Raw genomic sequence first — 51,441 nt, forward strand, 5'->3', positions numbered from 1 at the left:
CGCACCCTGACCTGTCCCACAAGCCAAATTACGCACGCATTTCCCATGTCCGCGGGGGCCTGTTGTCCGTAAACTGGAGCCCATGACCGAGCACAAACCGGATCCCCTGGTGGCTGCGGGTCCCGGGCTCGCCGATGCCCCAGCCAACACCAGTCACCTGCGAACCCCGGCAGAGCGGTCCCGCACGTTTACCGGGATCCTGGTCAACACTGCCTTGGCAAACATCACCACCAGCTACCTCTGGTTCGCCCTGACGTTCTGGGTCTATCTGGAGACGCGAAATGTGATTGCCACCGGGGTGATCGGCGGGGCGTACATGCTGCTGATCGCGCTCTCCAGCATCAGCTTCGGCACCTTTGTGGACCGGTACCGCAAGCTGGCGGTGATGCGCTTTGCCGGTGGCTTCACCCTGGTGATGTTCGTCGTCGCCGGAATCATGTTCCTGCTGACGCCGGAGACCGACCTGCTGGACCTGGCCCAGCCGTGGTTCTGGATCTTTGCCGTGATCATCCTGGTGGGGGCGGTGGTGGAAAACCTGCGCAACATCGCCCTGTCCACCACCGTCACCATCCTGATCGATCCTGACCGGCGGGCCAACGCCAACGGACTGGTGGGCATGGTGCAGGGCCTGGCGTTCATCGCCACGTCGGTCATCTCCGGCCTGTCGGTGGGCCTGCTGGGCATGGGCTGGACCATCGCCGCGGCCCTGGTCCTGACAGCCGTGGCATACGGCCACCTGCTCACCGTGCGGATGCCCGAGGAAACCCAGCCGGCAGCCACGGATGCCCAAGGTGGATTCGACCTGCGCGGATCCATGGCCGCCGTTCTGGCCATTGCCGGCCTGTTCGCACTGATCCTGTTCTCCACCTTCAACAACCTCATCGGCGGCGTGTACATGGCCCTGATGGATCCTTACGGCTTGGAGATGTTCCCGGTTGAGCTGTGGGGCGCCTTCTTTGCGCTTGGCGCCACCGGATTTGTTGTGGGCGGGGCACTCGTGGGCAAGTTCGGCCTGGGCTCCAACCCGCTGCGGACCCTGCTGTTCGCGGTGATCCTGATCGGCCTCTTTGGTGCGTTGTTCACCTTGCGGGAATGGCCATGGCTGTACATCGCGGGGATCTGGCTCTACATGGTGATGGTGCCGTTCGCGGAGGCAGCAGAACAGACGATCATCCAGCAGGTGGTCCCACTGCCCCGCCAGGGCCGGGTGTTTGGCTTCGCCATGGCCTTCGAATCCGCGGCGGCACCCATCACCGCGTTCCTCATCGCCCCCATCGCGGAGGTCTGGATCATCCCGTACGCCAGGTCCGCGGAGGGTGCGGCGCAGCTGGCGCCGCTGCTGGGCGAGGGTGTGTCCCGCGGCATCGCCCTGGTGTTCCTGGTGGCCGGGATCATCCTGATGGCCGCCGCGGCGCTGGCGTTCCTCACCCCGGTGTACCGCAGGGTCTCGGAAACGTACCGCCGGGGGCCCGTCGAGGCAGGGCAATAGGCGCCTAGAACGCCCAATCGGAGTCGCCGTACGCCCGGCCGCGGAAGTGCGCGCGGAGGTATTCGCCCACCACCGCAGCGCCGAGCTCGCCGGCTTCGGGCGCCACCACCCTGCCGTCAACGCGGCGGGCCATCCGCTGGATAAACCGTTCCAGGCCAGGGTCGTCGCCCAGCCGGAAGAAGGTGGCCTGCGCGCCGGCACGTCCCACCCGGTCCAGCTCGTCCACGGTGGCGCGGATGGTCGAGGGGTGCGGCGGCCAGGAAAACATGGATTCGCCGTCCGGCAGCAGGTGGGCCGTCGGTTCGCCGTCGGTGACCACCAGCAGCACCGGCTGCATGGCCGGGTGTTTCCGGAAGAACCGGCTGGCCAGCAGCAGCCCGTGGTGCAGGTTGGTGCCCTGCTCGCGGAAGGCCGGCAGCGATGTCAGCCCGCCGATGTCCATGGTCTGGGCGTACCGGCCAAACGTGATCAGCTGCAGTTTGTCGCCCCGGAACCTTGTGGACACCAGGTGGTGCAGGGCCAGCGCCGTGCGTTTCATGGGCACCCACCGCCCCTCGGCGGCCATCGAGAAGGACACGTCGACCAGGAGGACGACGGCGGCCTGCGTGCGTTCCTCGGTTTCCGTCACCTCGATGTCGTCCACAGCCAGCCGGACGCCCCGGCCCGGGTCGCCGCCGTCGGCGATGGTCCGGCGGATCGCGTTGGTGATGGTCCGGGTGACGTCCCACGGCGCGTTGTCGCCGAACTCCCACGGCCGGCTGGATCCGGTCTGGTCGCCGGCGGCACCGGCCTCCCGCGTCTCCCGCCTGCCCTGGCGCCCGGACAGCTGCTTGGCGGCATCACGCAACAGCGACCTGCCCAGCCGCCGCATCGCCTGGGGCGAGAGCCGGAAGTCGCCGTCCGCGCCACGGGTGAGGTAGCCGCCGTCGTGCATTGCCTTTTCAATCGCCGCCAGCGTGCGAGCGCTGACCGCCGCGTCTTCCCCCAACTGGCGGGCCAGGGCGTCCAGGTCGACGTCGTCCATGTGGGAGCTGTCGAAGTCCTGGCCCAGCTGGTCCGCCAACTGGTCCAGCTCGGCAAGGTCCTGGAGCACGCCCGTGCCGTCGCCCAGGCCCATGCCTTCCTGGCCTTCGAACCGCTCTGATCCGTTCCAGTCTTCCCCCGGCCGTAGGGCCTGCAGGGTCTCGTCCAGCTGGCCCAGCTGGGCCATCAGGTCCTGGGAGCCGAAGGCCTGGGCGGAGAGCTGCATCAGCTCCTGGCGCTGTTCCGGGGTCATGGACTGCATCAGCCGCTGGGCTGCCGCCGCGCGCTTGGCCAGCGCATCCACCAGTTCCTCGACGTTCCGGGGATTCTCTGGGAAGTGCTCGCCGTGCTTGGCCATAAACTCGGCGAAGTCCGCTGCGGTGTCCACCTGCCGGCGGTGCTTGTCCAGGAGTTCGTTGAGGTCGGCCAGCATGGCGCTGATGGCTGCCCGGTCCTGGTCCGTCGCCCCTTCCAGTGCCTGCTTCATCCCGGCGAAGCGCTGGTCCAGGACCTCGCGGCCCAGCAGGTCCTTGATCTTTTCGTACGCCTCGCGGGCCGTGCTGGACTGCCAGTCGTAGGAGGCAAGCTCGTTGACCGCCGCCGCGGTGGATTGGGGCAGGTTCTGGATCTGCATCTCGCGGAAGGCCCGGTCCGTGTTGTCCATCATGGCGTCACGGGCCAACTGCTTGCGTTCCTCCAGTACCGCCGTGTCCAGGAGCTTTTTCACTTCATTGAGCGTGCCGTTGAGGTTGTGCTTGCCCAGCAGGTCCTGGCGGCGCTGCTGGATCCGGCCGGCGAGCTCGTCCAGACCTTCCTGGTCCAGGCCGCCGCGGCGCAGGTACTCCTGCAGGGCACGCCGCGGCGAGTAGCCCGCCATCACGTCCTCGGCCACGGCATCCAGCGCCTCCGTCAGGTCAACGGGCGGCGCCAACGGGTCCGGCCCGCCGCGGTAGCGGCCATACCGGGAGCGGGGGTGAAGGCTCATGGCGTGTGCCTGTCCTTAGCCGTAGATGGTGGATTCGTCGTCGGACTCCTTGGAGATCCGGCGGCCAAGGTAGAGGCCTTCAAGGGCCAGTTCGACGGCGGCGGCCCGCTGGCCGTCGTTTTCGGCGCCGAGGCGCTTCCCGATTTCGTCGTAGAGGCCTGATCCGTTGAGCGAGGGCAGGTTCGCCAGGAATTCCTTGGCGGTCACCAGCTCGCCGGTGGTCACCGTGGAGTGCCCGTCCAGGGCAGCGACCAGTGGCGCCAGGTCCAGGCCCTGGAAGTGTTCCCGGACGGACTCGGCGGTGGCGGTGCGCAGGAGGTGGTCCAGGATGTCCTGCTCGCGGCCTTCCTCGCCGGATTCAAACTCGATCTTTCCGGTGAGCACTTCCACAGCGGCGTCCAGGTCGATGATCCGGGCCACGGCCTGGTCCTCGCCGCGGACGCTGGCCCGCCGCAGCGCGGCCGCCGCAACGGTTTCGGCCCCGGCGATGGCGAACCGCGCGGAAACGCCGGAGCTCTGGTTGATGGCCGGGGACTCGCGCAGGGCTCGGGTGTAGCGGGCCAGGATCTCCAGGATCACGGGCGGCACGCTGGCCACCAGGTGGCCCTCCTGCTCGATCACGGCCACCTCATCTTCAAGCTCAAGGGGGTAGTGCGTGCGGATTTCGGCGCCGAACCGGTCCTTGAGCGGGGTGATGATGCGGCCGCGGTTGGTGTAGTCCTCGGGGTTGGCGGAAGCCACCACCAGGACGTCCAACGGCAGGCGCAGGACGTAGCCGCGGATCTGGATGTCCCGCTCCTCCATCACGTTCAGCATGGAGACCTGGATGCGTTCGGCGAGGTCAGGGAGTTCGTTGATGGCCACAATGCCGCGGTTGGAACGCGGGATCAGGCCGTAGTGGATGGTTTCCGGGTCCCCCAGCCGGCGGCCCTCGGCCACCCGCATGGGGTCGACGTCGCCGATCAGGTCCGCCACGGAGGTGTCCGGCGTCGCGAGTTTCTCCACGTAACGTTCCGAACGGTGCCGCCAGGCTACCCGCAACCGGTCCCCTTCGGTGAGGGCGCGGGCGCGCGAGGGCCCGGTGATGGGTTCGTAGGGGTGCTCGTTCAGCTCCGAGTCCTCGATCACCGGGGACCATTCGTCCAGCAGCCCGGCCAGGGTGCGCAGGAGCCGGGTCTTGCCCTGGCCACGTTCGCCCAGCAGCACCAGGTCATGCCCGGCGATCAGGGCGCGCTCCAGTTGGGGGATAACGGTCCGGCTGAAGCCGAACATGCCGGGCCACGGGTCGCGGCCCGCCGCCAGGGCGGAGAGGAGGTTGTCGCGGAGTTCTGTCCGCAGGTCCTTGTGAACATGGCCGGAGGCACGCAGTTCACCAACAGTGAAGATCTCAGGGCGTTCAGTCACTTCTCCACCGTAGACCTGTTCGCTGGGCCGATGGGGTGATCCGAAACATTTGTGCACGCGGGACAAGTTTTGGTCCGCTGGCAGTACTACGCTGATTCTTGATGACTGCTGCAGCCCAGCCGGCCCCGCCGGAATCCGCCCCGTCCACCGCTCCCACCACTACCGCCGCTCACGCCGCTCCCGCCGCTCCCGCCGCTCCCGCCGCCAAGCCTGTGGTGACGCTTGTGCTCCTGGTCCGCCACGGCGAAACGCCCACCACCGGCCAGGTGCTGCCGGGCCGGGCCCCGAACCTGCATCTTTCGGAGCGTGGCCGGGCCCAGGCGGAACGGGTGGCCGAACGCCTCGAGGGGCTTCCGGTCACCGCCGTGTATTCCTCGCCGTTGGAGCGCGCCCAGGAAACGGCAGGGCCGACGGCGACCGCCAACGGCCTGCAAATCCAGCCGGCCGACGGGCTGCTGGAGTGCGACTTCGGCGACTGGACGGGTGCCGAGATTTCCCGCCTGGCTGCCTTGCCGGAGTGGCGGAGTGTGCAGTCCAGCCCGTCCACGTTCCGCTTCCCCAACGGCGAAAGCTTTCCGGAGATGCAGGACCGCATGGTGGGTGCCCTGGAGGAACTGGTGGCGGCGCACCCTGGGGGCGTAGTTGTTTGCTTTTCCCACGCCGACACCATCAAAGCGGCAGTCGCCCACGCTGTCGGGACGCCCCTGGACCTGTTCCAGCGGATCATGATCAGCCCGGGTTCAGTGTCCGCCGTGTCGTTTGTGGACGGCCGGGCAGCGTCGGTGCTGATGGTGAATTCCTACTCGGAACCGTTGAGCGGGCTGAGGCCGCAGTGACAGGGTTTTCCGCCGCCAAGGGCATGCCTTGACAGACCGGGATCTGACGCTGCTGACCTCCGGCGAAGTGGAGCTGGTGGGCCAGTTCGCGCGCAGCAGCAACGCCACGTTCCTGGTCCGCCTTACTCAAGGGGACGATGTAGCACAGGCGGTCTATAAACCTGAGGCCGGCGAACAGCCGCTGTCCGACTTCGATCCAGGGCTGTACAAGCGGGAGCGGGCGGCGTACCTGCTCAGTGAGGCTTTGGGCTGGGGCATGGTGCCGCCCACGGTCATCCGGGAGGACGCACCGCTTGGTGTGGGGTCCCTGCAGTGGTTTATCGACTGCGATTTCCGGCAGCACTATTTCACGCTGGCGGCGGAGGACCCGTCCACCCACCCGGAACTGGCCCGGATGGCTTTGTTTGACTTCATTTCCAATAACACGGACCGCAAAAGCGGGCACGTCCTCCGCGGCGGCGACGGCCGGATCTGGGGCATCGACCACGGATTGTGCTTTTCCGCTGCCTTTAAGCTGCGCACGGTCATTTGGGACTTTGCCGGCGAAGCAATTCCGGACGGGCTGCTGGCAGATATCGCACCCCTCGCCGAGGCCGTTCCTGAGGAGTTGGCCGGGCTGCTCGACGACGATGAAAACGCGGCCCTGAAGCGGCGGGCCCGTCGGATCCTGCAGGACGGGACACTGCCCGTGGACCTGACGGGCTCCCGCTACCCCTGGCCGCTGGTGTAGCGGGAGGCGCAAGCGTTCAGGCTGCCAGCGCCTGCTCGAACAGGGCTTCCGCCAGTCGGATGAGTCGCAGGGGCGCGTCCACTTCCTGCCCGCGGCTGCAGTGACCCAGGAAAACCGCTGTGCCGTTCAGGACCTCTTCGAGGTGAACACCGGCTTCCCGGGCCAGCACTTCGGCCCGGATGTTCTGCGGCAGGCGGTTGCCTTCGTCGCTGACGTAGGCATGCCAATCACGGGTACTGATTGCTTCGATGTTTCCCGACATCAACCGTTGAAGTGCCGGCATGTCCGTATCGACGGATTCGAGGCGTACCGGCTGTGTGAGTTGAGCCGGGATGATCAGCGCGTTGCACATGCTTTTCATGGCTGGGCCCGCTAGCGCTGGTTCTTGCGCGGTTTTATGAAACTGATTTCACTGCTCTCGGTTTTGGCCCTTTTATCGACCCTTTTTTCGAGGATGGATTTTCCCGCTTTTTTGAAATTGCTGCTTTTAGGCGATTTACCCGACACTGGAATCACATCTTTCTTTGTGGCGCTTGTACCCAGTACCATACACACTTATATTTTTAATGCCAGTCATGCCAAAAACATGATTGCCGGCAGGGAATTTCCAGCAACCAGCCCGAGGATTGCTGAATTTCTGGCGGCATAAAAAGAGAATTTGTGAACTTTCTGCATTTTCGCTTCCGGAGGCCGCATTCACTGAACTCGCCTGCGCCTTTCCCGGCTGTGCTTCCAGGCGGCGCGTGCCGCGCCTCCGCTGCGCCCGGTAAATTTGGAACTGATGATTCTTATAGACCGGGACAGCCCCCACCGCGACGATGTCCACCTGCTCCTGAGCGAGCACCTTGCAGACATGTTTGCCACCTCACCGGCCGAAAGCGTCCATGCCCTGGACCCGGCAGCCCTGGCAGGACCGGACATCAGTTTCTGGACGGCACGGGAGGGCGGCGCCCTGCTGGGGTGCGGAGCCCTCAAGGTCCTCAAACCGGTGCCTGGCCAAGCTGCTTCTGCCGAGCTGAAGTCCATGCGCACTTCGGCGCAGGCGCGGGGGCGCGGCGTCGCCACCCTCATGCTCCTGCACATCCTGGCCGACGCCCGGGCCAACAGCCTGGAGCGGGTGTACCTGGAAACCGGCACCGAGGACTACTTCGCTCCAGCCCGGCGGCTGTATGCGCGGCATGGCTTCACCGAATGCCCGCCGTTCGCGGACTACCGGCCGGATCCCAACAGCGTCTTTATGGAGCTGCAGCTCTGAGTTCAACGGCTGCGCGAGCCCCCAAGTAGCTGGCAGTAGATGTCGTTTTGAGCGCTCAAAACGACATCTACTGCTACCTAGTTGGCGGAGAGAGCGCGGCGGGCCAGCGACCGGTGGATGCCGGTGTGGTCCAGTGCGCCGTCGCCCTGGGCCACCATGTCGGCGAACAGGTCTCGGACGGTGCCGCTGAGGGCCAGGTCCAGTCCGCGGGCCTGCGCGACCTCGGCGATGAACCCCAGGTCCTTGAGCTGGTTGTTGGCGCTGCCGCCGCCGTCGAAATTGTCCTCCACCCAGCGCTGTCCCTTCTGCCGCAGGACTGCCGAATCGGCCAAGCCGCCCCTGAGGAGCTCCAGCACAACGTTTACGTCGAGGCCGCCCTGCCGGGCCAACAGCATCGCCTCGGAAACTGCTGTCACTGTGGCGGCCACAACGATCTGGTTGCAAGCCTTGGCGAGTTCCCCCGAGCCGCTGGGTCCGAGGTACCGCACGGTAGTGCCCATCGACTGGAAGGCAGGTTCCAGGTCGTTTGCCGCGCCGGCGTCGCCACCCACCATGATGCTGAGAGTGCCATCCTCCGCGCCCATCGTCCCGCCGCTGACGGGCGCATCGAGGACTGTCACGCCGCGGGCCTTCAGCCGTTCGGCAAAGCCGGCCACCGCCACCGGCGACACCGTGCCGTGGACCACCAGGACAGGACTGCTGATGCCCTTGGCGTCCCAGCCCGCCAGCAGGCCGTCCGGACCGCCCAGCAGACTGTCCACTTGTTCCAGATCGGGAAGGACAGTGAGGACGACGTCGGACGCGGCCTCAGCGGGCGTCATTGCCGCGCGTGCGCCCAGGGCCGCCAGGGGTTCGGTTTTCGCGGCCGTCCGGTTCCACACCGTGAGGTGGGGCGCGAAGGCCAGGAGCCTGCGGGCCATGGGTGCGCCCATGGGCCCGAGACCCAGGAGGGCGTAAGAGCGGGAGGTAGTCTGCGTCATGTCAGTCCTTTGGGTTCGGCGCCGGTGCTGCCGCAGGCAGCCGGTGCAGGGTGCGGCGGCACGCGGCCGCGGGAAGGGTAGAGCGGGGCCGCGGGAAGGGTAGAGCGGAACGACTTGTCAGGCGCGGACTTTGAGCCGGCCCACGCTGGCGCGTTCAATGAGTTCGGCGTCCACCCGCACCACCGTAGGCTTGCCGGGCGTCCTGCCACCCGGGTTGGCTAGGGCAAGGCGAACGGAGTGCCGGGCAAGGAGGTCAATGGGCTGTCGGACGATGGTCAGCGGCGGCGTCATCAGTTCCGTCCAGGGCGAATCCTCGAAGACGATCACGGAGAGTTCCGCCGGGACGGACACCCCGGCATGGGCCAGCCGGCCCAATACAGCCGTCACCTGGGCGGTGTTCGCCACCACCACTGCGGTGGGTGGCTCGTCCAGGTTCAGGAGCGCGCTCATCGCATCTCCTCCGGCGGTGCCGCGGAACGCCGCCGACCGGACCAGGAGATCATCCCGCTCCAGCCCCGCAGCGTCAAGGGCCTGCCGGTAGCCGGCGATCCGGTCCCGGCCCGTGGTGGATTCTGCCGGCCCGGAAATCATCGCGATCCGCCGGTGTCCGTGCGCAGCCAGCAGGGCCGTGGCGGACCGCCCCGACTCCACGTTGTTGATGGTCACCACATCCACGTCAGCCAAGGCAGGGATGGAGCGGTCAACAAACACCACGTCCGTTCCCATGTCCTGGAGCCTCTTCCAAATATCCAGGTTGTTTCCCGTGGGGGTGGCGATGATGCCGCTGACCCGGCGTTCGATCAGGGTGGAGAGCCGCTCGGATTCGAGCTGGTCGTCCTCCTGGGTGGTCATCAACAGCACCTGGATGCCGCGGGAGTGCGCTTCCTGGACCACTTGGTCGGCAAGGCGGGCGAAGAAGGGATTCGAAACATCCGCCAGGAGCAGGCCCAGGGTGGTGGGCGGGCCGTGCTTCAGCTCCCGGGCGGCCGTACGCGGGTGGTAACCCAGGGTAGCCATGACCTCGTGAACCCGGTCCCGGGTTGCGGCAGCCACCGGCCCTGACCCGGGGTTGAGCACCCGCGAGACCACAGCGACGGATACTCCCGCCGCCGCAGCAACGTCGCGGATGGTGGGCTGCTTCTGCACGTGTACTCCTCGGTCGGCTACTGCAGCTCTGCCGTCAAGTCCGGCAGGAACTTTTTCAGACTAGGGTATTGACCTCGTCCGGCAGGTATGAAATAAAAGTGGAACCGGTTCCATTATGTTTACTTCCACAGTGAATGTCTACCACCGCACCCCTCGGATTCCACCGGCACCACCCCGCCGGCCCCGAACGCCACAGCCTGCCGCAACGCTGCACAGGCACCGGCGCACACCACTGGCCGTCCAGCACGGACGCAGCCAAACCACCGAAAGGCGATTATGAACCTCCACAAACTCCTGACCCAGCGCGAGGCCGACGGCGCCCCGATCCGTGTGGGCCTGATCGGTGCCGGCCGCTACGGAACCATGTACCTGGCGCAGGCACGCAACATCCCGGGCATCCACGTGGTGGCCATTGCCGACATCAACGCCGAGCGGGCCAAGGGTGCACTGAAGCTCGTCGAGTGGCCCGATGAAGCCTTTGTTGACGACATCGAAACGGCCCTGGCCACCCGTGCCACCACTGTTGTGACCGACGCCGCTGCCCTGTTCGACGCCGAACTCGACGTCATCGTAGAGGCCACCGGCAACCCGATCGTTGGCATCAACCACGCGCTGCGCGCCATCGAAACCGGCAAGCACATCATCATGGTCACCGTCGAGGCGGACGCCCTCGCCGGACCTGCCCTCGCCAAACGCGCCCGGGAGGCCGGCGTCGTCTATTCCCTCGCCTACGGCGACCAGCCCGCCCTGATCTGGGAACTCGTGGACTGGGCGCGGACGTCGGGCTTCGACGTGGTCTGCGCCGGCAAGGGCGCCAAGTACCTCTCGCACTACCACGGCATGAATCCGGATAATGTGTGGGAAAACTGGGAGTTCTCCAAGGAGCTGACCGATTCCGGCCAGCTCAACCCGTACATGCACACCTCCTTCCGCGACGGCACCAAGGCAGCCATCGAAATGGCGGCGGTAGCCAACGCCGCCGGCCTGCGCCCCTCCGATGAGGGCCTCACCTTCACCCCCGGCGACGTCGAGGAAATCGCCACGATCTGCCGGCCGGCAGCCGACGGCGGCGTCCTCAGCCATGCAGGCAGCGTCGATGTGATGTCCAGCGTGACCCGCGCCGGCGACTGGATCCCCCACAACACCCAGGAAGGCGTCTTTGTGGTGGTCAAGGCCACCAACAAGTACGTCTCCGGCTGCTTCCAGGAATACCCCTGGCACCCGGACCCCACCGGCCAGTACGCCGCCCTGTACCGCCCGTACCACTACGTGGGCCTGGAACTGAACGTCTCGATAGCGAACGCCGTGCTCCGCGGAGTAGCCACGGGCGCGCCCGAAGGCTTCCACGCCGACGTGGTGGCCTGCGCCAAAAAAGACCTCAAAGCGGGTGAAATCCTCGACGGCGAAGGCGGCTTCACCGTCTGGGGCAAGCTGATCTCGGCTGAGAAGTCCGTCCGGGACCGCGCCCTGCCGGTCGCCATGGCCCACCATGTCAAACTCGTCAACGACATCCCCGAAGGCGGCATCGTGGGCTGGGACGACGTCGAGATCGACACCTCGCTGGACCAGGCGCTGAAGCTGCGCCGCGAGACCGAGGCCCTGGCCCTTGATGTGGTGCCGGCGACATGATCGACAGGCGCACATTCCTGGGAGCGGCCGGAGCCAGCCTGCTGCTGGCCGGCTGCGGCGCCACCCCGGCTTTGGACCCCAACCGGGCGGCGTCAGCCGGCGGCACCCTGAAGTTCGGCAGCTGGCAGTGGCTTGAGCCGGGCCGCGGCGAGGCCATGTGGAAAGCCGTCCAGGCCTACCAGAAGAAGAACCCGTCAGCCGTGCTGGCCCAAAGCACCACCCCGTTCCTCTCCTTCGCCGACAAGCTCAACACCGAACTTGGCGGCAAGGGCGGCCCTGACATCTTTGTGGTGCAGGACGTGAACTTCTACCCCCTGGCCGACGCCGGCATCCTGGCTCCGCTGACCTCGGTGGTCGAATCCCACAAGGGCACCCCGTTCAACCACACCATCAAGTCCGGCGAGGTGAACGGGGTGCAGTACGGGATCACCTGGGAGCGGCTCAACTGGAACTTCTTCTGGAACCGGGGCCTGCTGGAAAAGGCCAACGTGGCACCGCCCACCACTGTGGCTGAACTGATTTCCGCCGCCGGGGAGATCAGGAACGCCACCGGCCTGGACGGGTTCGGGGTCCGCCACCAGATGACCGAGTTCGATTCCTGGTTCATGGACTTCGACGTCTGGACCTACGGGTTCGGCGGATCCTGGTCCGACGGGTCCCGCCCCACCATCGATTCGAAGGAAAACATCGCCGGGGTGGAGGCCTTCGGGGAACTTTACCGGTCCGGGGCCATGCCCATCGGCGACGACGCGTCCACCATGCGCACCAAGTTCCGTGAGGGCAGGCTCGGCATGATGATCGATGTCTCCTCCACGGTGGCGGGCATCCTGCGCTCCTCCAAGACGCTGAAGTCCGAGGACATCGGCTTCGCCGACCGGATCCCGCTCCCCAGCCCATCCGCCCACCAGGAGATCGTGCTGGCCGTGAACGGGTTCGGCAAGAACAAGAACCTTGCCGTCGACTTCGTCGGCTGGGTGGGCTCCGATGAAGGCCAGGCGGAACTCCGCACCGCCATGGGACCGTCCACCCTGGCCACCGACGTGCCGCTGGCGCCCGATTACGCGGCGGCAAACCCGTGGGCCAAGGCGTTCATCGACCTCGCCGCCGACTCGCGCAGCCCCCTTATCAAGGGCTATGAGGCGCAGACCAAGGCCATCATGCGCGAAGTCATGACGCAGGTGGAACGCTACCTCGTGGACGGCGGCGACGCTGCCAAGGCACTCGCCACCGCACAGACACAAGTAACTCAGCTGATCGGCTGAGCAGACCTAGGCAAAGGATCCGGGCAATGTCGCTCCGAACTTCGATCTCCCCGCCCGCCGTGGCGCAGCCGCCAATACAGGATGCGCCTTCCCGGCATCACATGTGGCAGAAAATCTCCCCCTACATCTACGTCGGCCCGGCCGTCATCTACCTGATCATTTTTATGATCATCCCCGTGGTGCAGGGAATCCAGCTCAGCTTCACCAAAACCCCGCTGGTACGGCCGGACGGCGGCACCGGCGTGGGGCTGGAGAACTATGCCAAACTGCTGGGCAGCCCCCAGTTCTACAACTCCCTGGGCGCCACCGTCCTGTACACGGCCGCCACGGTGCTGTTCGCCGTCGTCATCGGTACCGGGTCGGCGCTGCTGCTGAACCGCGCATTCAAGGGCCGCACGGTGATGCGGGCAATCATCACCTTCCCGTGGGCCGTGCCCACAGTGGCCACCGCCTTGATTTTCGGCTGGATCTTCAACCGTTCGGACGGTGTCCTCAACGAGGTGGTGGGCGTGATGGGCATCGGCCAGCAGGGCTGGCTGGTGGACCCCAAGTTCGGCATGGCCGCCGTGGTCCTGACCTCCGTCTGGAAAGTCATGCCACTGGTGATGCTGGTGGTCCTGGCCTCGCTGCAGTCCATTCCCACCGAACTGTATGAAGCCACAAGGATGGACGGCGCCGGCGCGCTGGAAACCTTCCGGGCCGTCACGTGGCCACACATCGCCCCCACGGTCCGGGTGGTCACCCTACTGATGACCATCTGGTCCATCCGCCGCTTCGAGATCATCTACCTCCTCACCGGCGGCGGCCCCGTGGACAGCACCAATACGTTGGTGGTCAACGTCTACCGGCAGGCCTTCAGTAACCAGGAACTGGGCCGCGCCGCAGCCATCGGTGCCCTGGGGCTGGTCCTGTCCCTGCTGGTCACGGTTGTCTACTTCATCATGGAACGGCGCACTGCCGCCAAGGAGGCCTGAGATATGAGCACCAAAGAAGCACCCCCGGTCCTCCACGCTCCCGCCCGGCGGCGGCTCAAGGCGCCGGGACAACGGAACTTCAGCAAGCCCGTCCGGTTGCTCCTGCTGGCCGCCCTGGTCCTGTTCTCCGGCTTCCCGCTGTACTGGATGCTGAACACTGCCCTCAGCGTGGACTCGGAACTTTATGGCCAGGCGCAGGGCTGGTGGCCGCACTGGGAACGGCTGGCCGACTTCGGTGAACTAATCGGCACCGTCCCGATTTTCAAGTGGCTCACCAACTCGGTGGTCATCGCCGGCGGCACCACACTGCTGTCCCTCGTTTTCGCTGTCCTGGCCGGATATGCGCTGTCCCGGTTCAAGTTTTACGGCAAGGGAGCCGCTGGGTTCCTGCTCTTCGCCACCCAGATGCTGCCGGAGGCGCTCCTGGTGGTCCCCATTTATGCCTTGTTCGCATCATTGGGGCTGCTGAACGGGATGGGCGGCCTGATCCTGGCCAACGTGGCGTTCACCATGCCGGTCAGCGTCTGGATCATCAAGGGAGCCATCGATGCCATCCCATACGAAATCGAGGAAGCTGCATCCGTTGACGGCTGCCCCAGGGTTACCATCCTTTCCCTGGTCCTCACCCCGTTGATCCTGCCCAGCGTTGCCGCTGCCGCCGTCATCAACTTCTTTGACGGCTGGAACGAGTTCCTGCTGGCCAAGACGTTCATCGCCGAGCGGGACCTGTGGCCGGCGTCGGTGGGCCTGGCCTCGTTCGTTGGCCAGTACCTGACCTCGCTGAACTCCGTCATGGCAGCAGCGCTGCTGTTCACACTGCCGGCGCTGATCTTCTTCCTCCTTGTCCAGCGTCGCATCGTCTCAGGCCTCACGGCCGGCTCAGTCAAAGGTTGATCATGGCAAAGCTCTCATTACGCAACATCAGCAAACGGTTCGGGGACACCAAGGTGATCCACGACTTCAGCGCCGAGGTGGACAACGGCGAGTTCCTGGTCCTGCTAGGCGCTTCCGGATCCGGCAAGTCCACCCTGCTGCGCATCATTGCGGGCCTGACGGACGCCACCGCGGGGGACGTCATCTTCGATAACCTCAGGGTCAACCGGCAGAGCCCGCGCGAGCGGGACGTCGCCTTTGTTTTCCAGTCCTACGCCCTGTACCCGCACCTGACCGTCCGGGAGAACATCGCGTTCCCGCTGGCGCTGGACAAGTTCAAGGGCTGGCACCACATTCCGGGCATCAGCACCATTGCACGGCGGGTGTTTGGTTCCTCGAAGGACATCGCCAAGCAGGTGTCCGGGGTCTCCGCCATGCTGGAGCTTGACCAGTACGCGGACCGCAAGCCGGGCGGCCTTTCCGGCGGCCAGCGCCAGCGCGTGGCATTGGCCCGGGCCCTCATCCGCAACCCATCAATGTTCCTGCTGGATGAGCCGCTGTCCAACCTGGATGCAAAACTCCGGGCGGAACTGCGCGGCGAAATTGTCCGGCTGCACCGCCTGACCGGCAAGACGTTCGTTTATGTCACGCATGACCAGGTGGAAGCCATGACCATGGCCACACAGATCGTCATCCTGCACAACGGCGTGGTCCAGCAACACGCCACGCCGCAGGAGATCTACACCCGACCGGCCAACACATATGTGGCCAGGTTCATCGGCAGCCCGCCCATGAACCTGATGGCCGCTGCCGTGGTTGACGGCCAGCCTGTGGTTGGCGGACTGACGTTGGCGGCTCCGGACGGTCCCGGGGTTGGTCAACCCCGGCTTGGCGATGGGGGCGTTACCGTGGGCGTTCGCCCGGAACACCTCAGCGTCACCGTGGACGGAGGGAGGCAGGGCCTGCCCGGCACTGTCCGGCGGATCGAGGACCTCGGGGCGGACACCCTCATCGGGGTCCAGCCGGACCCCGCCCTGGACCTCAAGACGTGGGAACTAAACCGTGACGAACTCATCTGGATCCGCCAGGCCGGGCAATCCCGGCTGATGGCCGGCGACGCCTGCACCGTGGTCCCTGAGCCCGGGAAGGCCAGCTACTTCGACAGCACCACCGGCGAAAACCTCGCACCGGCCGGCCGGAACTCTGATGCCGGGGCAGTGCCGCTGGGCGCCTGACCCTGGCCCACGCCCCCATTGTCCCGTCCCCACCTGTCCCGTCCCCCACCGGATGAACCCACCCAGCAAAGGAAAAGCACCCATGACCATCGTTGTGACTGCGGCATTCACCCCCAACGAAGGCTTCTACCAGCAGGTGGTGGACGCCCTGGCGCCGGCCATCGCCGAAGTCCACCAGGAGCCCGGCTGCCTGCTCTACGCCATCCATGAATCACCCAACGGCCAGATCCTGATGATCGAGAAGTGGACCAGCGCGGCGCTGCTGGACGCCCACGGCGCCGGCGAACCCGTCCAGCGGCTTAACGCTGCGCTGGAGGGCCTGCTGGCAAAGCCGGTCGAGGTCACCCGCCTCGTACCCATTCCCGTCGGAACCGCCGCCCAGGGCGCGCTCTAAGCACACCTGGTACAAGGAAGCGGACGACTCCGGGTGCCCACCCGCCGTCGTCCGCTTCCGTTTGGCGCCGGGGACAAAAGTCCGGCGTCACACAAGGGAACGGCCTCCGGTTCCGGACCGGCTACGCCTAATCTTGGACTCGTGACCTTGACTACCCTTCGCACCGCCGCCGCGAGCTCGCTCGCCGCCGCAGGTCTCCTGTTCAGCCTCGCTGCCTGCTCCGCGCCGACCGCCACCCCGCCGTCGTCCTCCGCCCCCGCGGCCAGCGCCTCCGCGTCGGCGAGCGCCGACAACGCTTCCTGCACCGGGGTCACGGTAATTGTGGATTCGGGTGCCCTGAAGCAGGACGCCGCCACCACGTCCGTGTGCGTTCCCGCGGATGCGGCCACGGCCGCCGCCAAGGTGCTGGCGGAGGCAAAGGTCAAGACCGAGGGCACCGTCCAGTACCCCACCGAACTGGTGTGCCGGGTGAACGGCGTCCCCGCCGCGGATCTGGAGATCAAGCACAAGGAAGGCACGTACAAGGAAGAGTGCACGGGGATGCCCGCCGCGTTCGCTTACTGGGCCATCTGGGTCAAGCCCAGCGGCGGCGCCTGGGAGTACGCGCAGGAAGGCCTCGCCACCCTGCAGGTCAAGCCGGGCGAAAGCCTGGAGCTGCTGTACTCGGTTGACGGCGAACCGGCCACCCCCGCGGCATGAGTTTCCGGCCCGCGCCGTTGCGAGCAGCGGCGGTTCTTGCCGCCGTGTTCATCGCGGCGCGGGTCATCTACCGTGTCCTCTTCAACGGCGCGGGCCTGGGCGAACCGCTCCTGTTTGACCTCCCGGCGGTAAGGCTGCCAGCGCCGTTTGCGCACGTGGCGGTGTTCGGGCCGGTCAGCGGCCCGGGTTTGTGGGCTGCCGCGGTGTCGGCGTTCCCCATCGCCGCCGCCATCCTGGGCTTCGGCGTGCTCAATTCGCTGGTGGACATCTCCCTGGGCTTCGTCCGGCTGGCCCGGCGCGGGCCGCTGCAGGGCGTGGCCCGGACGCTGGTGGTGGCATGGGCCGCCCTGCCGGCACTGGCCGACGCCGTTTCCTCCGCCCGCCTGGCCTTCCGGCTCCGCGGCGAACGGTTTGGGCCGCGCGCCCTGGTGCCCATCCTGGAGCGCACCCTGGAACACGCCGGCAGGGTTGCCGCCGCGCTGGAACTCCGCGGTTTCGGCGCCACCCGCAGGCACACGCCCGACGGCGGTCCCCGCCCGGGTGCGCCGCTCACCATCCGCGATGCGCACTTCAGCATTGGTGACACCAGAATCGAGGTCACGGAATTTGTCCCGCGGCCCGGCGTGACTGTGGTTACCGGTGCCACGGGGGCCGGGAAGTCGACTGTGCTCAGGGGCATCGCCGGGCTCCTGTCCCATGTGGATGGCGGCAGCATCAGCGGTACAGTCCGGGTGGGCTGGGCTGACCGCGCCGCCGTGCCGCCCCGCGAAACGGCCCGGCAGGTTGGTGTGGTCCTGCAGAATCCGCGGGCGGCGTTTGCCACCAGCCGGGTGCGGGACGAGATCGGTCTGGCCCTGGAGCTGCGCGGCCTGGCCCCGGCGGCCGCCAAAGACCAGGTCCGGGAGGCAGCGGAACTGGTGGGTGTTACCGCCTTGCTGGACCGGAACCTCAGTACCCTTTCCGCAGGCGAAGCCACGTTGGTGGCCATCGCCGCCGCCGTGGTGGACGGCCCGGCCCTGCTCCTGGTAGACGAACCCCTGGCAGATCTCGATGCGGATGCCCGGGACCGTGTCATCGCTGTCCTGGCCAGCCTGGCCCGGGACGCTGGGATCTGCGTGATTGTGGCAGAGCACCGGGCCGCGGCACTCGCTGTTGTGGCGGACGCCTGGTGGACGGTGGCGGACGGCGCGCTGTTGCCCGGGACCCCGCCACCCGCCGCGGCAGCCGAGGCAGTCGCAGCCGAGCAAACCGCAACAACAGCCCACCCATCCAAGGCTCCGGCGCACTTCGCCGGGGAACCCGTCCTCGAAGCCAGCGGCCTGGCAGTCCACCGCAAGGGCGCCACGTTAGTTCGCGACGCCAACCTGGCGCTGCATCGCGGAACCATCACGGCGCTGGTGGGGCCCAACGGCGCCGGGAAATCGTCGCTGCTGGTGGCGCTGGCGCTCGGCGAAGGAACGGACCGGTCCACCGCGAAACCGCCGGTGCAAGGAGCCGCCTCGGGAGGACGGACCCGCGACGTCCGGGTGGCGCTGGTACCTGATGCCTCGGACGACCTTTTCACCCGGGACACGGTTGCCGGCGAACTCCGCGCCGCCGAGCGGAGGATCTCGAAAGCCAGGCGAACCGACGCTCCCCTGGCACCCGGCACCGCCGCCGCGCACCTGTCCCGCCTGCGCGGCGGGGCGCCCATGCCGGACGGCAACGAACACCCGCGGGATCTCTCCGCAGGTGAGCGGCGGATCCTGGCCATCGCCCTGCAGACCCTGGACCGGCCGGAGGTCCTGCTCATCGACGAGCCCACCCGCGGGTTGGACCCGGCCGCCCGCGCAGCGGTCGCCGCAGCGCTCCTGGCAGCAGCGGAGCAGGGGGCTGCCGTCTTGATCGCCACCCACGATCTTCCCTTCGCCCACAGCCTGGCTGCCCGGATCCTGCCGATGCGCGACGGCGTCGCGCCGGCACCGGCGTTAGCACCAGCGGTAGCACCCGACCCAACTCCGGCAGATGCTCCGGCCCCCGTCGCAGCATCGGCCCGGCCACGACGCACGGCGCAGGAGGTCCCGGCGGCAGCGTCACCGGCCGCGGTGTCCCCGGCGGCACAGGTATCCGCCGCGGCTGCAGCACCGCGGCGGCGCCGGGTCCGGCTCCCCCGCGCTGGCGAGCTGCTGGTCCTCGCTGCCGCGAACCTCCTGGCCCTCGCCGCATTCTGCTGGCCGCTGCTGGGGACCGCCCTCCCGAAGGATGCCGCGGCGGCGCTGCCGTTCGCGGCACTGGCCATCGCCCCGGTGGCCGCTGTCGCCGTCGTCCTGGCCCTGGACGGTTCCGTCCGTTCCGCCCATACGGTGGCGCTGCTGGGGGTCCTGGCCGCGGTGGGTACAGCCGTGCGGGTGGCGAGTACCGGCGTCGGCGGCGTTGAAGCGGTGTTTATCCTGCTGATCCTGGCCGGGCGGGCGTTTGGTGCGCGGTTCGGGCTGCTGCTGGGCGCCGCCACGATTGCCGTTTCGAGTGTGGTGACTGGCAGCCTGGGTCCGTGGACACCGTTCCAGGTGTTTGCGTGCGCGTGGGTGGGCGCCGGGGCCGGGCTGCTGCCCAAGGGCGTGCGCGGCAAGGCGGAACTGTGGATGCTGGCGGTGTACGGGGTGGTGGCGTCGTACCTGTTCGGGCTGCTGACCAACCTGTGGTTCTGGCCGTTTGCGGTGGGGTACGGCACCGGGATTTCCTACCAGCCGGGCGCGCCGCTGGGCACCAACCTGTCCAGCTTCCTGCTGTATTCGCTGCTGACCTCGACGGCGGGCTGGGACACCCTGCGTGCCGTCACCACCATCATGGGGATCGTGGTGGTGGGCCGGGCCGTGCTGGCCGCCTTCCGGCGGGTGAAGCCGGTCTCCAGCATGGGCGGGAACGGTGCAGTGACGCGTTCCACCCCGGCCAGGGACCGGCTGCAACTCACACCTTGAAGTACTTGGCCTCCGGGTGGTGGAACACAAACGCGTCGGTGGACTGCTCCGGGTGCAACATCAGCTCGTCGCTGAGGACCACACCCATCCGCTCGGGCTTGAGGAGCTCCACCACCTTGCGGCGGTCCTCCATGTCCGGACACGCCGGGTAGCCCAGCGAGAACCGGGCGCCGCGGTAGTCGAGTTTGAACAGGCCTGCCTTGTCCTTGGGTTCCTCGGCGGCGAACCCCAGCTCCTTGCGGATCCGGGAGTGCCAGAACTCCGCGAGCGATTCGGTCAACTGCATAACCAGCCCGTTGAGCTCGTAGTAGTCGCGGTAGGCGTTGGCGGCGAACATCTTGGAGGTGAACTCCTCGATCTTCGAGCCGGCGGTGACCAACTGCACCGGCAGCACGTCGATCTGGCCCGACTCGCGGGAGCGGACAAAGTCCGCCAGGCACAGGTGCCGGTCGCGGCGCTGGCGCGGGAAGGTGAACCGCAGGCGCTCGGTGCCGATCGGGCCGCCCGAGCCACCGTCCGGGGCGAGGAGCCCCGGCGTGCCGAGGACGCCGTCGCGGTCTTCCCCGTGATGCAGCACCACCACGTCCTCGCCTTCGGTGAACACGGGGAAGTAGCCGTAGGCCACGGAGGCGTCCAGCATGCCCTCGCCCAGGATGCGGTCCAGCCAGTAGCGCAGGCGCGGCCTGCCCTCGCGTTCCACCAGTTCCTCGTAGGAGGCGCCGTCCTCGCCGCGGCCGGGCTTGAGGCCCCACTGGCCCATGAAGGTGGCCCGCTCGTCCAGGAAGCTGGCGTAGTCATCCAGGGCCACGCCGCGCACAATGCGGGTGCCCCAGAACGGCGGCGCGGGAACAGCGTTGTCAGCTACGACGTCGGACCGGCCGGGCATGGCTTCGGGCTCGGTCACGGTGAACCTGGGGCCGCTGTTGTGGATGCGCTTCTTGAGCGGCGGGAGGCCGACGGCGGCCGGGTCGGCGCCGCGGGCCACCCGCACCAGCGGTTCCATCAACGCCAGGCCCTCGAAGGCGTCCTTGGCGTAGCGGACGGTGCCTTCGAACTGCTCGGCGAGGTCCTGCTCCACGTAGGCACGGGTCAGGGCGGCGCCGCCCAGGATGATGGGCCACTTCCTGGCCAGGCCGCGGGACTGGAGTTCGGCGAGGTTTTCCTTCATCACCACGGTGGATTTCACCAGCAGCCCGGACATGCCAATCACGTCCGCGTTGTGTTCCTCGGCGGCGGCCATGATCTCGGCGATGCCCTGCTTGATGCCGATGTTGATGACTTTGTAGCCGTTGTTAGTGAGGATGATGTCCACCAGATTCTTGCCGATGTCGTGCACGTCGCCGCGGACGGTGGCGATCACCATGGTGCCCTTGCCGGAGGAGTCCGACTTCTCCATGTGCGGCTCCAGGAGGGCCACGGCGTTTTTCATCACCTCGGCGGACTGCAGCACAAACGGCAGCTGCATCTCGCCGGCACCGAAGCGCTCACCCACCACTTTCATGCCTTCAAGGAGCTGGTCGTTGATGATGGCCAGCGGGGACATGCCTTCGCTGCGGGCCAGGTCCAGGTCCGCTTCCAGGCCCTTGCCTTCGCCGTCGACGATACGGCGCTGCAGGCGTTCGCCGGTGGGTAGCGCGGCGAGTTCGGCGGCGCGCTGGTCCTTCAGCGCCGCGGTGTCGACGCCGGCAAACAAGTCCAGCATGATGGCCAGCGGATCGTACGTGACGTTGCCGTCGTCGTCGTATTCGCGGCGGTCGTAGACCAGGTCCAGGGCGACTTTGCGCTGTTCCTCCGGGAGGGACGCGAGCGGGACGATCTTCGCGGCGTCGATGATGCCGCTGGTGAGGCCGGCCTGGACGGCTTCATGCAGGAACACGGAGTTCAGCACCATGCGCGCGGCCGGGTTGAGGCCGAAGGAGACATTGGAGACGCCGAGGGTGGTGTTGATGCCGGGGTATTTGGTGCTGATCTGGCGGATGGCCTCGATGGTTTCGATGCCGTCGCGGCGGGTTTCCTCCTGGCCGGTGGCCACAGGGAAGGTCAGCGCATCCACAATGATGTCCTCGACGCGCATGCTCCACTCGCCCACCAGGGAGTCCACCAGGCGGGAGGCGATGGCCACCTTGCCGTCGGTGGTGCGGGCCTGGCCCTGTTCGTCGATGGTCAGTGCAATCACTGCGGTGCCGTGTTCCTTGACCAGTGGCATGATGCGGGCGAAGCGGCTGTTGGGGCCGTCGCCGTCCTCGTAGTTGACGGAGTTGACCACCGGGCGGCCGCCGATGAGTTCGAGGCCGGCCTGCAGCACGGGAGGTTCAGTGGAGTCGATGACCAGCGGGAGGGTGGAGGCCGACGCGAAACGGGAGACGACCTCCTTGATGTCCGCGACGCCGTCGCGCCCCACGTAGTCGATGCAGACGTCCAGGAGGTGCGCGCCGACGCGGACCTGTTCGCGGGCGATGTCCACGCAGTCGTCCCAGCGCTCTTCGAGCATCGCCTGGCGGAACGCCTTGGAACCGTTGGCGTTGGTGCGCTCACCGATGGCCAGGTAGGCGGATTCCTGGTCGAAGTTCACGTGGTGGTAGAGGGAAGCAATGCCGGCTTCGCGCTCGGTGGGGGTCCGGGCGGGGCCCTTACTGGCTTTCGTCTCCTGCTTGCGGAAGGGCGCAAGGCGTTCGACGACGGCGGCCATGTGTTCCGGCGTCGTACCGCAGCAGCCGCCCACCAGGCCGAGGCCGAATTCGCGGACGAACTGTTCGTGCGCGGTGGCGAGTTCGGCGGGCGAAAGCGGGTAGTGCGCGCCGTTGGGGCCGAGGACGGGCAGGCCGGCGTTGGGCATGCAGGCGATGGCGACGGTGGACTGTTTGGAGAGGTGGCGGAGGTGCTCGCTCATCTCGTCCGGGCCGGTGGCGCAGTTCAGGCCGATGGCGTCGACACCGAGCGGTTCAAGGGCGGTGAGCGCGGCGCCGATCTCGGAGCCCATGAGCATGGTGCCGGTGGTCTCGACCGTCACTTCGACGAAGATGGGGAGGCGGATTCCCTTGGCGACGATGGCCTGTTTGCAGCCGTTGACGGCGGCTTTGGTCTGCAGGAGGTCCTGGCTGGTTTCGATGAGGAACGCGTCCGCGCCGCCGTCGATGAGGCCCTCTGCCTGAAGGGCGAAGGTCTGCTTGAGGTGTTCGTAGGCGGTGTGGCCCAGGCTGGGGAGCTTGGTGCCGGGGCCCATGGAGCCCAGGACCCAGCGCATCCGGCCGTCTGTTGCTTCCGCTGCCTCTGCGCGTTCGCGGGCGATCCTGGCGCCTTTGTTTGCCAGTTCCTCGATGCGGTCATCGATGCCGTAGTCGGAGAGGTTGGACCAGTTGGCGCCGAAGGTGTTGGTTTCCACGGCGTCGATGCCGGTGGCGAAGTAGGCGTCGTGGATGTCGGCGAGGACGTCCGGTCGGGTGTCGTTGAGGATCTCGTTGCAGCCTTCGAGGCCCTGGAAGTCATCCTCGAGTAAGAGGTCCCGGCCCTGCAGCATGGTGCCCATCGCGCCATCGGCGATGACAACCCGGTTGTTGACCGCGTCCAGGAGCGCTTGAGCGCGGACGGGACGGGCGACGGAGTCTATATCAAGCGCGAAGCGAGGCATCTCAACAGGTTACGTGTGCGTCTGACTCGTTGCGCTGTGTGTCTGAGTGCTACGGCGGGGGGCTGCAGGGGTTGCCCGGTTTGAAAAGCCCGTCTCCGGTGCACGACCTTGGTCAGCATGCCGATAACGAATATTATGTCAACTAGCAATGACTCTAAGTGCGGTTGGTGCACATCGCGAGGCTGCGGGAAAAACCTGCTGAACCTCCCCTAAATCAGTGCTGAACTGCGATTTTGCCCTGAATCAGGGGCCAGACGCGGCGACTAAGCACATAGGATGAATCAATGCTTACGTGGAAGTCCGCCTATGGGACACCGGAACAAATCGCCCGCGACATTGTGTCGACGGCAATGTGGCTTCACACGACGTTTCAGGAAGTCTGGTTATGGCGGGGACAAGCCAATGCCGCCTACGGATTGATCCCGGGAATGCACAGCCGTGTCTTGTCGTCTTCACATCCATCGACGGAAACAACTGCCTCAGAAGCGACCGCCCACCTATTGAGGACTGCTCGTGCAATTGGGCTTCACGAGTATAACGGAGCGAAGCTGCCCGACCTTGCCTTGCTCGCGCACCTGCAACATTATGGCGCCGCAACCCCGCTGTTGGATGTGTCCACTGATCCACTCATTGCGCTATGGATGGCCGCGTTCGCCGACCCGGAACGACCGGAGGACGGGGACGGGATGCCCGGTTCTCTTTTCGGAGTCTTAAAACCCCACGAAAAGAACTGGATCACGCCCCTGGATGCACGGAACTACGAGGGGCCGTCCGCAACTGTCAGTAGTTCCCTCGGCGACAAGGTCTGGTGGTATCAGGCACCTGATGTCACCGAACGCCTACGAATTCAACGCGGCTCATTTCTCTTGAGCCCTCTTGTAGATCCAGGCGTCGGCACAACAAGCATTCCCTTGGCCACTGAGCCAAAAACGGAACGAAACTGGATCGTTGAGCGTATCAAGAACCGAGGAAAGGCGGGCAAGCCTGCCAAGCGCACAACGGATGCTTTCAGGATCGAGATCCCTGCGTCCGCGAAAGCACCGCTGCGGAGCCTCCTCATACAACGCTCGGGGTTAACTGTGGCGACTGTATATCCGATTCCATGGCACCGCCCGTACATCGAGCAGTTTGCAAAAAGCTACGGACGCAACCGAGACCTGCATCTCGACATCTAGTTGATCCGCCGACCGCGTCGATGTAGTTCGCGCGATCCGGACGGAGCAGGAGACGACTAGTTCAAAGCTGAACGTCTGGCGACGTACTCCCCCGTTTTGCCCGCTGCACCCATCTCTTTCACGCCTGGGAGGAGTTATCTCATCTACTTTTATTCGTCCCACTAAAAAGCCGATAACCGACGTTATGTAAAGCTGGAGCTGAGAGGGGCTCCCCGATGGCTTCCGGCGACCCCTTAGACGACTCTTCACGATTGCGTCAACCGCAGCAAATCCGCGTGTTTCGGCCGTGGGCTCAACCCCGCACGTCCGGCCCGCAATTGGCGAAGCTCCAGTCAAATAGCGGTTGACCGGAGCTTTGGTCCATTATGTGCCGGTGAACCTGAGGATTCCCTGTGAGGCTGGGCAGAACCGGTGCTGACAGCGGAGTTATGTAAAGCTGACGCTGACAGGGGTTCACGAAGGCTCCCGGCAAAGCTGCCTAAGATGGCGAGTGTTTAGGATCGCCACGTTGAATCCACCCGCATGAGGGAGGCTAAGTGAGCGAATACGCTACGCCGAAAGTGTTTGTCCGCTATATCGGAGACGATGGTGAGGAATGGGATGCCGAATACTCTGAATTCGCTCCCGTTACCGGTCGGTTCGTCTTTCACGGAACGCAGGGCTACCGCGTCGCAGAAGTCTGGGACATCCAGGCAAAGCACGGCGCCGTGGAATACGGCCTGACCGCGTTCGTGGATGCCGTCGACGTCATGGAACACCGCCTAGGCCAGCACGCGCCGTCCTACTACCGCGGGTAGCCTGCGGGGTGCCTCATGTCGTCCCACAAGTGAGGCACCCTATCCGCTAGCCCTCCCAGCGTTACCCAAGCGAGGAAGTCCAGATCCCCTGCAACCTTGACATCGTACGCAGCCGGTCCTAGAACTCAACCTGACAGGTCGACTATAGGGAGGCTCAGGTGGCTGGACAACGAATCGGATACGTGCGGGTAAGCACCCTGGACCAGAACGAGAAGCGACAGCTCGAAGGACAGGTTCTTGACCGTGTCTTCACGGACAAGGCCTCCGGCAGGGACATAACAAGACCGCAGCTCACGGAACTCCTGCGGTTCGCTCGCGACGGAGACATCGTCGTCGTACACAGCATGGACCGGCTCGCCCGCAACCTCGATGACCTCCGTGCTCTGGTCCAAGACCTCACCCGCCGGGGCGTGCAGGTGGAGTTCGTCAAAGAGAGCCTGTTCTTCACAGGCGAGGACTCCCCCATGGCCAACCTCATGCTCTCCGTCATGGGTGCCTTCGCCGAATTCGAACGTTCCCTCATCAGGGAACGCCAAAGGGAAGGAATCGCCTTGGCCAAGCAGCGCGGAGCCTACAAAGGACGGAAAAAGACCCTCTCACCCGAAAGCGCGGCCGAACTGTCCATCACCGTGGGCAGGAAGCCTGAGTTTGCCTGAACCTGCCGCGACCGTTCCAGCTCGGCACTGCCACGGCGGAGGGGCATGATTGGCTGCCTATATCCATGTAGGTGCAACGGGGGTCACGGCGATTATGCTGCCGTTTTGGCTGGCGGTGACGCCCGCTGTCCCCCGTCCGGTGGCCCAGCAGGCCAGGTCCGCAAGGGATCCGGAAATATGCACTGGTGTACGTGCCTCCATGTCGCCGAAGGACAGTTCCGCGTGGTCATTGACCCTGCCGATCAGGTCCTTGTCCGTTCCACGCGAGGCCCATGCGCCGGTGATGTCTTGGAGCAACCGGGTGAGCACAGGGGCGGGGATGTCCTTGAAGGAGGCGCCATTGTCGAGGTCGATGGCGTGGACCCAGACTTCGCGCGCGGCGCGGTCGTTGTCGTCATGGGTATCGATTCTCACATACAGCTAGATGAGCAAGGTGGCCTGCGATTCGAGTGTGCAATCGCAGGTCAAGTTTTTTGCCATGTGCCGTGTAAGTTGTGGAACGCCTCAACTCTTATATCCCTATGCCAGTCCTGCCCGTGGCCTGCCCTTGCGGTGAGAACGTCAGTCATCTAGCGCGCGGTACTGGAAGTTGCGGAAGCGCGCCTGCCCCTTGCCCGTCGCGAACAGGGCCGGACGAAGGCTGAGGAGCTCATCGGCTGTGTTCGTGTTGTATCCGGTCACGTTGAAACGCAGACCATGTCTGGTCCAGTTAATTCCATCGGGACTGTAGTACTGAGTCACAATGTTTCCGTCGTTCACGATTCGAAGATGCAGGACATTCGTAGAAGGCGCGGGTTCGCGCCAATACGGAATTGGCCGGCCTGCCCTGTAGCTTGTCATGCGGTCACCGTCGTGCCCCATACCGCAGAACAAGCGGTCACTGTAGTAGAGCAGCAATCCGCCTTGTGCGCCGCCTAGTAGTTCTACCTCCACGCTGATCTCATAGCGCCGGTCGCCCACGATGCAGGTCAGGGGAGAGCTGTCCGAGGGGCTGGTTCCGCGAGCCTGAAGAACGAGCCCACCGTCCAGCGACGCACGGAGATCCTCGTCCTTTGACGGGGCGTGGAAGGACCACTGGATTCCAAAGCGATCCTCGGTGAAGTCGTCCGATAGGGGAATCCCGTGGGACCGCTCCCCCGTCGGTTCAGTAGGCGCAGGCAAAGGCCTTGAGAGGTCACCTCCGGCTGCCCGGGGCCACCCGTCATCGTCCCATTCGATGGGCTCCAGGAGCGTCTGCCGGCCCAGGGTCGTGAAGCTGTTTTCGTATCCGTGGTAGACGCTCCACCACTGTCCGTTTGGCCCTTCAAACAAGGTCGCGTGGCCCTTGCTCCACCACGGCTCGTTGGCGTCCCAGGTGCGGATGATCGGGTTAGCCGGGCAATCCTCCCACGGTCCATGAACTGATCGTGAGCGGGCGACGGTGACCATATGCCCTGTGGGGGGACCCGAAGTGCCGCCGACCGCCGTCGTGAGGTAAAACCAATCTGCTCGGTGGCTGAGCTTAGGTCCTTCGAGGGCATAGGCCTCGGTAACCCAGTCATCTGGGTAACGCCAACCGTCGTACACATGCTCCACAGGACCGTCTGTGGCAAGACCGTCGGCGCTCAGCCGTACACGGCTGACGCCACTCAGGAAAAGGTATCGGCGCCCATCTTCTCCCACCACGTGCCCGGGATCGATATGCCCGGATATCCCGAGGTTGATCGGTTCACTCCACGGGCCCTCCATGCTTTCAGCATGGATCACGTAGATTTGCGGCGGTGCCGACGGATCGGGCGAAGCTGCTGTTGCAATGATCGGGACGTAGATAAAGTACCGGCCATCGACTTTGCACATGTCGACTGCAAAGACGTTTCCAATGGGCTCCGGCAGAGCTGGACCAACTGGTTTCCAGTTGAGCAGGTCAAGCGAGTGCCAGATGACAAGCCCGGGTGTGGATTCGAAGGAGGAGAACGTCAGGTAGTAGTCGTCGCCGTCGCGAAGAATTGCCGGGTCGGGGTGGTCTCCGGCAAAGACGGGATTGATGTATGTCCCATTGCCGAGATCCGCTCTGCGCTGGCCCTCCAACCCGATTGCCGACCTGACGATGCTCGTGGCCTGTGCTTCTGTTCTCATACTGCAACCTTTCCTTTTGCCGTGATCTGTCGGCGGATTTCGTTCAATGTTTCGAATACACGAGAGGTTTCACCCGGTCACGGTTGAAAACAAGTGTCACCTCGTAGCCGAAGCGGTCTCCGGTGTTGGACAGCGGGACCTCGAGGCGAATTGTCGCTCCGTCGCGCACTGCGGCCAGCTGCAAATCTGCTGTTTCCACCCGGAGCGGACCATAGCTAAAGGTCGTATAGCTAAGACCGTGGCCGAACGTGAAGCGCGGTACCAACGGCAGGTCCCGGTATTTGGAGTCTTGAGTGGGGTTAGCTCTTGATACCGCCGGCGTATCCCTGCATGAGCTTCTTCTGAGCAAATACGTAGAAGGCAAGCACGGGAGCCATGGCGATGAGGACCACGGCGAAGCTCAAATTCCACTGCGAGACGAGGCTTCCGACGTAGTTGTAGACCACCACCGGAAGTGTCATGTACGGCGAGCCGTTCAGGAAGATCACTGCCGTGAAGAAGTCATTCCAGACGAGGAGCCCTGCCAGGATGGCCACCGTCCCTGTTGCTGGTGCCATCAGCGGGAAGATGACGCGCGAGAAAATCTGGAAACGGCTCGCCCCATCAATGGTGGCCGCCTCTTCGTAATCCCTGGGCAGCCGCCTGAAGAAGCCAGAATAAATGAACACCGCCAGGGGCATGGTCATGGCCGTGTAGATGATGATCATGCCCCACGGGTTGCCAATTAGGCCGAGGCTTCGTGCACCGATGTACAGGGGAAGGACCCCGAGTTGGGTGGGCAGGACGATGGCTATGAGGAAAATCCTGAAGACGTTGTTGGACAGTTTCCGGGTGCTTCGTGCGAAGACATAGGCTGCAGCCGATGACAGAGCGATGAGCACCAGCACGGTTCCGATGGTGATGAGAAGGCTGCTGGACAGGCCTTGGTAGACGTTGCCGGACTGGCTACCCGTTGGCGAGAGCAGTTGGATGAAATTGTCAAAGGTGGGAGCCGATGGCGGGGCAAAGGCGGAGCTGGTGAGCACCTCCTCCGTGGTTTTGAGTGAGGTGCTGATCAGGATCCAAAATGGAAGCAGCAATATGATGGCGGCAATTACCACCAGGATTTCCCTGGCGAGCGACCACTTCGTGTAGCGATGCATTTCAGTCTCCGTTGTTGGCGCGGTCGCGCACAATAAATTGCTGGATAAGTGCGAGGATCAGGATGAAAACGGTGAGGATAAGAGCTGCGGCCGCACCTAAACCGAATGCCCCGTAGACGAAGGTCTGGGAGTAGACCTGGGACGCGAGTGTCTGTGTAGCGTCCGCTGGGCCGCCTCCGGTCAGCGTGAGGACCTGGTCAAAGACGGACAACCCCTGAATCAGGGTGAGGACGGTCGCTATGGCCACCGACGGCTGGATGGTCGGCAAGACAATGCTTCGGAATATCTGCCACATACCGGCACCGTCCAGGGCTGCTGCTTCTTCCAGTTCCATGGGCACCGTGGCGAGACCGGCAAGATAAATGACCATGACGAATCCGATGCTTTGCCAGACCATTACGGCCAGGATGCACCAGAGCGCCAATGAGGGGTTTGCCAGCCAGTCCTGCTTCAGGTTTCCCAGTCCGACAGCTTCCAGGAACTGGTTGAGGGGTCCGTCGAAGGCAAAGATGAATTTCCAGACGAAGGAGACAGCTACGGAGCTGAGCACTACCGGCATGAAGATCAGTGCGCGCAGAACGAAACGTGTCTTGAGCGTCCTGTTCAGTGCCAGGGCGAAGAGGAGGCCAAGCATGTTTGTGAAGACCACGAACCCGGCCGCAAGAAACAGGGTGTTTCGAACGGAGCCCACAAGCGTCGGATCCTGAAGTACCTGGATGAAGTTGTCGAAGCCGACGAAGTTGAAGTCACCCAGTCCCGTCCAGTCAGTGAACGCGAAGAATGCTCCGAAGGCTGTTGCCATGTAGGTGACGACGAGCGTGAGGGCGACGGCCGGGAGTGCCCACCACCAGCGGCCGAAGCCAATCCCGGGAGGGCGCCGGGAGGGCGCCGGAGTGGGTTCTTTGTTGTCAGTCCCTGGCGGGATGATCCGGCCATTGGTAATAGTCACTGTCGTGGTTCCTTATATGTGGCTGAAGGGAAGGCGGTGCCGGCCAGTTTGGTAACCGGCCGGCACTCATTCGTTAGTTGCCCCAGGCGGAGTCCATGTCCTTCAGGACATCTTCGGCCGATTTCTGTCCCGTGATCATGGCAGTAACACCCTTGCCGAGGCTGTCGTAAACCTTGGCGGAGGGCCATTCGGTCTGTCCCAGCGGACGTACCTTGTCCTCCTTGTACAGATCTGCAATGGGTTCGTAGCTGGCGGGGAGCGGGTAATCACCAAGGTTGACCGGCAGCGTACCCTGGCCCTTCGCGACCATCTCGGCGCCTTCTTTTTCGCTGAAGTACTTCAAGAACTCCTTTACCAGCTTCGGGCTCTTAGTCTTTGCGTTGCCGGCGAGGGCAAGCTCAGCCGTGGTGCCAAGGTACGTCTCGGTAGCGTCAGGGCCAGGCATTGGAAGGACGACTGGGTTCACAGCGCCCTTAGACCCATCGGCGATGCTCTTGGCTGCTCCGCCGGGAGCAAAAAAGCCGAGGGCTTTACCCTGCCCGACCGACCCGATGATCACGTCGAAGCCCGCACCGGCAGCACCGTCCTGGAAGCACCCTGAATCGAACATCTCCTTCACACCCGTGAGGGCTTGCTGCCAACCTTTTTCCTCGGAAAAAGTGGTCTTGCCAGCGGCCCGGTCTTCATTCCAAGCGGGATTCGGACCATAAACCGTGGAGCTTGCCAGGGTCATCGCCAAAATCCCTGGGTTGGCCGGAACAGTGCCCGCAAGAGCGGTCAGGGAGACGCCCTTGTCGCGGGCAACCTTGCACTGCTCGAGGACATCATCAAACGTCGAGGTGTTGTCCAGCTGCACGCCCAGTTCCTTGGCCTTGGCCTGATTGAAGATCAGGCCGGCGGGCATCGAAGACAGTGGAACGGCGTAGAGCTTGTCCTCATACTGGAAGAGTTTTTCAATGCTGTCCGGCAGTGCTTCGCTGAACTCCTGATCGTTGAGTTCAAGGAGCAGTCCAGCTTTGGCGAAACCAGCCATGGCGCCTACCTGCCCCTGGCCGGAGAAAACACTGATGACGTCGGTGGCGGTGCCACCCTGCAGCTGGGTTGTAACTGTCTGGGGAAGAGTTTCCGCCGGCAGCTTGACCAGTTCGACCTTGACTCCGGGGTTGGCCTTCTCAAAGGCTGCTGCTGTGTCCTGAATGAACGTATCCGTGGGGTTGGCAGTGGAAAACGAAAATCGAATCGTTTGCGGCTCGGCGCCCGTTGGCTCGGTCGAACTTGAACCGCCGGCGCAACCGGTCAATACAACGGAAGCTGCAACAGCGGTGGCAGCGGCAGACAGCCACCCACGGCGGCTGATCGAAAACTGTGACACGGGGTACCTTTCAGACATCTTTGTCGAGGGGCGACCTCTCGGAAACGCTAAGCCCTCGTGGCTCCGGCGGAGGCCCTTGGCCATCCACCTCTTATGAATTCCAGTAGATCGAAGTTCCTCCGCGCCGTCCACGCGACTTTGCTTATGGCCTCCATTCACGGAAGTGATGGTGCTTACTGTCCCATTCCATACCAGGTATCAGCCCTTCTAATAGCGGGAGTGGGTAGTGACTCCTATCGTGGCCGTTATGCTTGTGCTATTCAGGCGGGGTGAGGGCACATGGCATACAGGCCATGGTGAATAATCCCCCCCGATGCCCACGGGCATCGGGCAAGCAGACGAAAACGCACACTGTTTCGTCCCGCCTGCGCGCCTTCTGGCGGGACTCTCAATTATGTTGGAGATCCAATGACTGTTACCCGGCCCATCGACAGTGGCTGTCCCTTCCTCAACCCGCAGAAGCTCTTCGAAGACCTGGCTGAAGCGCGGACGACCCAAGGACTACCCCATTCGGAAACCTTCGAAAGCCGGGTAGTCACGCGGTACGACGACATCGTCCAAGCGCTCCACGACCCCGAAACCTTCTCCTCCCAGCCCACTGTAGGGACTGTCCCCTCCCCCTGGCGTGAGCAATTCGAGGGCCGGGTACCCAGCAGGGGAACGCTGCTGGGGCTGGACAACCCGGACCACGACCGCCTGCGGTCAAGCGTCAACAGCTTCTTTATGCCCCGGAAGCTGGCCAGGTACGAGGGCTGGATCCGCGAACAGGCTCACCTCATGGTCGATGGTTTCGCTGAGGACGGCCGGACGGAGTTGAAGCTGTCCTTCGCCCTGCCGTTGCCGCTGAAGGTCATCGCACACGTTGTGGGCCTTGACTCCGAACGGTCCGAATGGATAGGCGCAGCCCTTGGCTTCTTTATGGGCCCCCGGGACATCTACCACTCGGGAACGCCCGACGAGAAAGCGAAGCTTCTGCTCGACCTGCACGACTACATCCTGGAGGTCATGGACGAGCGCAAGCACAACCGCCGGGACGACCTGATCAGCCACATATGGAATGAGCGGGAGTCGGGAGCCGTTGAGATGACGGACTTCGAAATGTTGTCAATGTTCCCGGGGCTGATGCTGGCAGGCCACGAAACATCGTCGAACCTGATCTGCATGGGCCTCTCACACCTCCTGGCTGACCAACACCGTTACTCGTCCGCGCAGAAGGATGACACTTCGCGAGCTGAAGCCCTTGAGGAACTGTTCCGCTACGAGTCAGCCATCACTGGTATGAAGAGGTTGGTGACAAAGGACGTTACCCTCGGTGGAACACAGCTGAAGGCCGGCGAAACAGTCTTTCTTGCATACGCCGCCGGATCCCGTGACACAACAAAGTTCAGCCAAGCGGACAAGATCAACTTCGACCGCGACTGGGCTGTGCCACACCTGGGATTTGGCCAGGGCATTCACGCGTGCCTGGGGGCACCGCTCGCACGCCTCCTCCTCCGCATCGAACTGGAAGTCCTGCACGAGCGGCTTCCGGATCTTCGTCTCGGTGTCCCATACGATGAGCTGGAGTACACAGTCGTCTCGGAAGGCCGGGGCATGGTTGCCCTGCCGCTCGAATGGACGCCGGTACCTGTCGCCGAAAGGACCAGCGCCGCCGTCATCGACCCTCTTCCTACTGCCGCCCTTCCCGTAACTGTCAGCTCCCGCCGCCTTGTGGCCGAAAACGTAGTGGAGCTGACGCTGGAGACGAGCGGTCCTGACACTGTGCGCTGGGAACCAGGGGCACACCTTGACCTTGAACTCCCGGACGGCTCTTTGAGGCAGTACTCGCTGTGCGGTCAAACGGGAACCTCTGAACTGCGGATAGCTGTCTTGAAGGAAGACAGCGGCCGAGGTGGGTCCAAGCTCATCCATGACCAGGTCAAGGTCGGAGACCGGCTGAGCATCCGGGGACCCCGGAATCACTTCCGGCTGAAGCCAGCCCAGTTCCTGCTGTTCGTCGCCGGCGGCATTGGCATCACTCCCCTACTTCCCATGATCGAAGAAGCTGAGCGCCGTGGCACACCCTGGCGCCTGCTCTTTCTTGGCCGCGACAGGAAACGCATGCCCTACCTGGAAGACCTGCTGCAGAGCCACCCGGCAAACGTCTACGTCTGGCCAAGCAGCGAACGCGGCCGATACAACCTTGATGACATCTGGTCAAGGATCCCCGCCGAAGATGCCTTCGTGTATGCATGTGGCCCGAACGAACTTCTGGCAGGTTTGGAGGAATCCGCTAGCAGGCACGATGCAGATTTCCGGCTGGTGGTAGAGCGCTTCGCTGCCCAGAAGGTGGAGCACCTGCCGAACCGTCCCATTGAGGTGCAGATGTCCCGAACCGGGAAGACGGTCATGGTAGGGGTGGACGAGAACGTCCTGGACGTCCTCAACCGGGAGGGTGCCAGCATCCTGTCGACTTGCCGTGAAGGTACCTGCGGGACCTGCGAAGTGCGGGTGCTGGAGGGAGTGCCCGAGCACCGTGACTCAGTTCTCAGCCTTGAAGAGCGACTCGCAAACCAGACGATGATGACCTGTGTGTCACGGTGCCGGAGCCGGCGCTTGGTGCTGGACGCGTAAGCAACCACGCAAGCCTCCACACTCCGTGGCCAGAAGGCCGCCCCGGTCCCACTCCTGACCAATGCCCTTTGCGCCCTCCAACTGCGGGCGCAAAGGGCATCCGGAGATGATCGGCTTTTGTCCCCACGTTGTCGCTGCAGGGAGTTCTTCGATGAAGCCTGCGGAGACAGCGGAAATAGTTTTCCCCTATGCCCACCATCCTTACTCCGCATGGTCGTTTTGCGCCCAAAGTGCCAGCCAGAGTCCTAGGGTGAGACCAAATACAGCTGCCCCTGCCTAAAGGATCTCTGATGCCAGACCTGCCCCATGCCCGCGACGGAGAATCGAGCAAGGACCCCCTGCTGTTCCGAGAGTTCGTTGATCCACCCGCAAGTGCACGTCCCAGGGCTTGGTGGCACTGGATGGACGGAAACGTTGATGAGGCTGGAATCGTCAAGGACCTGGAGTGGTTTGCCGCATCCGGAGTCGCCGGTGTGCAGGCGTTCAACGGCTCAATGGGAACACCTGAATATGTAGCCGAAAAAATCACCTTCCGTTCCCCCGCCTGGCAGTCAGCAATGAGGTGTGCCACGGACACTGCCGACCGGCTGGGCTTGGAGCTGTCGATCGCCACCTCGGCCGGGTGGAGTGCCACCGGAGGCCCATGGGTCCGCCCCGCAGCAGGAATGAAAAAGCTCGTCTGGAGCACGACAAAGGTCAGCGCCGCCGATCGGGCACCCTTGGCGCTACCTGTCCCGCCGTCGGTATCCGGGCCATTCCAGGACGTCCCGTTCAAGGCCGTCCGTGGGTCGGAAATGAAGATACCCGACCACTATGAGGAGGTGGCCGTTGTGGCGCTTCCTCACCGTGAGTGCCATCATCCGGTCCTCCCTGCAAGGCTTACCGCCAGTGGCCCATCCTCGGGCGAACGCACTTTGGATACGCTGGCCGACGGTCGATTCTGGCCCGCCGCCGAGCTGCCTGCCGCCGATACTGCCGATCGTGACGGGCGCGGCACAGCTTGGGTTCTGTTGGACTATGACGAGCCCGTCGCGATTGCTTCCATCCGAGCCGGCCTGCCCGCCCTGCACGGCTTCGGCTCCTCGCCCGCTCCCTTGGCCTGGCTTGAAGCCAGCGACGACGGTACTACCTTCAGGACGATCGTCGAGCTTCCCTCGTCCCCTTCCCCCGTCCGCTCGGCGGCTTTTCCCGCCGTGACGGCTCGCTATTTCCGGCTTCGTCTTCAGGACCGTGCCGGATTCGGCTTTCCATTCGCGCCGGGTGTCAAACCTCTGAGGTTTCCGGCCCCGGAGGGGCAAAACCCTCTCTTCAAACTGTCCGGACTACAACTCTTCCCGGGTCCCCAGGTCAACCGGGCAGAAGAGAAGGCCGGCTTTGCACCTGTCCCGGACTTCTATGCCATCGAGGGTGGCCCCTCGGAGGAGCTGGCCGCAGTCCAGCCTGAGGACATCATTGATCTGAGTGACCGGCTTCAGCCGGACGGGACTCTGGACTGGGAGCCGCAGCAAGGTGACTGGACAGTCATTCGCTTCGGGTACTCCCTCACCGGACACCTGAACGGGCCGGCTCCCGCGGACGCCACAGGCCTGGAAGTAGACAAGCTCGACGCCGGACTGGTCGCCGAATATATCGAGCAGTACCTTGGCTTTTTTGACGATGCCCTGGGCCAGGAACTCGTCGGCTCCAAGGGGGTGACGGCCCTGCTCAGTGACAGCATTGAGTCCGGGCCGCAGAACTGGACAACTGCGATGCGGGAGGAGTTCGCCAGCCGGCGCGGCTACGATCTTCTCCCATGGCTGCCCGTGGTCAGTGGCGTTTTAGTGGGCGGCGCCCAACGCAGCGACGCGTTCCTGTGGGATTTCCGGCGCACCATCGCAGAGCTTCTGGCGGAGAAGCATTACGGGACCATCGCCCGAATCGCACGCGCACGGGGAATGGGCTATTACGCCGAGGCGTTGGAGGACCACCGCCCACAGCTGGGCGACGACCTCGAGATGCGCTCCCACGCCGCCGTCCCCATGGGAGCGATGTGGTGCTACGAACCGGACAACGGGCCCCAACCAACGTACGTTGCGGATCTGCGCGGCGCCTCCTCCGTAGCCAACATCTATGGAAAAGCAGCTGTGGGAGCTGAATCCATGAGCGCGTTCGGCAAGCCATATATGTTCACCCCCAGAAACCTCAAGCCCGTCGTGGACATGGAATTCGCCCTGGGCGTCAACCTCCTGAACATTCATACCTCTCCCCATCAGCCGGACGCAGCCCCCAAACCAGGTGTGACCCTCTCGCCCTACCTGGGCCAGGCCTTCACCCGAAACGAGACCTGGGCCCACGCTGCCCGGCCATGGATGGACTACATCGCACGCTGCAGCCACCTGCTTCAGCAAGGAACGCACGCCGCGGACATCGCATACTTCTACGGCGAAGAAGCCCCGGTGACCGGTGTGTTCGGTGATTCAGCCCCCGAGGTCCCTGAAGGATACGGGTTCGATTTCGTCAATCTTGATGGCTTGTTGAACCACATCTCAATTACGCCAGCCGGTCATCTGCTTAGTACCGGTGGGGTAACCTACCGACTCCTTTACTTGGGCGGTTCCAGCCACCGGATGACGCTGGCCGCAGTCCAGCGCATCACCGAAATGCTCGACGCCGGGGCAACTGTGGCCGGATGGCGGCCGGAGAGCTCACCGAGCGAAGGGGACGACATGGACGCTTGGACCGCCGCCGTCGATGCCCTTTGGAACCGGCAACGGCCACGCCTTCTGGACTTGGAAGGAGTGCCGGCATCTGGCGGGCTTACGGTCGCCATGGCCAGGATGAAGGCCCGTCCCGACTGGGTCCTGGACGCTGCCGATGGCTCAAACTTTGCGGTGATCCATCGCCGCCTTGACGAAGGCGATCTGTACTTCATCAGTAACCAGCTCGACCGGCCGGAGAAGGTCCGCGCAACATTTCGTGTCAAAACCACGACGGCAGAGCTATGGGATCCAGTGAGTGCCAGCCGCGAATATGCTTCGATCATCACCGGGGAAACCGAGGAAACGGCCCTCGGCATAGAACTTGATGCCTTTGGTTCCCTATTTGTCCTGCTCGGACACGAGCACTCCCATCAGACTCCGGGCCCTGAACAGCCGGAAGTTCCTGAGCTGCCGGAGATTTCCGTGCATGGGCAGGAGCTGGACGGACCCTGGTATGTGGAGTTCGACGGCGATTCCCAGTCCCCTTCGCCACTCACCTTGACTGCGGCAGAACCCTGGAGCGGCCCCCTCCCTTCGGACTACCCAACGGATGTAAAACACTTCTCCGGAACAGCCACGTACAGCCACACTTTCCAGCTCGACCAGCTTGGGAACGGGTCCACGGACCGGCTGGTCCTGGAAATTCGCGACGTTCACGACCTTGCGGAAGTCCGCCTCAACGGGCGGGACCTGGGCGTGCTCTGGACGCCACCCTTCAGCGTGGACGTCACCGGTGCTGCTAGAAACGGCGAGAACCTGCTGGAGATAGCGGTCACCAACTCCTGGGCCAACAGGCTCATTGGAGACGCCGCGGCTGCTGGTGTGGCGGCACGCCCGGGCGCCCACGTTTTCGAACCTGAGGCCGACACGCTGCCGGCTGGCCTGCAGGGCCCGGTGCGGCTGATGGCCTACCGGAAGTAGTTGTTCCTGATGGAACACCTTGGGGAGCCGGACAGAAGCTTGGCTCCCCAAGGAGTTTCGGGATGTCCGCTACTCGGCGTGCGTCGTCTTTTCCGAAAGACGCTGCTCCGGCATGAAGACGGACAGCAGCACTCCCACAGCGAAGATACCGGCGAGCACCGCGAAGGTGGGGAGGAATGCCCCCGAGTAAATGTCTGCCACCCCCGCCTGCAAAGCGTCAGGAAGCTCCTGGACTAAGTGGGGGTCGGTAAGGGTCGTAGCGGGAAGACCCAGGCTGTTGTTGGCCGTCGCCTGCGCGAGCGATGCTGCGAAAAGTCCGCCTAAAGCGGCAGTTCCTACCGTGACACCGAGTTCCCGTAGATATCCTAGTGAAGCGGTGACTCCTCCAACCACGGAATGCGGCATGGCATTCTGGGCAGCAACCACCGTGAGCTGCATAAAACTGCCCACTGCCAAACCCAACAGGGCGAGCAGCACCCCGACTACGGGCAGCGGCGTTCCGGGCGGAAGGAACCGAAGACAGAGCGCGACTGCGGTGGCCAGGGCAGAACCGGCAAGCGGAAAAACCTTATATCTTCCGGTACGGGTGACGATCCAGCCGCTCAGGTTGCTGGAGAGCATCATTCCCAGAACCAGGGGCAGCAGGATCATTCCCGCCACGGAGGCTGAGGTGGAGTGGGCCATTTGGACATAACTTGGCAAGTAGGCCACCACGCTGAACAGCCCGGCACCTATCACCAATCCCAGCCCCGCAGCGTTGACCACGGGCCAGCTTTTGAACATGTGCATCGGTATCAGCGCATGTTTCGAGCGTATCTCCACCGCCACAAAAATAACGCCTAATACAGCGGCCGCCAGATACAGACCGGGCACGACTCCGGCAGGAGCATCAGATTCTGTAGAGAGTGCAACCGCGCCGACCAAAGTGCAGGTGAAAGGGATCATCGTCATGATGCCGGCCCAGTCCATTCCGCCCGTTCCGCGGACGACGTGGAGTTTGCGCAGCGAAAATGCCATTGCAAGCGCGAGGAGGCCCAATGGCAAATTAATCCAGAAAACCCAGCGCCAACCGACCGTATCCGTGATGGCGCCGCCCAGTAAGGGGCTGACAACTGTTGCAATGCCAAACACGGAACCCAGGGGGCCAAGATACTTCGGCCGCTGCCGCGGTGGAACAAGGTCGGCAATGATCGCGGCCGGCAAAACAGCCGTGCCGGCACCCCCCAGCCCTTGAATGGCGCGGTACAGGGATAACTGGAACATGTCCTGCGCGAAGCCGCAAAGCACAGAAGCTACAAGGAATATTGCCAGTGCGACCATCATCAGGGCGGGCCTGCCGAATCTGTCCCCGAGACGCCCATAAACCGGCATGGCAACAGTCATGGCCAAGGCGTAGGCCGTGATAACCCAAGCCATGTGATTGGCCCCGTCCAACTCCCCCACCACTGTTGGCAAGGCGGTCGCCACAATAGTGTGGTCCAATGCTCCCAGTAAGACGATGATCAGGAGTGCGGCGTAAACCCGGCCGATCCGAATCCCGGCCGCAGGATTCCCCGACGCTTGTTGCTCCAGGCGTGACCCGACTGATTGAGCATCTGATGGGGTGGTTTTCGACAAGTCTGCACGGCGCACCGCAACCTCGTTCCGGGAATGCCAGCGGGACTGGCACGACGCCAGCCAGGTGCGCGTCCGGGGGCATCTCCACCCCGACCGACGGGCCCTCTGAGGCCCCAGCGTCCTCTCGAACTTATCATTGCCCCCGGCCCTGGATCGATGGGATTATGCATTCGAATTCTCGATAGCCCGCATACCTTGGAACTATTTCCATAGCTTCATGCCCGGCGCGTTTACTTGATGAAAACTCGACGAAGAGGAGAGCTTCCGATGGCACAGACCATTCCTGCTTCCACCGCTGAATCCCAGGAAACAAGCCCGGACAATCCGGCGAGGTTCCGTTACGTCCTTGGCCAGTACCCCACGGGGGTCACGCTCATCACGGCAGCCCGGGAGGACGAACCTGTCGGCATGGTGGTCGGTACTTTCACTTCCGTATCACTGGACCCGCCCCTTGTGGCCTTTATGCCCGATATCCGCTCCACCAGCTGGCCCAAGATCCAGGAAGCCGGCTCCTTTTGCGCCAACGTCCTGACCGCGGGCCAGCAGGACGTCTGCCGGGCGTTTTCCCGCAAGGCCGACGACCGCTTCAGCGCCAATGCCTGGGCCGATACACCTTCCGGTAGCCCGCAGCTTGAGGGGGCGGCTGCCTGGATCGACTGCGACATCGAAAACGTGATCCGCGCCGGGGACCATGACATCGTCATCGGACGTGTAAAAGCCCTCGGGGTGGGCGAGTCAAAAGATCTGCCACTGCTATTCCTGCGTGGCGGCTACGGCTCCTTCAGCATTCCGTCGATCATCTCCCCCGCAACAGCGCTGACGCGCCATGTTAAAGCTGCAGACGTTGCCAGGCCTGAGATCGAGGCCCTTGCAGAGGCACTCAAACTTGAGGTCCTGGTCAGCGGCGTAGTCGATGACTCAGTTGTCGTTTTGACCGCAGCGGGCATGGCTAGCTCTCCCGTAGGCTCGCCTTCACGGGTAGGGGTCTCCTTTCCCCTGGCGGCACCCCTGGCCCCGCTTCATGTGGCGTGGGCCGGAGAGGCCGCCGAGTCGCGCTGGATTACCAACGCCCGCAACGTCGTGGGGCATGTTGATCCCGAAGTTGCCCATGCTGAGCTGCGGCACGTACGTGAAACCGGTTATGCAGTCTCCGCTGGTAAGGCGACTGCGGCGGAGTTCGAGCGGATGGTTGCGGTGCCAAGTGACACCGCGGCTCCCGATCTTAGCGGTGTCCTCCCCAGGCTGCTGGAGCGGACGGCATCAACGGGTCCGGCATCCATCGATGACCCGGCGGGAGTGACATCACTCCACGCCCCGGTTTTTGACTCCTCAGGGCAGGTAGCCGTAACGCTGACCCTCAATGGATTTTCCGGCTCCGAATCACCTTCGCGGCTCATCCAATGCCGGGACCAACTCTTGTCAGTTGCACATGCGATCAGCGGCGGGATCGGAGGCCGGAGGCCGCAATAAGAAACAAACGAAGTAAGCACAAGACCTGGGCTCATTGACCGAAGCTGTGGGCTGACTCATAATTAGTATCAAGATTCTAATTCGGGTTACGCCGTATGAGACCAAACCCCTCAACGTGGAGAAGAACATGGTCAATTTGCTGACAGCCGACCTCAACCTGCTCGTCTCGCTCGACGCGCTGCTCGAGGAGCGGAACGTTACCCGGGCTGGTGCACGGATCGGGATCAGCCAGCCGGCGATGAGTTCTTCACTGCAGCGATTGCGAAGGCAGTTCGACGACGAGTTGTTGACCCGCGTGGGCTCCGCCTATGAGCTCACGCCCTTGGCGCAGGTCCTCAAGGAGGATGTCTCTGAGATCCTTCGCCTTGTGGAACGCACCTTCGATGCCCAAGCGGTCTTCGATCCAGCGTCTTCGACCAGGAGTTTCCGTGTGATCACTTCGGATTATTGCCTCACGGTGCTATCCGGAAAACTCATGGCCATGCTGCAGGAGGAGGCCCCCGGTGTTCAGGTGCACTTTGACGCTGTCACGCCCTTGGCCGTGGATCGTATCAAGGAGACGTTGCAGAACGCGGACCTGATGCTCATACCCAAGGGTCACTTCTCCGGGTTTCCGCACAACGAGCTGTTCACGGACAACTGGGTTTGCGTCACGGGCGCGGATTCACCCCGGCGCGCCCTCACGGTGGAGGAAATGCGGGACGCTCGGTGGGCGAGGTTGTTCGGTGTAGAGGTGGCCTCCACGCTCGCTGACCGGCGCGTCTATGACCTCCAGCTGGGCGAGAAAACCGACGTCATCGTTGACACCTTTCTGATGCTTCCTTTCGCTGTCGCGGGTACTGACCGGCTTGCTCTGGTCCAGGAGCGCTTGGCCCGTCTGTTGGCGGACGTAGCAGGCGTACGCATCATGCAACTGCCCATCAGCCTTCCCACCCTCGTTGAGTGCGCCTGGTGGCATCCGTCCAAGTCGGGGGATCCGGGACACCAGTGGTTCCGACGCCTCGTTGGCAGGGCCGCCGCGCAACTGGAACCCGTGTCACCCGCCGAATTTCTGTCCGTAAACCCCACGGGCGACGATGCCGCTGCCGAACCGCATGTGGCTTAGCGCCCTCGTCCTGCCAATCTCTAAACCGCCAATTTCCAGGAGTTTTCCATGCACTTTTCCCTGTTTCTCACCTCCCGCTCCAGCAGCCCGGAGGAAGACCGCCCGGTGATGCAGGCCATGGTGGAGCACGCCATTGACGCCGAACAAAAGGGTTTCGACGCCGTGTTCCTGCCGGACCACCACTTCACTGGCTATGCTCCCCCCGCCAGCGACCCGTTCGTGTTCGCCGCTTACCTGGCCGGAAAGCTGGACCGCATGCACTTCGGGTTCTCCGTTCAGACGCTGGCCCTGCATCACCCCGTCCGGTTCGCGGAGCGGCTGGCACTGCTGGATCAGTTGACGGACGGCAAGCTGCTGGTCGGAGTTGGCAGCGGAACCACCCCTGAAGAAATGATCGGCTTCGGGGTGAACTTCCAGGACAGCTCACGGCTCGCTAACGAGAACCTCGAAATCGCCGAAAAACTATGGGCGAAGAAGCCCGGTGACGAGCCGGTTACCTTCGACAACGGCCACTACCGAGGATCGGTTGTGTCCCGAATCGTCCCGGCCCCTTACACCAAGCCGGAGCCCCGCGTCATGTCGGTTGCAGCCCGCCCCTCCAGCGTGGAACGCGCTGCAAAGAAAGCCCAACCTGCATTCATCCTCGCCTTCGCGCCCCCCGTTATCGACAGCGGCAACGCTTTCGAGTTCGTGAAAAAGAACTTCACCAATTACCGCAACGCCCTCGAAGCTGCCGGCCACTCCGAAGAGGCTGTCAAGGCAGCACTGGAATGGACCACGCACTCCTACCAGCACGTGCACATCGCCGAAACCGACGAACAGGCCGCCGAGGAGATGGACATCATCCTGGAGCAGTACCAGGAAGCAGTGGAGCGCGAGCACGCAGCCAACAAGGCGGCCGAAGCCATCAGCGGCGTAAACCTTCGTCCGGCACCGGACGCCCGTACTGAAGGGTACAAAGGCACCTGGTGCCTGTACGGCAGCCCGGAGACAGTCGCCGCCGAACTCCAAAAGTACGCTGACCTGGGCATCGGCAACGTTCTCCTCGCCCTTATGGGCGGCCCCCTCACCGAGGAACGCCGCCGCTTCACCGAGCAGTCCATGCAGCTCTTCTCAGAACGCGTCCTGCCGCTGTTGAAGTCCTCGGATGCTGTTGCTGGGCCTGAGAAGGTCGCGGCCCGGTGATCGTTGGTCCGGTGGCAGGCACTGCGGCGAAAGCGGTGCCTGTTTCCAGCCTCCGTGGTGCCCAATTAACCGGTGGCCGCACCGGTTGGAGTATGACGCGCAGCGAAGAGACAGGCGTCGAAGAGATGGTCTTGCTCGACGGTCCCGTCGGAATCGTCAGCAAGACCATGGACGAACGGGACACTTCCCTCATCATGCCGTCCGGAACGGCGTTGGCCGCCACGTGGAACCCGGAACTGGTGTCCGAAGTCGGACAGTTAATTGGCCAGCAGGGGCTGGAACGAGGCGTCAATGTCGTCCTCGGACCGAACCTTAACCTTCCGCGTTCTCCCCTCTCGGGGAGGGCCTTCGAGATGTTCTCCGAGGACCCGTACCTGACAGGTATGCTCGGTGCCGCATGGGTGCGGGGCGTCCAGTCCCAGGGCGTCGGGTCCTGCACCAAGCATGTCGTGGCGAACGACACGGAGACCGAACGGCGACGGATGAACTCGCGCCTTGAGCCGGCGGTCCTGCGGGAGACGTACCTGCGGCCCTTCGAAACAGCAGTTCGTACGGCAAACCCCTGGATGCTGATGATGGCCTACAACAGGGTCAATGGCACACACTGCTCCCAGAACGCGGAACTGATCGGCATACTCAAGGACGACTGGCAGTACGACGGCGTGGTGGTTTCGGACTGGTTTGGAGTGGATGACACCACCGCGTCAGCCACCGCGGGGCTGGACTTGGAGATGCCAGGACCGGCCAAGTTTCTGGGCGACCGGTTCGCCGACGCCGTTGTTGCCGGGGACATTCCGGAAGCGCGGCTGCGTGACGCCGTCGAACGCATCACCCGGCTCGCTGACAGGACCGGACGCCGTACAGGAGGAACGGCGCCCGAACCTGCCCGCATCCTCACGTCTGCAGAGCAACGCGATGTCCTTACCAGAGCTGCCGCTGCATCATTCGTGCTGCTGGAGAACAGGGATAACGTGCTGCCCCTGGATCTGGCTAGGACCCGGAGGTTGGCCGTTGTTGGTCCCAACGCCGCAAAGCCCTGCTTCCAGGGCGGCACCTTCGCAACCGTCCGGCCCGAAGGCGAGGTCGTCACGCCACTGGATGCCATCCGGGATGCCGTAGGACCGGACGTGGAGGTGGCATACGAGGCGGGGGCCGAGCCGTCCTCGCCCCTGCCACTGACCGAACTCGGCAGCACAGCGCCGGACGGCACACCAGGGGCATTGCTCGAGATCCTCACACCTGCCGCCCACGGTGCCGCTGACGTCCTGTACAGCGAGGTCCGGCAATCGTCGTCATTCGTGTGGTTCGGATCGGTACCGGGCCTGGGCGCCGGCGTTCCTGGCCGCGCCCGTATCACCGCCCGCCTGAAGCTGGAGGCCGCGGCGCGCTGGACACTCGGAGCCGGCGGTACGGGAACCAGCACCCTCACCGTCAACGGCAGGCACGTGCTGGAAGTCCCGCCTCCCGCCCCCGACGATGTCATGGGGGCTGTCGCGAGGGCCGAAACGCACCAAATCAGCCTTGACCTCCCCGCGGGCGAGGTGGAGGTTTCGGTCGAGACGGCATTCCAACCCGGCAGGGTGCAGGCCATCACTGCCGTCGCTACACCCGAAAAAACCACCGATCCCCTGCAGGACGCCGTCAAACTTGCGGACTGGGCGGACACGGTCATTCTGGTCGTCGGCGACGAGCAGGGATCCTCGCGCGAAAGCGCTGACCGGACGACAGCAGCCCTGGAACCTGCATGCGATCGCCTGGTTGAAGCAGTGGCAGCGGTCAACCCGGAAACTGTGGTGGTGGTCAACGCCTCCCGAGCAGTGCTGCTGCCCTGGGCAGAGAAAGTGAAGGGTCTGGTCATTGTCTGGTTCCCCGGGCAGGAGTTCGGGCACGCCCTTGCATCAGTCCTGACCGGTGCCTCCGCACCCTCCGGGCGGCTCCCGGTATCCTTCCCCGAACAAGACGAGGACATCCCCGGCTGGGGCACAGGCTTGGACGCTGACCTGACACTGGACTACGCAGCCAGCGAACCAGCGGGCTACCGTCATTTCGAAACGTCCGGAAGAAGCCCACGATATCCGTTCGGCTACGGCCTCGGGTATACGGAATTCAAACTAGTTGACGCCTTGCCGGCATCACCCACGCTTGGTCGGGGCGACAATGCTGCGGGGGTGGAAGGCGTGGAAGTCCACGTCACGCTCCGCAATACTGGCACGTCGCCGGGTCGGGACATCGTCCAGCTCTATGGCAAGGCACCTGGCGGAACAGGGTTCCGACTGATGGGCTTCACAGCACTGGATGTGCCCGCCGGTGCGAGTGCCGGGGCAAGGATCACAGCGGACCCGCTCGGCTTCCGCCGCTGGGATACAGCGAAGTCCCGCTGGGTCATTCCCGCCGGCGATTGGGAGCTGCGGGCGGCAAGGAATGCCGCAGACGAAGGAATCCTCTGTAGGATCACCTTGTGACGCTTCCGGACACCAAGTCCCGTGAGCCCAAGCAGGCCAGGAGCCGCCAATCGTTCGAAAAGACGATCGAGGCGGCCCTGGCCCTGCTTCAAGAGCGGGGCAGCGATGAATTCACTCTGGCTGATGTCAGTGGCCTTTCCGGCGTATCCATCGGTTCCATCTACGCGCGGTTTCAGAGCAAAGATGAACTGATCCGCGTAGCCCACGGCCGAAAAATGGATGACATCGACGCCGTCTCAAACCATCTCTTCGAATCTTTGTCGATCAGCCCGGATCCAGGACTGGAATCAGTGGCGCAGGCAGCTGTCGACCGCACGATAGAGGTCCTCCGCCGATACGCGGATATTCTCCGGCCATTCATGCTGCGTGCCACCCAGGACGAAACGATCTCGAGCCGCGGCGCGGCGTCGCATGCTGTCCTGGCAAAAAACTTCTCAGACGTCTTGAACCAGTGGCCCGAAGGGTTCCTCCACGAGACCGACGTCGACTGGAGCTTCAATGTTGTCTACAGCGTCGTAGCGCGCCGGCTGGGCCTCGGCAGCACCATGGAAGGCAGCGGAAACTTCGACTGGCCGCAGATCGCCGAGAAGCTGGCCGGCATGGTGGCTTCCTATCTCCTGGCGGGCAACCAACACTCGGCGCGCCCCTGACCCTACGGGCATAACGAGAGGCGATACCGGCTATCCAAAAGCTCGTCTTCCGGACATTCTCCGACCCTCGGCATAGTGGAACTTACCACCGGTAACCGTTGATCCAAGGAGATCCCATGCATGTTCGCGTCAGCCCAGGGTCTGTGGCGCTTGATGAACCAGACGATTGCACCAGCTTCAAGGTGATGCTCTCCACTGCAGCCAAGGACAGCCTCCCACGGCTGCTTGAGTCGACAGCGGCAGGCAAACTGGAGGGCCAGGAAGTCATGGTTTCCGTGTCCTGGATCAAAAGCGAATGCGCCGGTCGGATCGGGATGGGCTGGAACTACCGCTTTGCCAACATGCTCGTGTACGCCGCTGGAAAAGGCTGGCTGAGCAACGACGGAAGCCACCTACGGGCGCACATCGAGACGTTCTAGCGGCGCATCCCGTCTGAAACGGCGAAAACATTCTGAAATGCCCAACTTCTCCCGTTTGGTCCACGGTACCTGCCCATCAGCGAGGGGGCGGGAGTAAAAGGCGTGAACCGGCCACATGAACGTGGCCCTGCAAAAGACAGGAAAATTCATCGTGCCCGGAACTTCTCTGGACGAACTGCGTGCTGCCTTCCGTGAATTGAGTGACGTGCACGGATGGTCCCCCTTGCAGACGCCGCACAATCTGACGCTGGCACTCGCTGGCCGTGTGGGAGCAATCGCTGCGCTGCTGCAATTTACAGCCGATGAACCCATCACTGACGAAACGAGGCCAGGGATACAGGCAGAACTGGCCGATTGCCTTGTCTACCTCATGGCACTTGGCGACGCGTCCGGCGTCGACCTCATTGGAAGTGCCACCGAACGGATCCGCGCCGCCATTGACGGCAGCCGCCCGCCAGCCTGACAGCATGTCGGACGAGAGACCGGGCAGACAGAATGCCGCATTGCTCCTTGAGCAACGCGGCATTCCCTATTGTGTGGGCTATTCCCAAGGCGAGGATGCCTCATGCTTTAGTTGAGCTTCCCCCGGCCAACACGCGCCGCAGCCACGCCTCCCGCGCGGTCCGCGTATCGCGCGAAATCGACGCCGCTGGTGCGAGCAGTTCATAGCCATGGAAGCCGCCGGGCCATACATGGAGTTCGGCCTGCCCTCCGCTTTTCCAGATCTTGCTGGCGAACTCCACTACTTCATCACGAAACGTTTCCGCTGACCCCACATCCAAAAACGTGGGCGGCAGGCCGGACAGATCAGTCGCCCTGGCGGGCGCCGCGTACGGGGGTACTCCAGGCGTTCCCCTCTGGCTACCGAGGAGAGCAGTCCAGCCGACCTCGTTGCGCGAGCGGCCCCAAGTGTCAATACCCTCCATCTGCCATGCCGAGACCGTGTTGTTTCGATCATCCAGCATCGGTGCAGTCAGCATCAGCCCGAGAGGCATCCGGTGCCCATGGTCCCGTGCGAGCAGAATGAGGGAGGCTGCCAGTCCGCCGCCGGCACTCTGTCCCAGGACAATGACGCGATTGCCATCAATTCCCAGTTTTTCCGCATTCTCAAACGTCCAGGCCAGGCCGGCGGCACAGTCCTCCACAGGCCCCGGGTAGGGTGTCTCGGGGGCCAGTCGATACTCAACTGCCACGATGACCAGACCCAGAGCTTCTGCAAGATGCATATAGGCGGGCATGCTTTGCCTTGCGGTTCCGCTGAACATCCCTCCCCCATGCACCAGATAAAGTGCTGGCCGGGGAGGGGCAGACTGGGCGGGAGTGCAAATCACGACGCTGATATCTGCCCCGGCTCCGCCGGGAATGGTGCATTCCTCTATGGTGAAAGCGCCGTTTTGAGACAAAACCGCATCGGAGGGAGGTTCGTAGCCCGCCGGCGGCTGACGCGCGGCCTGAAGGGTCTCCAACGTGAGGGTTGGAAACGGCGGGATATTGGCCAAGATTGTGGCGCATTCTGGGTCAAGAGGCGGCGGCGAAACCACTTCTGTGGACTGTTCGTAACTTGTCAAAACGTCTCTCCTCTTTGTGCATACGCTTGCGTATCAGTCTTTTACGTTGTCGCTGTCGCGGCCGTTTCCGTGAACGCTTCCACGCCAACAAGATAGTGTCAGCGAACCGGAATCCGCGTATGGTGTTGCTGATTGTCCCCAAGCCCTGCATTGACGTCAGCGGATCGGGGAGCCTTAAGGCGCGCACCGTTTCCAGCCGGGCTGCCGGTGAGAACCAAGGTCAACGGGGAGCAACGGCGTGGTCTGGGATGCGTGCGAAATCAACCGCCCAAACGGCGAAGATCATGTCCGTCGTCATTCCTTCTGCATTTACTTCACCGTTGAGAGTGAGCGTGATTTCTACATCCGTCGCTTCCAGCGTTCCTGGAGATGGGAGAGCGTCGCCCACGTCCTCTTCGGATCTTGCCGGGCCTGTGCAGACAGTTGAACGTTGGTGCGGGGGTACATGACATTCAACCTAGCCAGCCGGGGTTGGTGGCGGAAATAGAGATCTTCGATGCCCGGCATTGTCGTTTGTTATGACCTGGACGTTGGGGCGCCGCGGTCTTCGCTGGAGACCGGGCGACTGTATTCATGCGGCGGATGGTCCTCATAGCGAAACTGCGCTTCCCCGGATACATGGGCTGGTTCAGAGTTGTTACAGGACCTGCAGCAAACCGATAGCAGCCAGTAACAGAAGGACTTCACCGTGGAAACTCCGCTCTCCCATCTTGCCCACCTCGAGATCACTACTCCGGACGTCGAAGCCTCGGCACGGTTCTACGAGGAAAAGTTCGGCATGCGCATCATCGACCGCGTGGACGGCAACGTCTACCTGCGCTGCTGGGGCGACTACTACTGCTACAGCCTGGTCATCACGGAAGGACCGGAAGCGTCCCTGGGCCGGATGGCCTGGCGCACCAACTCCCAGGCGGCCCTGGAAGCGGCCGCCGAGCGCATCGAAGCCACCGGCGTGCAGGGAACCTGGACGCCCGGCGGGCACGGCTTCGGCAAGGCGTACGAGTTCACCGGCCCCTACGGCCACCACATGCGCCTGTTCTACGACGTGGAAAAGTTTGTGGCCGAGCCCGGCTTCGAGTCCACCTACCCGGACCGCCCGGAGCGCCGCAGCAGCCACGCCGCCGCCCCCCGCTTCCTTGACCACGTCACCGTGGCATCCTCCGATGTCCGCGGCTTCGCCAAGTGGTACAACGAGGCCCTCGGTTTCCGCGTCATGGCGTTCGTGGACCTGGACGAAGCACCCATCACCGTGTTCTCCGTGCTGACCACCAACGAAAAGTCCCACGACCTCGGCGTTGTCCTGGACACCTCCAGCCGCGCCGGCCGCGTCAACCACATCGCCTTCTGGGTGGACGCCACCGAGGACCTGCTCCGCACCGCCGATGTCATGATGGAAAATGGCACCCCGATGGAATACGGCCCCTCCATCCACGGCGTGGGCGAGCAGAACTTCCTCTACTTCCGCGACCCCTCCGGCCTGCGGGTGGAGCTGAACTCCGGCGGCTACCGCAACTACGTCCCGGATTGGGACGCCAACACCTGGAAGCCCTCGCTCGGTTCCAACAACTTCTACAAGAACGGCGCCATGCCGCACTCCATGACCGAATCCTTCCCCCCGGCCGAAGGCTTCACGGCCACCGAGGAAGGCGCCTCCCCCGAGATGAAGGAAGCCCTCCTGAACCCGTACGCCAAGCAGGGCCGGGGCTAAGACACCATGGCTGAAACCTATGCACTCATCCGCTTCCAGGAAGCCGGCGACAGCAAGGCCCGCGCCGGCCTGCTGGTTGAAGACCGGGTCCTGCCGCAGGCAAGGACACCGGCCTGGCCCTGGCCGACGTCGAAATCCTCGCACCGGTGGAACCTGCCCAGGTCCTGCAGACCGGCGCGAACTAGCGCAAGCACGTCATCGACCTCGCCGCCGCCCACCGCGAACCCGGCGAGGACGAAGAGGAAGTGCGCGCCAAGACCGCGGCCATGATGGACAAGCGCGCAGGCCAGGGCACGCCGTACTTCTTCATCGGCCTCCCGACGGCGATCGCCTCCGCCACGGACGACCTCACCCTGCCGTCCTACTCCAAGTCCCACGACTGGGAGCTGGAGCTCGCTGCGGTGATCGGGAAGACGGCATTCCGCGTCACCCCGGAGGAAGCCCTGGACTACGTCTTCGGCTACACCATGGTCAACGACATCACCACCCGTGAATACGTCTTCCGCAAGGACATGCCCGCTATCGGCTCGGACTGGTACCGCGCCAAAAACGCCCCCGGCTTCCTGCCCACCGGACCGCTGCTGGTGCCCGCCAAGTTCTTCGGCGACCCACAGGACGTCCAGGTGACGCGTAAAGTGACCACCCAGGACACAGCACCAACCAGCGGCACCGGGGAATCAACTGATTCCCCGGTTATCCGGCGTGACGATCCGCTCGGCAGCATCCGCGCCATGGCAGCGGCCCACAACAACTGGGGCCGCTGGGGCCAGGACGACGTCCTGGGCACCCTGAACTTCATCGACGCCGCCAAGCGCGTCGAAGCCGCGGCACTGGTGAAGACCGGTGAGGCGTTCTCGCTGTCCCAGCCGTTCGACACCAACGGCCCGCAAAAGGGCTGGCGCCGCCGCACAAACCCCGTCCACACCATGACGGACACCGGAGTGGACGCCGAACGCGGCAACCAGGGCTTCCCGCACGGCTTCGGCGGCGCGGACGACGTGATCGCCATGCCGCTGCAGTGCTCCACCCAATGGGACGGCCTGGGCCACATCTTTGACCAGGGCAAGGCCTGGAACGGCCGCGCCGCCGGGGACGTCGTCACCTCCGAAGGCGACCTGGTGACCGGCATCGAGACTGCCGCCGCCAAGATCGTCACCAGGGGCGTGCTGCTCGACGTCGGCCGGGCGCTTGGCCCCGAGCTGGGAAGGAACGACGGTGAACTGCCGGACGGCTTCGCCATCACCCCGGAACACCTCCAGCGGACCATCGAGCTCCAAGGC

General features: G+C 64.0%; 40 protein-coding genes and 1 pseudogene. 28 read left to right on the forward strand and 13 right to left on the reverse strand.

Going from position 1 to position 51,441, the window contains the following annotated elements:
- The first annotated feature begins 82 nt into the window (after positions 1-82).
- Positions 83-1,489 (forward strand): MFS transporter, encoded by a 1,407-nt coding sequence (locus ASF72_RS09590; RefSeq protein WP_056598308.1) that lies wholly within the window; start codon positions 83-85, stop codon positions 1,487-1,489.
- 4 nt (positions 1,490-1,493) lie between these two features.
- Here ASF72_RS09590 and ASF72_RS09595 read toward each other — a convergent pair whose 3' ends face one another.
- Positions 1,494-3,497: a vWA domain-containing protein gene (locus tag ASF72_RS09595; RefSeq protein ID WP_056598311.1), complete on the reverse strand. Its 2,004-nt coding sequence runs from the start codon at positions 3,495-3,497 to the stop codon at positions 1,494-1,496.
- Positions 3,498-3,512: 15 nt separating this feature from the next.
- Positions 3,513-4,901 carry a sigma 54-interacting transcriptional regulator gene (locus ASF72_RS09600; RefSeq protein ID WP_056598314.1) on the reverse strand — a complete coding sequence of 463 codons (1,389 nt, stop codon included), beginning with the start codon at positions 4,899-4,901 and terminating at the stop codon, positions 3,513-3,515.
- 212 nt (positions 4,902-5,113) lie between these two features.
- Between ASF72_RS09600 and ASF72_RS09605 the strand changes: the two genes are divergently transcribed.
- Both ASF72_RS09605 and ASF72_RS09610 read left to right on the forward strand, forming a co-directional pair.
- Positions 5,114-5,737, forward strand: coding sequence for a histidine phosphatase family protein (locus tag ASF72_RS09605; protein ID WP_056598583.1), 624 nt, complete (start codon positions 5,114-5,116; stop codon positions 5,735-5,737).
- A gap of 28 nt (positions 5,738-5,765) precedes the next feature.
- Positions 5,766-6,467, forward strand: a complete 702-nt coding sequence (locus ASF72_RS09610) for an SCO1664 family protein (protein ID WP_056598317.1) — start codon at positions 5,766-5,768, stop codon at positions 6,465-6,467.
- A gap of 16 nt (positions 6,468-6,483) precedes the next feature.
- Here ASF72_RS09610 and ASF72_RS09615 read toward each other — a convergent pair whose 3' ends face one another.
- A complete protein-coding gene (locus tag ASF72_RS09615; protein ID WP_056598320.1) occupies positions 6,484-6,828 on the reverse strand; it encodes a DUF3846 domain-containing protein in 345 nt (114 codons plus the stop codon).
- Between the two features lie 36 nt (positions 6,829-6,864).
- On the opposite strand from ASF72_RS09615, the gene ASF72_RS20335 reads away from it, so the two are divergent.
- Both ASF72_RS20335 and ASF72_RS09620 read left to right on the forward strand, forming a co-directional pair.
- The gene (locus ASF72_RS20335; protein WP_157370953.1) at positions 6,865-7,116 is read left to right on the forward strand and encodes a hypothetical protein; all 252 of its coding nucleotides are present in this window, start codon (positions 6,865-6,867) and stop codon (positions 7,114-7,116) included.
- A 132-nt stretch (positions 7,117-7,248) separates the two neighbouring features.
- Positions 7,249-7,722 (forward strand): GNAT family N-acetyltransferase, encoded by a 474-nt coding sequence (locus tag ASF72_RS09620; RefSeq protein WP_056598324.1) that lies wholly within the window; start codon positions 7,249-7,251, stop codon positions 7,720-7,722.
- Positions 7,723-7,799: 77 nt separating this feature from the next.
- On the opposite strand, the gene ASF72_RS09625 is transcribed toward ASF72_RS09620, so the two are convergent.
- Complete coding sequence (locus ASF72_RS09625; RefSeq protein WP_442854158.1) at positions 7,800-8,738, reverse strand: NAD(P)-dependent oxidoreductase; 939 nt, start codon at positions 8,736-8,738, stop codon at positions 7,800-7,802.
- Between the two features lie 81 nt (positions 8,739-8,819).
- Positions 8,820-9,848, reverse strand: coding sequence for a substrate-binding domain-containing protein (locus ASF72_RS09630; RefSeq protein ID WP_056598326.1), 1,029 nt, complete (start codon positions 9,846-9,848; stop codon positions 8,820-8,822).
- A 276-nt stretch (positions 9,849-10,124) separates the two neighbouring features.
- Between ASF72_RS09630 and ASF72_RS09635 the strand changes: the two genes are divergently transcribed.
- The 8 genes from ASF72_RS09635 (at position 10,125) to ASF72_RS09670 (ending at position 19,871) form a co-directional block, all read left to right on the forward strand.
- A complete protein-coding gene (locus ASF72_RS09635) occupies positions 10,125-11,477 on the forward strand; it encodes an NAD(P)H-dependent oxidoreductase (RefSeq protein WP_056598332.1) in 1,353 nt (450 codons plus the stop codon).
- The gene (locus tag ASF72_RS09640) at positions 11,474-12,739 is read left to right on the forward strand and encodes an ABC transporter substrate-binding protein (protein ID WP_056598335.1); all 1,266 of its coding nucleotides are present in this window, start codon (positions 11,474-11,476) and stop codon (positions 12,737-12,739) included. The genes ASF72_RS09635 and ASF72_RS09640 overlap by 4 nt, the downstream gene beginning before the upstream one ends.
- 26 nt (positions 12,740-12,765) lie before the next feature.
- Entirely contained in the window at positions 12,766-13,713 is a 948-nt protein-coding gene (locus ASF72_RS09645; protein WP_200933639.1) for a carbohydrate ABC transporter permease, read from the forward strand.
- A gap of 3 nt (positions 13,714-13,716) precedes the next feature.
- Complete coding sequence (locus tag ASF72_RS09650; RefSeq protein ID WP_082484187.1) at positions 13,717-14,607, forward strand: carbohydrate ABC transporter permease; 891 nt, start codon at positions 13,717-13,719, stop codon at positions 14,605-14,607.
- 2 nt (positions 14,608-14,609) lie between these two features.
- Positions 14,610-15,821: an ABC transporter ATP-binding protein gene (locus ASF72_RS09655; RefSeq protein ID WP_056598345.1), complete on the forward strand. Its 1,212-nt coding sequence runs from the start codon at positions 14,610-14,612 to the stop codon at positions 15,819-15,821.
- 82 nt (positions 15,822-15,903) lie between these two features.
- Positions 15,904-16,215 carry a putative quinol monooxygenase gene (locus ASF72_RS09660; RefSeq protein WP_056598349.1) on the forward strand — a complete coding sequence of 104 codons (312 nt, stop codon included), beginning with the start codon at positions 15,904-15,906 and terminating at the stop codon, positions 16,213-16,215.
- A gap of 141 nt (positions 16,216-16,356) precedes the next feature.
- Positions 16,357-16,914, forward strand: coding sequence for a hypothetical protein (locus tag ASF72_RS09665; RefSeq protein ID WP_056598352.1), 558 nt, complete (start codon positions 16,357-16,359; stop codon positions 16,912-16,914).
- Entirely contained in the window at positions 16,911-19,871 is a 2,961-nt protein-coding gene (locus ASF72_RS09670) for an ATP-binding cassette domain-containing protein (RefSeq protein ID WP_056598354.1), read from the forward strand. The genes ASF72_RS09665 and ASF72_RS09670 overlap by 4 nt, the downstream gene beginning before the upstream one ends.
- Here the strand turns inward: ASF72_RS09670 and metH are convergent.
- Entirely contained in the window at positions 19,861-23,499 is a 3,639-nt protein-coding gene (gene metH, locus ASF72_RS09675; RefSeq protein WP_056598358.1) for a methionine synthase, read from the reverse strand. The genes ASF72_RS09670 and metH overlap by 11 nt on opposite strands.
- Before the next feature lie 284 nt (positions 23,500-23,783).
- On the opposite strand from metH, the gene ASF72_RS20040 reads away from it, so the two are divergent.
- From ASF72_RS20040 to ASF72_RS09685, 3 genes are all read left to right on the forward strand, one after another.
- Entirely contained in the window at positions 23,784-24,674 is an 891-nt protein-coding gene (locus ASF72_RS20040) for an FRG domain-containing protein (protein ID WP_082484189.1), read from the forward strand.
- Positions 24,675-25,210: 536 nt separating this feature from the next.
- A complete protein-coding gene (locus tag ASF72_RS09680) occupies positions 25,211-25,471 on the forward strand; it encodes a hypothetical protein (RefSeq protein ID WP_157370954.1) in 261 nt (86 codons plus the stop codon).
- A gap of 158 nt (positions 25,472-25,629) precedes the next feature.
- On the forward strand, positions 25,630-26,127 hold the full coding sequence (locus tag ASF72_RS09685; protein ID WP_235504690.1) for a recombinase family protein: 498 nt from the start codon (positions 25,630-25,632) through the stop codon (positions 26,125-26,127).
- A gap of 57 nt (positions 26,128-26,184) precedes the next feature.
- Here ASF72_RS09685 and ASF72_RS09690 read toward each other — a convergent pair whose 3' ends face one another.
- From ASF72_RS09690 to ASF72_RS09710, 5 genes are all read right to left on the reverse strand, one after another.
- Positions 26,185-26,541 (reverse strand): hypothetical protein, encoded by a 357-nt coding sequence (locus ASF72_RS09690; protein ID WP_056598362.1) that lies wholly within the window; start codon positions 26,539-26,541, stop codon positions 26,185-26,187.
- A gap of 147 nt (positions 26,542-26,688) precedes the next feature.
- Entirely contained in the window at positions 26,689-28,242 is a 1,554-nt protein-coding gene (locus ASF72_RS09695; RefSeq protein WP_082484191.1) for a family 43 glycosylhydrolase, read from the reverse strand.
- A gap of 299 nt (positions 28,243-28,541) precedes the next feature.
- Complete coding sequence (locus ASF72_RS09700; RefSeq protein ID WP_056598364.1) at positions 28,542-29,384, reverse strand: carbohydrate ABC transporter permease; 843 nt, start codon at positions 29,382-29,384, stop codon at positions 28,542-28,544.
- A 1-nt stretch (position 29,385) separates the two neighbouring features.
- Positions 29,386-30,333, reverse strand: a complete 948-nt coding sequence (locus tag ASF72_RS09705; protein ID WP_056598367.1) for a carbohydrate ABC transporter permease — start codon at positions 30,331-30,333, stop codon at positions 29,386-29,388.
- 73 nt (positions 30,334-30,406) lie between these two features.
- The gene (locus ASF72_RS09710) at positions 30,407-31,705 is read right to left on the reverse strand and encodes an ABC transporter substrate-binding protein (RefSeq protein WP_056598370.1); all 1,299 of its coding nucleotides are present in this window, start codon (positions 31,703-31,705) and stop codon (positions 30,407-30,409) included.
- A gap of 408 nt (positions 31,706-32,113) precedes the next feature.
- Here ASF72_RS09710 and ASF72_RS09715 point away from each other — a divergent pair, with 408 nt between their 5' ends.
- Together ASF72_RS09715 and ASF72_RS09720 are read left to right on the forward strand one after the other, a co-directional pair.
- Positions 32,114-34,318, forward strand: a complete 2,205-nt coding sequence (locus ASF72_RS09715; RefSeq protein WP_056598373.1) for a cytochrome P450/oxidoreductase — start codon at positions 32,114-32,116, stop codon at positions 34,316-34,318.
- A gap of 290 nt (positions 34,319-34,608) precedes the next feature.
- Positions 34,609-37,977 carry a glycosyl hydrolase gene (locus ASF72_RS09720; protein WP_056598375.1) on the forward strand — a complete coding sequence of 1,123 codons (3,369 nt, stop codon included), beginning with the start codon at positions 34,609-34,611 and terminating at the stop codon, positions 37,975-37,977.
- Positions 37,978-38,046: 69 nt separating this feature from the next.
- Here the strand turns inward: ASF72_RS09720 and ASF72_RS09725 are convergent, their stop codons facing one another.
- On the reverse strand, positions 38,047-39,594 hold the full coding sequence (locus ASF72_RS09725; RefSeq protein ID WP_162242799.1) for an MDR family MFS transporter: 1,548 nt from the start codon (positions 39,592-39,594) through the stop codon (positions 38,047-38,049).
- Positions 39,595-39,861: 267 nt separating this feature from the next.
- Here ASF72_RS09725 and ASF72_RS09730 point away from each other — a divergent pair, with 267 nt between their 5' ends.
- From ASF72_RS09730 to ASF72_RS09760, 7 genes are all read left to right on the forward strand, one after another.
- Complete coding sequence (locus ASF72_RS09730) at positions 39,862-41,064, forward strand: flavin reductase (RefSeq protein WP_056598381.1); 1,203 nt, start codon at positions 39,862-39,864, stop codon at positions 41,062-41,064.
- A gap of 115 nt (positions 41,065-41,179) precedes the next feature.
- Positions 41,180-42,169: a LysR family transcriptional regulator gene (locus tag ASF72_RS09735; RefSeq protein WP_157370956.1), complete on the forward strand. Its 990-nt coding sequence runs from the start codon at positions 41,180-41,182 to the stop codon at positions 42,167-42,169.
- 48 nt (positions 42,170-42,217) lie between these two features.
- Complete coding sequence (locus ASF72_RS09740; protein WP_056598387.1) at positions 42,218-43,354, forward strand: LLM class flavin-dependent oxidoreductase; 1,137 nt, start codon at positions 42,218-42,220, stop codon at positions 43,352-43,354.
- A 92-nt stretch (positions 43,355-43,446) separates the two neighbouring features.
- Positions 43,447-45,816, forward strand: a complete 2,370-nt coding sequence (locus ASF72_RS09745; RefSeq protein ID WP_056598389.1) for a beta-glucosidase — start codon at positions 43,447-43,449, stop codon at positions 45,814-45,816.
- Positions 45,813-46,466 (forward strand): TetR/AcrR family transcriptional regulator, encoded by a 654-nt coding sequence (locus ASF72_RS09750; protein ID WP_056598392.1) that lies wholly within the window; start codon positions 45,813-45,815, stop codon positions 46,464-46,466. The genes ASF72_RS09745 and ASF72_RS09750 overlap by 4 nt, the downstream gene beginning before the upstream one ends.
- 116 nt (positions 46,467-46,582) lie before the next feature.
- Entirely contained in the window at positions 46,583-46,885 is a 303-nt protein-coding gene (locus ASF72_RS09755) for a hypothetical protein (protein WP_157370957.1), read from the forward strand.
- A 115-nt stretch (positions 46,886-47,000) separates the two neighbouring features.
- Positions 47,001-47,348 carry a hypothetical protein gene (locus ASF72_RS09760; protein ID WP_056598397.1) on the forward strand — a complete coding sequence of 116 codons (348 nt, stop codon included), beginning with the start codon at positions 47,001-47,003 and terminating at the stop codon, positions 47,346-47,348.
- Positions 47,349-47,448: 100 nt separating this feature from the next.
- Here the strand turns inward: ASF72_RS09760 and ASF72_RS09765 are convergent, their stop codons facing one another.
- Positions 47,449-48,453 carry an alpha/beta hydrolase gene (locus tag ASF72_RS09765; protein ID WP_164468847.1) on the reverse strand — a complete coding sequence of 335 codons (1,005 nt, stop codon included), beginning with the start codon at positions 48,451-48,453 and terminating at the stop codon, positions 47,449-47,451.
- 688 nt (positions 48,454-49,141) lie between these two features.
- Between ASF72_RS09765 and ASF72_RS09770 the strand changes: the two genes are divergently transcribed.
- The 3 genes and pseudogenes from ASF72_RS09770 to ASF72_RS09780 form a co-directional block, all read left to right on the forward strand.
- A complete protein-coding gene (locus ASF72_RS09770) occupies positions 49,142-50,161 on the forward strand; it encodes a VOC family protein (RefSeq protein ID WP_056598400.1) in 1,020 nt (339 codons plus the stop codon).
- A 269-nt stretch (positions 50,162-50,430) separates the two neighbouring features.
- Positions 50,431-50,742 (forward strand): annotated as a pseudogene (locus tag ASF72_RS20985) (fumarylacetoacetate hydrolase family protein); the annotation flags it as partial.
- 54 nt (positions 50,743-50,796) lie between these two features.
- Positions 50,797-51,441, forward strand: a 645-nt coding sequence (locus ASF72_RS09780) for a cyclase family protein (protein ID WP_235504700.1), incomplete at its 3' end; no start/stop codon positions are given.

This window comes from Arthrobacter sp. Leaf141 (assembly GCF_001424565.1).
Taxonomy (GTDB): Bacteria; Actinomycetota; Actinomycetes; order Actinomycetales; family Micrococcaceae; genus Arthrobacter.

Excerpts from the sequence above, each read along its gene's own strand:
- ASF72_RS09590 (WP_056598308.1), top strand. The coding sequence starts at position 83 with ATGACCGAGCACAAACCGGATCCCCTGGTGGCTGCGGGTCCCGGGCTC.
- ASF72_RS09595 (WP_056598311.1), bottom strand. The coding sequence starts at position 3,497 with ATGAGCCTTCACCCCCGCTCCCGGTATGGCCGCTACCGCGGCGGGCCG.
- ASF72_RS09615 (WP_056598320.1), bottom strand. The coding sequence starts at position 6,828 with ATGAAAAGCATGTGCAACGCGCTGATCATCCCGGCTCAACTCACACAG.
- ASF72_RS20335 (WP_157370953.1), top strand. The coding sequence starts at position 6,865 with ATGAAACTGATTTCACTGCTCTCGGTTTTGGCCCTTTTATCGACCCTT.
- ASF72_RS09620 (WP_056598324.1), top strand. The coding sequence starts at position 7,249 with ATGATTCTTATAGACCGGGACAGCCCCCACCGCGACGATGTCCACCTG.
- ASF72_RS09635 (WP_056598332.1), top strand. The coding sequence starts at position 10,125 with ATGAACCTCCACAAACTCCTGACCCAGCGCGAGGCCGACGGCGCCCCG.
- ASF72_RS09640 (WP_056598335.1), top strand. The coding sequence starts at position 11,474 with ATGATCGACAGGCGCACATTCCTGGGAGCGGCCGGAGCCAGCCTGCTG.
- ASF72_RS09645 (WP_200933639.1), top strand. The coding sequence starts at position 12,766 with ATGTCGCTCCGAACTTCGATCTCCCCGCCCGCCGTGGCGCAGCCGCCA.
- ASF72_RS09650 (WP_082484187.1), top strand. The coding sequence starts at position 13,717 with ATGAGCACCAAAGAAGCACCCCCGGTCCTCCACGCTCCCGCCCGGCGG.
- ASF72_RS09655 (WP_056598345.1), top strand. The coding sequence starts at position 14,610 with ATGGCAAAGCTCTCATTACGCAACATCAGCAAACGGTTCGGGGACACC.
- ASF72_RS09660 (WP_056598349.1), top strand. The coding sequence starts at position 15,904 with ATGACCATCGTTGTGACTGCGGCATTCACCCCCAACGAAGGCTTCTAC.
- ASF72_RS09670 (WP_056598354.1), top strand. The coding sequence starts at position 16,911 with ATGAGTTTCCGGCCCGCGCCGTTGCGAGCAGCGGCGGTTCTTGCCGCC.
- metH (WP_056598358.1), bottom strand. The coding sequence starts at position 23,499 with ATGCCTCGCTTCGCGCTTGATATAGACTCCGTCGCCCGTCCCGTCCGC.
- ASF72_RS20040 (WP_082484189.1), top strand. The coding sequence starts at position 23,784 with ATGCTTACGTGGAAGTCCGCCTATGGGACACCGGAACAAATCGCCCGC.
- ASF72_RS09695 (WP_082484191.1), bottom strand. The coding sequence starts at position 28,242 with ATGAGAACAGAAGCACAGGCCACGAGCATCGTCAGGTCGGCAATCGGG.
- ASF72_RS09700 (WP_056598364.1), bottom strand. The coding sequence starts at position 29,384 with ATGCATCGCTACACGAAGTGGTCGCTCGCCAGGGAAATCCTGGTGGTA.
- ASF72_RS09715 (WP_056598373.1), top strand. The coding sequence starts at position 32,114 with ATGACTGTTACCCGGCCCATCGACAGTGGCTGTCCCTTCCTCAACCCG.
- ASF72_RS09720 (WP_056598375.1), top strand. The coding sequence starts at position 34,609 with ATGCCAGACCTGCCCCATGCCCGCGACGGAGAATCGAGCAAGGACCCC.
- ASF72_RS09730 (WP_056598381.1), top strand. The coding sequence starts at position 39,862 with ATGGCACAGACCATTCCTGCTTCCACCGCTGAATCCCAGGAAACAAGC.
- ASF72_RS09740 (WP_056598387.1), top strand. The coding sequence starts at position 42,218 with ATGCACTTTTCCCTGTTTCTCACCTCCCGCTCCAGCAGCCCGGAGGAA.
- ASF72_RS09745 (WP_056598389.1), top strand. The coding sequence starts at position 43,447 with ATGACGCGCAGCGAAGAGACAGGCGTCGAAGAGATGGTCTTGCTCGAC.
- ASF72_RS09755 (WP_157370957.1), top strand. The coding sequence starts at position 46,583 with ATGCATGTTCGCGTCAGCCCAGGGTCTGTGGCGCTTGATGAACCAGAC.
- ASF72_RS09760 (WP_056598397.1), top strand. The coding sequence starts at position 47,001 with ATGAACGTGGCCCTGCAAAAGACAGGAAAATTCATCGTGCCCGGAACT.